The organism is Actinomadura craniellae (assembly GCF_003289645.1).
In the GTDB taxonomy this organism is placed as follows: domain Bacteria; phylum Actinomycetota; class Actinomycetes; order Streptosporangiales; family Streptosporangiaceae; genus Actinomadura_D; species Actinomadura_D craniellae.
In genome coordinates this window covers 57672-115342 of the sequence record NZ_QLYX01000014.1, presented here as the reverse complement: position 1 = coordinate 115342, position 57671 = coordinate 57672, and the positions used below count along the sequence as shown (strand labels likewise).

General features: G+C 73.1%; 46 protein-coding genes, 1 other RNA gene and 1 pseudogene (2 of these 48 cut by a window edge). 28 read left to right on the top strand and 20 right to left on the bottom strand.

The features are described 5' to 3' along the window. Together DPM19_RS26230 and DPM19_RS26225 are read right to left on the bottom strand one after the other, a co-directional pair. Positions 1-37, bottom strand: the start of a protein-coding gene (locus tag DPM19_RS26230; RefSeq protein WP_111870710.1) for a toll/interleukin-1 receptor domain-containing protein. 362 nt of this gene lie to the left of the window's left edge; 37 of the gene's 399 nt are visible here — the first part of the coding sequence; the start codon lies at positions 35-37; its stop codon lies beyond the left edge, outside the window. Positions 38-372: 335 nt separating this feature from the next. Beyond that, positions 373-903, bottom strand: coding sequence for a C40 family peptidase (locus DPM19_RS26225; RefSeq protein WP_111870709.1), 531 nt, complete (start codon positions 901-903; stop codon positions 373-375). A 1092-nt stretch (positions 904-1995) separates the two neighbouring features. Here DPM19_RS26225 and DPM19_RS35865 point away from each other — a divergent pair. The 3 genes from DPM19_RS35865 to DPM19_RS26205 all read left to right on the top strand — a co-directional run bounded on the left by DPM19_RS35865 (position 1996) and on the right by DPM19_RS26205 (position 9995). Then, positions 1996-3531: a serine/threonine-protein kinase gene (locus tag DPM19_RS35865; protein ID WP_199485289.1), complete on the top strand. Its 1536-nt coding sequence runs from the start codon at positions 1996-1998 to the stop codon at positions 3529-3531. Between the two features lie 126 nt (positions 3532-3657). Continuing rightward, positions 3658-4983, top strand: a complete 1326-nt coding sequence (locus DPM19_RS26210; protein ID WP_111870707.1) for a serine/threonine-protein kinase — start codon at positions 3658-3660, stop codon at positions 4981-4983. Between the two features lie 158 nt (positions 4984-5141). Next, a complete protein-coding gene (locus tag DPM19_RS26205; protein ID WP_111870706.1) occupies positions 5142-9995 on the top strand; it encodes an NAD-glutamate dehydrogenase in 4854 nt (1617 codons plus the stop codon). Positions 9996-10160: 165 nt separating this feature from the next. Here DPM19_RS26205 and DPM19_RS26200 read toward each other — a convergent pair whose 3' ends face one another. Both DPM19_RS26200 and prfB read right to left on the bottom strand, forming a co-directional pair. Continuing rightward, complete coding sequence (locus DPM19_RS26200) at positions 10161-11102, bottom strand: hypothetical protein (protein ID WP_111870705.1); 942 nt, start codon at positions 11100-11102, stop codon at positions 10161-10163. An 88-nt stretch (positions 11103-11190) separates the two neighbouring features. Further along, positions 11191-12309, bottom strand: a complete 1119-nt coding sequence (gene prfB / locus DPM19_RS26195) for a peptide chain release factor 2 (protein ID WP_111870704.1) — start codon at positions 12307-12309, stop codon at positions 11191-11193. Positions 12310-12421: 112 nt separating this feature from the next. Here prfB and DPM19_RS26190 point away from each other — a divergent pair, with 112 nt between their 5' ends. Next, positions 12422-13507, top strand: a complete 1086-nt coding sequence (locus DPM19_RS26190; protein WP_146778994.1) for a hypothetical protein — start codon at positions 12422-12424, stop codon at positions 13505-13507. 94 nt (positions 13508-13601) lie between these two features. On the opposite strand, the gene DPM19_RS26185 is transcribed toward DPM19_RS26190, so the two are convergent. Further along, the gene (locus DPM19_RS26185; protein ID WP_111870702.1) at positions 13602-13790 is read right to left on the bottom strand and encodes a hypothetical protein; all 189 of its coding nucleotides are present in this window, start codon (positions 13788-13790) and stop codon (positions 13602-13604) included. Between the two features lie 192 nt (positions 13791-13982). Here DPM19_RS26185 and ftsE point away from each other — a divergent pair, with 192 nt between their 5' ends. The 15 genes from ftsE (at position 13983) to DPM19_RS26115 (ending at position 35620) form a co-directional block, all read left to right on the top strand. After that, on the top strand, positions 13983-14672 hold the full coding sequence (gene ftsE / locus DPM19_RS26180) for a cell division ATP-binding protein FtsE (protein WP_111870701.1): 690 nt from the start codon (positions 13983-13985) through the stop codon (positions 14670-14672). Between the two features lie 68 nt (positions 14673-14740). Continuing rightward, positions 14741-15646 (top strand): permease-like cell division protein FtsX, encoded by a 906-nt coding sequence (ftsX, locus tag DPM19_RS26175; RefSeq protein WP_111870700.1) that lies wholly within the window; start codon positions 14741-14743, stop codon positions 15644-15646. A 37-nt stretch (positions 15647-15683) separates the two neighbouring features. After that, positions 15684-16886, top strand: coding sequence for a S41 family peptidase (locus tag DPM19_RS26170; RefSeq protein WP_111870699.1), 1203 nt, complete (start codon positions 15684-15686; stop codon positions 16884-16886). A 4-nt stretch (positions 16887-16890) separates the two neighbouring features. Next, positions 16891-17358, top strand: coding sequence for an SsrA-binding protein SmpB (gene smpB, locus DPM19_RS26165; RefSeq protein WP_111870698.1), 468 nt, complete (start codon positions 16891-16893; stop codon positions 17356-17358). 14 nt (positions 17359-17372) lie between these two features. Further along, entirely contained in the window at positions 17373-19253 is a 1881-nt protein-coding gene (locus tag DPM19_RS26160; protein ID WP_111870697.1) for a penicillin-binding transpeptidase domain-containing protein, read from the top strand. A gap of 335 nt (positions 19254-19588) precedes the next feature. Next, positions 19589-19960, top strand: a transfer-messenger RNA (tmRNA) gene (gene ssrA / locus DPM19_RS26155). Between the two features lie 665 nt (positions 19961-20625). Beyond that, entirely contained in the window at positions 20626-21444 is an 819-nt protein-coding gene (locus DPM19_RS26150; protein ID WP_233510758.1) for an EI24 domain-containing protein, read from the top strand. A 93-nt stretch (positions 21445-21537) separates the two neighbouring features. Beyond that, on the top strand, positions 21538-22917 hold the full coding sequence (locus tag DPM19_RS26145) for a hypothetical protein (protein ID WP_111870696.1): 1380 nt from the start codon (positions 21538-21540) through the stop codon (positions 22915-22917). Positions 22918-23051: 134 nt separating this feature from the next. Further along, positions 23052-24839, top strand: a complete 1788-nt coding sequence (locus DPM19_RS26140; RefSeq protein ID WP_146778993.1) for a putative sodium/potassium/calcium exchanger — start codon at positions 23052-23054, stop codon at positions 24837-24839. Between the two features lie 84 nt (positions 24840-24923). Continuing rightward, positions 24924-27128, top strand: a complete 2205-nt coding sequence (locus tag DPM19_RS26135; RefSeq protein WP_111870694.1) for an acyl-CoA dehydrogenase — start codon at positions 24924-24926, stop codon at positions 27126-27128. 63 nt (positions 27129-27191) lie between these two features. After that, entirely contained in the window at positions 27192-28877 is a 1686-nt protein-coding gene (locus DPM19_RS26130; RefSeq protein WP_111870693.1) for a hypothetical protein, read from the top strand. Between the two features lie 16 nt (positions 28878-28893). Further along, a complete protein-coding gene (locus DPM19_RS36835; RefSeq protein WP_267900916.1) occupies positions 28894-29025 on the top strand; it encodes a hypothetical protein in 132 nt (43 codons plus the stop codon). A gap of 3 nt (positions 29026-29028) precedes the next feature. Continuing rightward, a complete protein-coding gene (locus tag DPM19_RS26125) occupies positions 29029-29844 on the top strand; it encodes a glycosyltransferase (RefSeq protein ID WP_111870692.1) in 816 nt (271 codons plus the stop codon). After that, positions 29841-31151 (top strand): glycosyltransferase family 4 protein, encoded by a 1311-nt coding sequence (locus DPM19_RS26120; RefSeq protein WP_111870691.1) that lies wholly within the window; start codon positions 29841-29843, stop codon positions 31149-31151. The genes DPM19_RS26125 and DPM19_RS26120 overlap by 4 nt, the downstream gene beginning before the upstream one ends. 113 nt (positions 31152-31264) lie before the next feature. Further along, positions 31265-35620 carry an alpha-(1->3)-arabinofuranosyltransferase domain-containing protein gene (locus DPM19_RS26115; RefSeq protein ID WP_111870690.1) on the top strand — a complete coding sequence of 1452 codons (4356 nt, stop codon included), beginning with the start codon at positions 31265-31267 and terminating at the stop codon, positions 35618-35620. A 175-nt stretch (positions 35621-35795) separates the two neighbouring features. Here DPM19_RS26115 and DPM19_RS26110 read toward each other — a convergent pair whose 3' ends face one another. Next, entirely contained in the window at positions 35796-36461 is a 666-nt protein-coding gene (locus DPM19_RS26110; RefSeq protein WP_111870689.1) for a TetR/AcrR family transcriptional regulator, read from the bottom strand. A gap of 83 nt (positions 36462-36544) precedes the next feature. Here DPM19_RS26110 and DPM19_RS26105 point away from each other — a divergent pair, with 83 nt between their 5' ends. Both DPM19_RS26105 and DPM19_RS26100 read left to right on the top strand, forming a co-directional pair. Next, entirely contained in the window at positions 36545-37996 is a 1452-nt protein-coding gene (locus DPM19_RS26105; protein ID WP_199485288.1) for an MFS transporter, read from the top strand. A gap of 345 nt (positions 37997-38341) precedes the next feature. Beyond that, positions 38342-39853, top strand: coding sequence for an RCC1 domain-containing protein (locus DPM19_RS26100; RefSeq protein WP_158566894.1), 1512 nt, complete (start codon positions 38342-38344; stop codon positions 39851-39853). 48 nt (positions 39854-39901) lie between these two features. Here DPM19_RS26100 and DPM19_RS26095 read toward each other — a convergent pair whose 3' ends face one another. Both DPM19_RS26095 and DPM19_RS26090 read right to left on the bottom strand, forming a co-directional pair. After that, on the bottom strand, positions 39902-40087 hold the full coding sequence (locus DPM19_RS26095; RefSeq protein WP_111870687.1) for a hypothetical protein: 186 nt from the start codon (positions 40085-40087) through the stop codon (positions 39902-39904). Beyond that, positions 40084-40524, bottom strand: coding sequence for an ATP-binding protein (locus DPM19_RS26090; RefSeq protein ID WP_111870686.1), 441 nt, complete (start codon positions 40522-40524; stop codon positions 40084-40086). Before DPM19_RS26090 ends, DPM19_RS26095 begins: the two co-directional genes overlap by 4 nt. Before the next feature lie 129 nt (positions 40525-40653). On the opposite strand from DPM19_RS26090, the gene DPM19_RS26085 reads away from it, so the two are divergent. Further along, positions 40654-41469 (top strand): DUF5753 domain-containing protein, encoded by an 816-nt coding sequence (locus tag DPM19_RS26085; protein ID WP_111870685.1) that lies wholly within the window; start codon positions 40654-40656, stop codon positions 41467-41469. A 2-nt stretch (positions 41470-41471) separates the two neighbouring features. After that, positions 41472-41816, top strand: a complete 345-nt coding sequence (locus tag DPM19_RS26080; RefSeq protein ID WP_111870684.1) for a DUF397 domain-containing protein — start codon at positions 41472-41474, stop codon at positions 41814-41816. Between the two features lie 119 nt (positions 41817-41935). On the opposite strand, the gene DPM19_RS26075 is transcribed toward DPM19_RS26080, so the two are convergent. The 5 genes and pseudogenes from DPM19_RS26075 to DPM19_RS26060 all read right to left on the bottom strand — a co-directional run bounded on the left by DPM19_RS26075 (position 41936) and on the right by DPM19_RS26060 (position 45018). Continuing rightward, positions 41936-43111: a methyltransferase domain-containing protein gene (locus DPM19_RS26075; protein WP_111870683.1), complete on the bottom strand. Its 1176-nt coding sequence runs from the start codon at positions 43109-43111 to the stop codon at positions 41936-41938. Between the two features lie 286 nt (positions 43112-43397). Further along, positions 43398-44057 carry a DUF5753 domain-containing protein gene (locus tag DPM19_RS26070; protein ID WP_233510771.1) on the bottom strand — a complete coding sequence of 220 codons (660 nt, stop codon included), beginning with the start codon at positions 44055-44057 and terminating at the stop codon, positions 43398-43400. Between the two features lie 12 nt (positions 44058-44069). Further along, a pseudogene (locus DPM19_RS36830) lies at positions 44070-44276 on the bottom strand (helix-turn-helix domain-containing protein); the annotation flags it as partial. A 15-nt stretch (positions 44277-44291) separates the two neighbouring features. Then, a complete protein-coding gene (locus DPM19_RS26065) occupies positions 44292-44813 on the bottom strand; it encodes a DUF6879 family protein (RefSeq protein WP_111870681.1) in 522 nt (173 codons plus the stop codon). Continuing rightward, entirely contained in the window at positions 44791-45018 is a 228-nt protein-coding gene (locus DPM19_RS26060) for a hypothetical protein (protein WP_111870680.1), read from the bottom strand. The genes DPM19_RS26065 and DPM19_RS26060 overlap by 23 nt, the downstream gene beginning before the upstream one ends. 469 nt (positions 45019-45487) lie before the next feature. Here DPM19_RS26060 and DPM19_RS26055 point away from each other — a divergent pair, with 469 nt between their 5' ends. From DPM19_RS26055 to DPM19_RS26045, 3 genes are read left to right on the top strand one after another with little or no spacing between them, the layout of a single operon-like run. After that, on the top strand, positions 45488-46669 hold the full coding sequence (locus DPM19_RS26055; RefSeq protein ID WP_111870679.1) for a PucR family transcriptional regulator: 1182 nt from the start codon (positions 45488-45490) through the stop codon (positions 46667-46669). Between the two features lie 58 nt (positions 46670-46727). Then, positions 46728-47525: a purine-nucleoside phosphorylase gene (locus tag DPM19_RS26050; protein ID WP_111870678.1), complete on the top strand. Its 798-nt coding sequence runs from the start codon at positions 46728-46730 to the stop codon at positions 47523-47525. After that, positions 47522-49171 carry a phospho-sugar mutase gene (locus DPM19_RS26045; RefSeq protein WP_111870677.1) on the top strand — a complete coding sequence of 550 codons (1650 nt, stop codon included), beginning with the start codon at positions 47522-47524 and terminating at the stop codon, positions 49169-49171. The genes DPM19_RS26050 and DPM19_RS26045 overlap by 4 nt, the downstream gene beginning before the upstream one ends. Before the next feature lie 19 nt (positions 49172-49190). On the opposite strand, the gene DPM19_RS26040 is transcribed toward DPM19_RS26045, so the two are convergent. The 6 genes from DPM19_RS26040 to DPM19_RS26015 all read right to left on the bottom strand — a co-directional run bounded on the left by DPM19_RS26040 (position 49191) and on the right by DPM19_RS26015 (position 56598). Beyond that, positions 49191-50498 (bottom strand): hypothetical protein, encoded by a 1308-nt coding sequence (locus DPM19_RS26040; protein WP_111870676.1) that lies wholly within the window; start codon positions 50496-50498, stop codon positions 49191-49193. A 59-nt stretch (positions 50499-50557) separates the two neighbouring features. Then, positions 50558-51757, bottom strand: coding sequence for a hypothetical protein (locus DPM19_RS26035; protein WP_111870675.1), 1200 nt, complete (start codon positions 51755-51757; stop codon positions 50558-50560). After that, on the bottom strand, positions 51747-53009 hold the full coding sequence (locus DPM19_RS26030) for a hypothetical protein (protein ID WP_111870674.1): 1263 nt from the start codon (positions 53007-53009) through the stop codon (positions 51747-51749). The genes DPM19_RS26035 and DPM19_RS26030 overlap by 11 nt, the downstream gene beginning before the upstream one ends. Further along, a complete protein-coding gene (locus DPM19_RS26025; protein ID WP_111870673.1) occupies positions 53006-53647 on the bottom strand; it encodes a hypothetical protein in 642 nt (213 codons plus the stop codon). The genes DPM19_RS26030 and DPM19_RS26025 overlap by 4 nt, the downstream gene beginning before the upstream one ends. A gap of 38 nt (positions 53648-53685) precedes the next feature. Further along, positions 53686-54765, bottom strand: a complete 1080-nt coding sequence (locus DPM19_RS26020; protein ID WP_111870672.1) for a baeRF2 domain-containing protein — start codon at positions 54763-54765, stop codon at positions 53686-53688. 81 nt (positions 54766-54846) lie between these two features. Next, positions 54847-56598 carry an acetyl/propionyl/methylcrotonyl-CoA carboxylase subunit alpha gene (locus DPM19_RS26015; protein ID WP_111870671.1) on the bottom strand — a complete coding sequence of 584 codons (1752 nt, stop codon included), beginning with the start codon at positions 56596-56598 and terminating at the stop codon, positions 54847-54849. A gap of 136 nt (positions 56599-56734) precedes the next feature. Here DPM19_RS26015 and DPM19_RS26010 point away from each other — a divergent pair, with 136 nt between their 5' ends. Together DPM19_RS26010 and DPM19_RS26005 are read left to right on the top strand one after the other, a co-directional pair. Continuing rightward, the gene (locus tag DPM19_RS26010) at positions 56735-57277 is read left to right on the top strand and encodes a hypothetical protein (RefSeq protein WP_111870670.1); all 543 of its coding nucleotides are present in this window, start codon (positions 56735-56737) and stop codon (positions 57275-57277) included. Positions 57278-57386: 109 nt separating this feature from the next. Continuing rightward, on the top strand, positions 57387-57659 hold the full coding sequence (locus DPM19_RS26005; RefSeq protein ID WP_111870669.1) for a WXG100 family type VII secretion target: 273 nt from the start codon (positions 57387-57389) through the stop codon (positions 57657-57659). Here the strand turns inward: DPM19_RS26005 and DPM19_RS26000 are convergent. After that, positions 57656-57671, bottom strand: partial view of a helix-turn-helix transcriptional regulator gene (locus DPM19_RS26000; protein WP_199485287.1) — the 3' portion only. 941 nt of this gene lie beyond the right edge of the window; the window shows 16 of its 957 coding nt (coding positions 942-957); its start codon lies off the right edge, out of view; it ends in the stop codon at positions 57656-57658. The two genes, DPM19_RS26005 and DPM19_RS26000, sit on opposite strands and share 4 nt — an antisense overlap.

The window sequence follows — 57671 nt, the reverse complement described above, 5'->3', positions numbered from 1 at the left end:
GTGCGTACGAGACGAATACCTCATAGCCGGAACTCACCGGGTCGTCAGCCTCCGGTCTCCGGTCCGAACGGGGCCGTTCTCCCTGACCGGTTCACGGGCAGGGGACGGCAAGAACCGGGCGGCCCGCCGGAATGGCCGGCGGCCGTTATGGTCGGACCCGCGATTTCCATGCCGAACAGGCTAGAACCGGGCCGGCCACGATCGCCGGGAGTCGCCGCATTCGGTCAATTTCTGCGCATCGCGACCTTCTCCCCGCCCGGATCATCTAGCCTGAGACCGCAGGATCGCGGGCGGGGGCCGGCGATCCTCCGAACGTCCGGGCAGGGGTCACCGCCAGAAGCGTTCGAAGGATCACCTGGGCCGGTCGCGAACTCAGAGTTCGGCCGGCCAGCCGGGGCGGACGGCCCCGACGAAGTTGCTCCGGTCGTCGAGCTTCTCGACCGAGACCGTGCGCCCCGAGTGCGGCGCGTGCACGTACTTGCCATCGCCGACGTACATGCCGACGTGGCCGCCGCCCCTGAAGAAGACCAGGTCACCCGGGCGCAGCTCGTCCTTGTCGACGTGCTTGCGGATGCCCCGGAGCTGGGAGTGGGACACGCGAGGAATGCTCACCCCGGCTTTTCGCCAGGCCGTGTGGACCAAGCCCGAGCAGTCGAAGCCGGGCTGCCCGGTGCCGCCCCACACATAGGGCTTACCGCGCTGGGCCAGGGCGAACGACACCGCCTGGTCGGCCCTGCGTTCCCACTCGGAGAAGAGTTCGGCCCTGCGGCTCGCCCGCCTTGCCCTGATCGCCTGGGCCTGGGCGGCGAGCATCTCGACCGCCTGTGCCCTGGCCGGTTGTGCGCCGACCCCGTGCTCGTGCGCGACCTGCTTCCCCGCAGTCGCGGCCGGGCGGGCCCTCATGGGGCCGTGGTGGCCGTGGCGGTCCCGGTGTGGACCTTCGTGCCCGTCCGCATGTGGTGCCGGTGGCCGCTGCGGTGCGGATTCGCCCAGGAACAGCGGCTGGAACGGCGGGCGGAACGGGTACGGGACGAGCATCGGATGCCAGTGGTCGTGCGCACCCGTCAGATTGGGCCGTCCTTCGGGCCGGCCGGAACGGTCCGGGCCTGCCGTGGACGGGTGCCCCGCCGGGAGATCTTTCCCGGGCTGCGGGCCTTCGGGCCGCCCTGTGTGTGGCGGCGGGCCCTGTTCGGGGCCGTGCCGGGCCGGTGCGTGCGGCCCGTGATCCGGAGTTCCGGCCCGGTCCGGATGGTCGTCCGGGGTGGCATGCGGCCGGCGGTGTCGTTTTTCCGGATTCTCGAAGAATTTCGCTAGAAGCGGGAGTCCGCCCCTGATGTTCAGTTGATGCGGTGGAATTCGGGTGAATTCCGGATGCTTCTCCCGGGGTTCCGCCCCGGGTCTCTGTTTGTTCGGTTCGCCCGACGGTCGGTCCTGGCGGTCCGCCGGATGATGGTCCGGCGGGCTCGAATACCGGCCTCGGGTCGGTGCGTGCAGCAGCCTTTCGTTGCGTGATTGCCGGGTCGACGGCCCTAGTGGTTCGGTATCGGGCCGGTTCTCTTGGGTCGTGCCGTGCGGGCCGGCCACGACGGGCTCCTGGGGCTGCCGAGAACGCTCGCCCGGCTGGGCGGCGTGCACCTCGGCGGACGCCAGTGCCATTGTCATGGTGGCCGCACAACAAGCGACCTTTAAGGGTACAGACACCTGTCCGTTCCTCCTAGTAATGATCACTAGGCGTGTCACTACCCGTGCTCGTATGATTACACGCTTCGTATCGGGCAATGGCGTGGTCGGGTGGCAGGATCTCCCGGGAATAATGGTCAATTCGGCGGTCCGGATAGGTGTTTTCGGGAAATCCGCCGAGAGGTACGGCGGCGTTCCGTCCCGAAATTCTCCGATGCGGCCCCGAACCCGGGCGGCTCCGGCCGCATCTGAGCACTGTGTGGCCGGCAGGGAAACTCCCCCCGCGGCCCGTACGACTTGAAGGGACCAACGGTCATGGCGGCGACCGGCGACAGCACGGCGGACCGACTCCAGCCCGGCGACCCCCGCCGGCTGGGCGCATACGAACTGATCGGACGGCTCGGCACCGGCGGCCAGGGCTCCGTCTACCTGGGCCGCGCCGCGGACGGGCGGCAGGTGGCGGTCAAGCTCCTGCACGGCGACCTGGCCGACGACACGCTGGCCCGCGAGCGGTTCGTGCGCGAGGCGAGCGCGGCCATGCGGGTGGCCCGGTTCTGCGCCGCCCAGGTGCTCGACGCCGACGTCGAGGGCGCCCGCCCGTACATCGTCAGCGAGTACGTGCCCGGCCCGTCCCTGCAGAAGTTCGTCCGGGAGAACGGCCCGGTGTCCGGCGCGGCGCTGGAGCGGCTGGCCATCGGTACCGCCACCGCGCTGGTCGCCATCCACCAGGCCGGCATCGTCCACCGCGACCTCAAGCCGGCCAACGTGCTGCTCGCCCCGGACGGCCCCCGAGTGATCGACTTCGGCATCGCCAAGGCCCTCGACAGCGCCGCGACGCTGTCCAGCCGGGTGGTCGGCACCCCCGCCTACATGGCGCCGGAACAGCTGAGCGGCGCCCGCGTCACGCCTGCCGTGGACGTGTTCGCCTGGGGCGTCACCCTCGCCTACGTGGCCAGCGGCCGCCCGCCGTTCGGTCAGGACTCCATCCCGCTGGTGGCCAACCGCATCATGAACATGGAGCCCGACCTGGGCGACCTCGAAGGCCCGCTGCGCACCCTGGTCGCCGACTGCCTGGCCAAGGACCCCGCCCGCCGGCCCACCGCCCGCGACATCCTGTTCCGGCTCATCAGCCAGCAGGGAGCGGTGCCGGCGGCGGCCCCGGCCGAGGTCGGCACCGAGATCCTCGCCCAGGGTGCCACCCTGGCGGCCCCCCTGCCCTCCCCGGCCGGCCTCGGGCTGCTCGGCGCCGCGGTCGCCGGGGAGACCGGCCCGCAGCCGGCCGGGCAGACCGAGCGGATCGAGCAGGTCGCGGCGCACCACCAGGCCGGGATGACCGCGCCGGGCGCGGCCGACCTGACGGCGCCGGCGCCCGGCGGGAACGGCGGCGGGCCGAAGGACGCGCTGCGCCGCGCGGTGCTGGCCGGCGCGGGCGGGCTGGCCGCCGCCGCCGCGATCGTCGCGCTGGTGCTGCTGCTGCCGGACCCCGACTCGAAGACCGTGCAGCCGAGCCGCAACGGGAGCTCCGCCGGGGTGCGGTCGGACGCCCCGGTGACCGGCGGCCCGGCGTATTCGAACGCGAGCCCGGCCGACGGCGTGTCCTCCCGGCCCCTCACCACCTCCGGCAGCCCCTCCACCGCTCCGTCCGGCGGGACGGGCGGGGTGTCCCCCGGCACCGGCGGCTGGAACCCGGGCGGTCACCAGCCGTCGAAGCCCCCCACCCACCAGCCGAGCGGCACCACCAGCCATCACCCGACCCCGCCGCCCACCACCCACGCCCCGAACCCGCACGGCGGCGACCCCGACCCGGTGCAGCCCCCGGAGTGCGGTTTCACGGGGTGCGACGACGACTGATCGGCAGGTGGAGCGCGGGCTGACACGCCGAACCGGTTCCCGCGACTGTCGGGTGACGGACGGTGAAGCACCGTACGATCTCAACCTCGGAACGTCGGGACGAGGGAGAGAAAGGACGGTCGGTGCATGGAGGCGGGGGCTCTGCGGTCCGGTGACCCGGAGCGCCTTGGTCCGTATGAACTGGTCGGCAGGCTCGGCTCGGGCGGGCAGGGCACGGTCTTCCTGGCCCGGAACGGTGATCGGCAGGCGGCGGTCAAGCTCCTGCACGCGGAACTGACCGCGGACGAGAGCGCCCGGGCGAGGTTCATCCGCGAGATCGAGGTGGCGAAGCGGGTCGCCCCGTTCTGCACCGCCGCGATCATCGACGCCGACGCGACCGGAGACCGGCCCTACATCGCGAGCGAGTACGTCCCGGGCCCGTCGCTCAACAAACTCGTCCAGGACCAGGGCCCGCTGACCGCCGCCGCGCTCGACCGGCTGGCCGTGGGCACGGCGACCGCGCTGGTCTCGATCCACCAGGCCGATGTCATGCACCGCGACTTCAAGCCGCACAACGTGCTGATCGGCCCGGACGGCCCCCGGGTGATCGACTTCGGGGTGGCGCGGGCGGTCAGCGGGACGGCCACGGTGACGAGCCGGGTGATCGGCACCCCGGCCTACATGGCGCCGGAACAGTTGCAGGGGCACGAGGTCGGCACGGCCGCGGACGTGTTCTGCTGGGCCGCCACCATGGTCTTCGCGTCCTGCGGCCGCCCCCCGTTCGGCCAGGACACCATCCCCGCGGTGATCAACCGCGTGCTGCACGAGAAACCGGACCTCGGCGACCTCCAGGGGCCGCTGCGCACCCTGGTCACCGACTGCCTGGCCAAGGACCCCGCCCTGCGGCCCGACGCCCGCCGGGTGCTGATGCGCCTGCTGGGCCACGACGAGGAGCCCCGGGACCGGCCGGCCGCCGAGATCCTCACCGCCGGCAGCGAGGTGGCCGCCGAACTCACCGGCGACGCGACGCTCACCCGGGGCCTGTCCACGGTCACCGCACCGGAGGGCCGGCCCGAGCCGCGGCCCGGCGGGCGGCGGAGCGCCGTGCTGGCCGGCATCGCGGTCCTGGTGGCGGCGCTCGGCCTGGCCGGCGGGCTGTACGCGCTGAGCGGCGGCGGGCAGCCCCTGCCGGGCGGCCGGCTCGGCGAGATCGCCGACCCGCCGGCCGAGAGCACCGGCCCCACACCCGCCCACCGCATCTCGGCGCCCCCGCGGGCCCGCCGCTGGCCCAGCACCTCTCCGACGCCCAGCCCGGGCGCGGTGCGCACCCCCATGACGCCCTGGCCTTCGGCCCAGCCGTCCGGCAGCGCGCCGCCCGTTCCCAGCGACCCGCCGTCCGAGCATCCCTCCGACCCCCCGACGGGGCCGGCCACCGGCGAGCCGAGCGAGCCCGCGGCCAGCGGATCCGGCTGATATAGGGCGGGCGGAGACTGATCCGATCGGGTCGGCAGAGCGGGCTTTCCTCGTTACTCTGGCGCAGTGAGCGGGCTACAAAGGTGTGGCACGGGGTTCTCAGGGGAGTCCATGAGCGTTATGGGTCCGACGATGCGGCAAGCCGACGGGCACGGGGCATGAGCGGCGAACTCGAACGGGCGAAGGAAGATCTGCTACGCCGGGCTGCGGCGGACAGCGACCTCGAGGACGCGCTGGCCTTCTTCCAGGTCTACTACCGGCACGTCGCGCCGGAGGATCTGGTCGGCCGCGACGAGGAAGGGGTGCGCGGTCCCGCGCTGGCGAACCGGCGGCTCGCGCAGGAACGCCCGCAGGGCAGGGCCAAGGTCCACGTGTTCAACCCCGGCCGGGCCGAGGACGGCTGGGAGTGCGACGACCGGACCGTGGTCCAGATCGTCACCGACGACATGCCGTACCTGGTCGACACCGCGACGATGGAGCTGACCCGCCAGGTGGTGAACACCTACCTGGTCGTCCACCCACTGATCGGCGTCGACCGCGACGTGGCGGGCCGGCTGCGGGCGTTCCGCGGCAACCGCGACGACTCCGGTGACCTCGATGAGGCGTGGCTGCACATCGAGATCGACCGGGTCGACGACCCGGCGGTCCTGGCCCGGCTGGAGATCGGCCTCCAGGACGTGCTCCAGGACCTGCGCGCCGCCGTCGAGGACGAGGCGAAGATGCGCTCGCTGGCCGGCGCGATCGCGATGGAGATCTCCGAGCACCCGCCGGCGCTGCCGGCCAAGGAGCTCGCGGACGGCATCGAGATGCTCGACTGGCTCGCCGACGGCCACTTCATCTTCCTGGGCTACCGCGACTACGTGCTCAGCGAGGACGGTTCGGCGCTGCGCCCGGTGCCCGGCACCGGGCTGGGCCTGCTGCGCCCCGACACCCGCGAGTCCGGCAGCTTCGCCGCGCTGCCGCCCGAGGCGCGGGCCAAGGCGCGCGAGCGGCGGCTGCTCATCCTGACCAAGGCCAACTCCCGCTCGACGGTGCACCGCCCGCACTACCTCGACTACATCGGCGTCAAGCGGTTCGACGAGACCGGCGAGGTGGTGGGGGAGCGGCGGTTCCTCGGCCTGTTCACGCACGTCGCCTACAGCGAGTCCATCTCGCACATCCCGGTGCTCAAGCGCAAGCTCGACGAGGTCATCGACCGGGGCGGGTTCACCCCCGAGAGCCACGACGGGCAGGACCTCATCGAGATCCTCGAGTCGTACCCGCGCGACGAGCTGTTCCAGATCTCGGTTGGCGACCTGCTCCCGATCGCGGTCGGCGTGCTGCGGCTGCGCGACCGCCGCCAGCTCCGGCTGTTCCTGCGCAAGGACGAGTACGGCCGCTACATGTCGTGCCTGATCTACCTGCCGCGTGACCGTTACACCACCCAGGTCCGGCTGCGCATCCAGGAGATCCTGCGCCAGGCGTTCGACGGGGTCGCCGTCGACTACAGCGCGATGGTCTCCGACGCCAACCTGGCCCGGCTGCACGTGGTGGTGCGCGGCCGGCGCGGCACGCAGCTCCCCGCCGTCGACGTCGACGAGCTGGAGCGCCGGCTCGCGGCCACCACCCGGTCCTGGGCCGACGACCTGGCCGACGCGATCGTCGAGCGGTTCGGCCGGGGCCGGGCGGGCGAGCTGTCCCGGCGGTACGGCGACGCGTTCCCCGAGGGGTACAAGGCCGACTTCCCGGCCGAGACCGCGGTGGCCGACCTGAGCCGGATCGACGCCCTCGCCGAGGACGGCGAGATCAGCATCGACCTGTACGAGCCCTACGGCGCCGGCCCGGGCGAGCGGCGGCTGAAGATCTACCGGCTCGGCCCGCCGATCTCCCTGTCGCACGTGCTGCCGCTGCTGCACAACATGGGCGTGGAGGTGATCGACGAGCGGCCGTACGAGATCGGGGCGGTCGGCCGGCGCCGGGCCTGGATCTACGACCTGGGCCTGCGTCACGAGCCGTCCGCGGTGGTGCCCGAGAGCGACGTCGAGGCGCTGTTCGAGGACGCGTTCAACGCGCTGTGGCGCGACGAGATCGAGAACGACGGCTTCAACGCGCTGGTGCTGCACGTCGGGCTGACCTGGCGCGAGACGATGGTGCTGCGCGCGTACGCCATGTACCTGCGGCAGGCCGGCATCACGTTCAGCAAGCGCTACATCGAGCAGGTGCTGCTGCGCAACGACGCGATCACCCGGTTGCTGGTGCGGCTGTGGGAGTCCCGGCTGGACCCCACGCTGACCGGCGGCGAGGACGAGCGCAGCGCCGGGATCATCGAGGAGATCGCCGGCAGGCTGGACGAGGTCGCCAGCCTCGACGAGGACCGCATCCTGCGGGCCTACCTGGAACTGATCACCGCGACCCTGCGCACCAACTACTTCCAGCGCAAGCCCTACCTGTCGCTGAAGTTCGATCCGGAGCGGATCCCGGAGCTGCCGCAGCCCCGGCCCAAGTTCGAGATCTTCGTCTACTCGCCGCGGGTGGAGGGCGTGCACCTGCGGTTCGGCTCGGTGGCCCGCGGCGGGTTGCGCTGGTCCGACCGCCGGGAGGACTTCCGCACCGAGATCCTCGGCCTGGCCAAGGCCCAGGCGGTCAAGAACACCGTGATCGTCCCGGCCGGGGCCAAGGGCGGGTTCGTCGGCAAGCGGCTGCCGGTCCCGCCCGAGCGCGGCCCGGACGACAGGTCCGCGGCGGCCATGAGCGCCTACCGCGACGCGTTCCTCGCCGCCGGGATCGAGTGCTACCGCGAGTTCATCAGCGGCCTGCTCGACATCACCGACAACCTCGTCGACGGCAAGGTGGTACCGCCGCCGGACGTGGTGCGTCACGACGGCGACGACCCGTACCTGGTGGTGGCCGCGGACAAGGGCACCGCCACCTTCTCCGACATCGCCAACGAGGTCGCCGCGTCCTACGGGTTCTGGCTGGGCGACGCGTTCGCCTCCGGCGGCTCGGTCGGCTACGACCACAAGGCGATGGGTATCACCGCCCGGGGCGGCTGGGAGTCGGTGAAGTACCACTTCCGCGCGCTCGGCAAGGACGTGCAGCGCGACGACTTCACCGTGGTCGGTGTCGGCGACATGTCCGGTGACGTGTTCGGCAACGGGATGCTCCTGTCGGAGCACATCAAGCTGGTCGCGGCCTTCGACCACCGGCACATCTTCATCGACCCGGACCCCGACCCGGCGCGGTCGTTCCGGGAGCGGCAGCGGATGTTCGGGCTGCCCCGCAGTTCCTGGGCCGACTACGACACCGACCTGATCTCGGCCGGCGGCGGGGTCTTCCCGCGCACCGCCAAGTCCGTCCGGATCACCCCCCAGATGCGCGCGGCGCTGGGCATCGACGGCGCCGTCGCCGCGCTGCCCCCCTACGAGCTGATCCGCGCCATCCTGCGCTCCCCGGTGGACCTGCTGTGGAACGGCGGCATCGGCACCTACGTGAAGGCTTTGGTCGAGAACAACGCCGACGTGGGCGACAAGGCCAACGACCCGGTCCGGGTGGACGGCGCCGAGCTGCGGTGCAAGGTGGTCGGCGAGGGCGGCAACCTGGGTCTCACCCAGCTCGGCCGGATCGAGTTCGCCCGCACCGGCGGCCTGATCAACACCGACTTCATCGACAACTCGGGCGGGGTGGACGCGTCCGACCACGAGGTCAACATCAAGATCCTGCTCGACCAGGTGGTCCGCGACGGCGGGCTGACCGGCGAGCAGCGCGACGTCCTGCTGGGCGAGATGACCGACGAGGTCGGTGAGCTGGTGCTGCGCGACAACCACGCGCAGAACCTGGTGCTGGGCGCCGCCCGGGCCCAGGCCGCGGACATGCTGCACGTCCACTCGCGGATGATGCGCAAGCTGGAGCGCTCGGGCCGGCTCAAGCGGCGGCTGGAGTTCCTGCCCGACGACAAGGCGCTGGCCGAGCGGCGGCAGGGCCGGCTGGGGCTGACCGGGCCGGAGTTCGCGGTGCTGCTGGCGTACGCCAAGCTGACCCTCGACGACGACCTGGTCTCCTCCGACCTGCCCGACGACCCCTACCTGGAGGAGTGGCTGGCGGGGTACTTCCCGACCCCGTTGCGCGAGCGGTTCCTGCCGTACATGGACCGGCACCCGCTGCGCCGCGAGATCATCACCACCAGCGTGGTGAACGACCTGGTCAACAACAGCGGGCTGTCCTTCACCTACCGGGCCAACGAGGAGACCGGGGCTTCCACCCCGGACATCGCGCGGGCCTACCTGGTCACCCGTGAGGTCTTCGACATGCCGCGGTTCTGGCGGTCGGTCGAGGAACTGCCGCCGAGCGTCGACCAGGCCACCCGGACGGCGCTGCTGCTGGAGTCGCGCAAGCTGACCGAGCGCGGGGCCCGCTGGCTGCTGCACAACCGGCGCCCGCCGTTCGACATCCGCAGCACCATCGACTTCTTCTCCACCGGCGCCGTCGCGCTCACCGCGCAACTGCCCAAGGTGCTGACCGGCCTCGACCTGGAGGGCTTCACCAGCCGGCGGGAGGGCTTCGTGGAGCGCGGGGTGCCCGGCGAGCTCGCCGAGCGGGTGGCCATGATGGTGCCGGCCTTCTCCGCCTTCGATCTGGTGGAGATCGCGCAGTCGAGCGGGCGGCCGGTCGAGGAGGTCGCCGACGTCTACTTCGACCTGGCCGACCGGTTGCAGCTGACCCGGATCCGCGAGCGGGTGATCGAGCTGCCGCGCGACGACCGCTGGCGGTCGATGGCCCGCGCGGCGCTCCGCGACGACCTGTACGCGGCGCACGCCGCGCTCACCCGCGACGTGCTGGCCAGCAGCCCGCCCGGGGCCGGCCCGGAGAAGCGGCTGCTCGTCTGGTCGGAGAAGAACGAGGCCGCGATGCTACGCGCCCGCCAGACCCTCACCGAGATCTGGGAGAGCGAGAGCTTCGACCTGGCCACCCTGTCGGTCGCCCTCGGTGCCATCCGCACCCTGGTCACCGCCGCCACGTTGCCCACGGGGGACTGACTCGGGCGGAACCAGCCCGCCCGCCACCGCACCTGCGCGTGGAGCGGTCCGCTCCGTTCGGAGCGGCCCGCTCTGCGCGTTCCCCCGGCTCGGGCGGGTCCGCCGGGTGCCGGTGCCCGCGCACAGCGGTCGGGAAGTGCGGGACGCCCCGGCACCCGGCGGGGCTCAGGAACCGACGGCGCGGACCGCCTTGCGGTGGGCGCCGACCACCAGGGCCGGCCCCTTGCGGGGCACCGCGGTGAGGTACTGGACGAACACGGTGGTGTCGAGGCGGGTGCGCACGTTGCGCTGCCGGGCCAGACCGGTCAGGTCGCCGGCGACCGTGATCCGCCCCGGCCGGGCCGCCCGGTAGGTCTCGTGCTGCTGCAGGACGTACCAGACCAGCGTCCCGCCGGACTTGGTGCGCAGCGCGTACGCCGGCAGCCGGGTGGGCGTGAACCGGGAGGTGAGCGTCACGCCGGCCTGGCGGAACTGCTCCTGCGCCTTGCCCAGCGCGGTGTACGCCTGGCCGGTCTGCGGGCCGTCGGCCATCGCCACCGCCCCGGCCGGCACGGCCGCGCCGCTGAGCACCGCGGCGTGCGCCTCACCGACCCGGCCCGGCGCCGGCACGGCGGTCGCGTACCCCTGCTCGTCGAGGGCCACGTCGCGCAGCGCCTCGCCGGCCGGGTACGGGTCGGCGGTGACCCGCCACGGCCCGTTCGGTGCGTCCTGCACGAACAGCAGGGCGTGCCGGAGCCGCTCCTGCCCGGGACCGGTGGTGGCGCTCGCCGCGAACCAGCGCGGATGGCCGCTCAGCCGCGGGATGTAGAAGGTGGGGGACTCAAGAGCGAACGGCCGCCACCGGCTGCGGGAAGCGCGGTGCAGCAGCAGCGAAGCGATCTCCATGGCGAGCTGCGAGCCGGTCGCCGCATCGTTCAGCGGGCGCGCGTCGAGCCGCTGCCCGGCCTGGTTGGCGGCGGCCTGGTAGCGGTCGAGCGCGGCGCGCGCCTGCTCCCTGGTGAGCGCGGGCGGACCGGCCGCGGCGCCGGGGGCGCCACCTCCGTCGCAACCCGCGAGCGGGAGCGCGAGGGAGAGGAGCGCCGTGAGGGCGATGGGACGTGCGCGCATGGGAGGCCCCTGGGAGAGGAAAGGGTGCGTTCCCGGGAATCATCGCAGAGTGATCAATCGGTCACTCCCCGAACGCGCGAACTGCTCCTCAGGAGTCGCTCTCGGCCTCCTGCTGCCGCATCCAGCGGATCTCGGCCTCGATGAAGTCGTCGATGTCGCCGTCGAGCACCGCGGTGGGGTTGCCGGCCTCCTGGCCGGTGCGCAGGTCCTTGACGATCTGGTAGGGGTGCAGCACGTAGTTGCGGATCTGGGTGCCCCAGCTGCTGGTGCCCTCGCCGCGCAGGTCGGCCATCTTGGCCGCCTCCTCCTGCCGCTTGCGCTCCAGCAGTTTGGCCTGCAGGACGTTCATCGCGGAGGCGCGGTTCTGCAACTGGCTGCGCTCGTTCTGGCAGGACACCACGATGCCGCTGGGCAGGTGGGTGATCCGCACCGCGGAGTCGGTGGTGTTGACGCCCTGCCCGCCCGGGCCGCTGGACCGGTAGACGTCGATGCGCAGGTCGCCCTCGTCGATCTCGACGTGGTCGCTCTGCTCGACCACGGGCACCACGTCGAGCCCGGCGAAGGACGTCTGCCGGCGGCCCTGGTTGTCGAACGGGGAGATGCGCACCAGCCGGTGGGTGCCGTGCTCGCCGCGCAACGTGCCGTACGCGTAGGGCGCCTTGACCGCGAAGGTCGTCGACTTGATGCCGGCCTCTTCGGCGTAGGAGGTCTCGTACACCTCGGTCGGGTAGCCGTGCCGCTCGGCCCAGCGCAGGTACATTCGCTGGAGCTGCTGGGCCCAGTCGGCCGCGTCGATCCCGCCGGCCTGGGCGTTGATCGTGACCAGCGCCTCCCGGGCGTCGTACTCGCCGGCCATCAGCGTGCGGACCTCCATCTGCTGGACGTCCTTGGCCAGCGCGGCCAGCTCGTTCTCGGCCTCCTGCCGGGTGTCGGCGTCGTCCTCGGCGGCGGCCAGCTCGAAGAGCACGCCGGTGTCGTCGAGCCGGCGGCGCAGCCCCTCGACCTTGCCGAACTCGCCCTCCAGGTAGGACAGCCGGCGGGTCACCTGCTGGGCGCGGTCCTGGTCGTTCCAGAGGTCGGGGTCGGCCGACTGCTCGCGCAGCTCGGCGATGTCACGCCGCATGCCGTCGAGGTCGAGGACCGCCGCGATGCCCGAAAGCGTCGAGTCGAGTTCCTTGAGCTGGTCTGCGGGGTCGATGGCTGCCACAAGGATCGAGTTTATCGGCGACTGGACACCGCTGTGCCGGTGCGGTGCTCGTCCTTACGCTGTGGGTGGCACAATCACGAGGCAACGATCTGGGACGAATCGGGGGCGAACGGTGCGCATTTCCGGGGTGGCGATGGTGGCCGCGCTGGCCCTGACCGGTGTCGCCGGCTGCTCTGACGGCCCTGACCGGACCGCGGCGGTGCCGATCGCGGCGGCCTCCACACCGGCTCCGGAACGGCTCACCCTCGAAGTCGCCGCGCAGGCGTTCCGCTCCTTCATCGCCAACGACGACGTGGCCCGGGCCAGCGGTGACGAGCGGCTGGCGCTGAGCTGGGCGGCCGACGGCCACTCGCAGCTCACCGCGGCCGAGTACCGCAAGGCCGCCTTCGTCGGCGATCCGGTGCCGCGCTACGACTACGGGACGCCCGCGCTGTACGTGCCGAGGCTGACCACCTACCCGCAGTGGTTCGTGGTGTCGGTCCCCCGCACCGTCCGGGGGGAGGAGAAGTCCGAGCGCACCGCGATGCTGGCGTTCGTCCGCAAGTCCGCCGGGGTGCGCTGGCGGCTCAGCCTGGCCACGTTGCTCGGCGAGAAGACCGGCGAGAAGGCCAAAGAGAAGGCGGACGAGAAGACCGACGAGAAGACCGGGGCCCCCAAGGTCGTGCTGGACGGCGAGGGGTACGCGACGGCGCTGGCCACCTTCGACGACAGCCTGGTGCTGCGGCCCAACGGGGTGTCGGCGATCCAGGCCACGCTCGGCGAGGAGGGCCCCGACAGCGTGGCCGCCAGGGTGATGAAGAGCGGGCCGCACACCACCGGCTACTACACCCGGGCGCGCCGGGCGGAGAAGAAGGAGAAGGAGGCGGGGGTGGCGTCCGACGACGTGCTCCTGTCGACCCAGTCGCCGATCTTCGCGCTGCGCACGGTGGGCGGCGGCGGGCTGGTGCTGTACGCCATGACCCACGAGACGGTGACGCTGCTCCGCAACAAGGAACGGGGCCGGCTGGGTGTCCCCCGGGGCACGGAGCACCTGCTCAACAGCATCATCCTGACCGACGAAGTGCACGTGACCGAGATGCTGCAGTTCGCTGCCGCGGTCCCGGCGAAGCCGGGCCCGAAGGCCAGGAGCCGCCCCAGGGCCGAAGTGATCGCCGCCGCGGGCGACACCGTCCGCGCGGCGGTACCCCAGACGCCCTGACAGGGACCGGCTCAGGCGGTGCTCGTTCCGCCTTCACCTCGCTCACTCGCTCCGCGGACCACTCGTTCCTCGCGGTCCACTCCGCTCGCTCGGCTCAGGCGGTCTGGTGCAGGGCCAGGGCCAGGGTCAGCGCGAACAGCAGCACCAGGGCGGCCAGCACGACCGCGGGCGACAGCCCCGAGCCGTGCCGGTGCATCTCTTCGCGGGCGTTTCTGCAGGTCGGGCAGCGGGCTTCGATCACCGGGCCCGAGCAGCGTGCGCAGATCAGGTGGTCGCAGCTCATGCTGCCTCCCGATAGTGATTGTCGGGCCAGTTACTCACAAGTTGGACGATCCATGCCAGTGTCACCCCTAGACTGCCTCCAGGCCAACCGGTCCGCCAAACCGGGGAGCCTGACGGAGCGGTCGTAGGGAATCCCCGCTCTAGCAGACAGCTCCGTTCCCCAGCCCCTAGACTGGCACGCCGTGATGCAGCCGTGATCCATTTCGACAACGTCACCAAGGTCTACCCGAACCAGAACAGGCCGGCCCTCCAGCACGTGAACGTCGCCGTAGAAAAGGGCGAGTTCGTGTTCCTGGTGGGCCCCTCCGGTTCGGGTAAGTCCACCTTCCTGCGCCTCGTACTCAAGGAGGAGCGGCCCAGCCAAGGCCACGTGCACGTGGCCGGGAAAGACCTGGGCAGGCTCAACAACTGGAAAGTTCCGCACCTGCGCCGCCGGATCGGCTGCGTGTTCCAGGACTTCCGGCTCCTCCCGAACAAGAACGTCTTCGAGAACGTCGCCTTCGCCCTTGAAGTCATCGGAAAGCCCCGACGGTTCATCGGCAAGGTCGTCCCCGAGGTCATCGACCTGGTCGGGCTGGAGGGCAAGGCCCACCGGATGCCCGACGAGCTCTCCGGCGGCGAGCAGCAGCGCGTCGCCATCGCCAGGGCGTTCGTGAACCGTCCAATGATCTTGCTGGCCGACGAGCCGACCGGGAACATCGACCCGGCCACCTCGATCGGCATCATGAAGGTGCTCGACCGGATCAACCGGACCGGCACCACCGTCGTCATGGCCACGCATGACGCCGCGATCGTCGACGCCTTCCGTAAGCGCGTCGTCGAACTGGAGGACGGCAGAGTCGTCCGTGACCAGTCGCGCGGCGTGTACGGCCAGGCGTACTAGACACCCATTACCCGGGCGTTTCATTCATCCCACCCGGGTCCGAATTTCGGCGATCAAGGCAGCGAGGCATGCGGGTACAGTTCGTTCTCCAGGAGATCTGGATCGGTCTCCGCCGGAACCTCACGATGACCATCTCCCTCGTCATCACGGTCGCCATCGCCATGGCGTTGTTCGGCACCGGCCTGCTCATCAAGGCTCAGGTCGACAGCTCCAAGAGCTACTGGTACGACAAGATCGAAGTCTCGATCTTCCTGTGCAACAAGGTCAGCTCGAACACCCAGTGCGGCAAGGCCGACGCGACCCAGGAACAGAAGAACCAGATCAAGCAGACCCTGGACGGGCTCTCGCAGGTCGCCGAGGTGACCTACGAGAGCAAGGACCAGGCCTTCGCCCGGTTCCGGGAGAGCTTCGCCTCCACCCCGGGCTTCACCCAGAGCGCCCGGCCGGGCGACATCCCCGACTCCTACCGGGTGCGGCTGAAGAACCCGCAGGAGTACAAGGAGGTCGTCGACGCGGTCTACGGCATGCCCGGGGTCGACCAGGTGGTCAACGAGCAGGAGATCCTGAAGAAGTTCTTCCGGATCCTCGGCGGGCTCCAGTGGGCGGCGCTGCTGATCGCGCTGATCCAGGTGTTCGCGGCGGTGATGCTGGTGGGCAACACGGTCCGGCTGTCGGCGTTCAACCGCCGCCGGGAGACCGGGATCATGCGGCTGGTCGGCGCGTCCAACACCTATATCCAGCTCCCCTTCATCCTGGAGGGGGCCATCGCGGGCATGATCGGCGGCCTGTTCGCCGCGGTCCTGCTGGTCGGCAGCAAGGTGTTCCTGATCGACCGGCTACAGGGGTCGCTCCAGTTCGCCAGCCAGCTCAGCTGGACCTCGGTGTTCGGAGTGATCGTCTTCTCGATCTGCGTCGGGGTGCTGCTGTGCGCGGTGGCGTCCTTCCTGACCCTGCGCCGCTACCTGCGGATCTAGCCGACCGTCTCTTTTACCCCTCATTACACTGAGCGGCATGTTCCGGCTCACCGGCCGCGCACTTCGCGGTACGACCATCGCCGGCGTCGTGGTTCTCGCCTACGGCGCCGGCGCGGTGTCGTCCGGGGGCAGCGAGGCCCGGCCCACCGGTGACCCGGGCGTGCTGGACGCGGCGGCCGAGCGCATCACCGCGGAGGCCGCGAGGCCGGTGCCCCGGGCCGAGCTCGAACGCGCCGCCATCGAGGGGATGCTCCGCCGGCTGGGCGACCGCTGGGCGCGCTTCTACCCGGCGCACGAGTACGACGACGCCCAGGGCCGGCTGAACGGCCGCTACAGCGGTGTGGGGCTCTGGCTGGGCACGGCAGGCCAGGCGGTGCAGGTCGCCAGCGTGCAGCCCGACTCCGCCGCGGCGCGGGCCGAGGTGCGCGGCGGTGACGTGATCACCGCCGTCGACGGCCGGCCGGTGAGCGGCTGGGACGTCGGCCGGGTGGCGGCCGCGCTGCGGGGCCGTCCCGCCACCCCCGTGCACCTCACCCTCCGCCGGGGCGAGGCGATGCACACCGTCCGGCTGGTCCGGGCCGCGTTGCACCCGGGGGACGTGCGGGTCGAGCAGATCGCCGGCGGGGTGCGGCTCATCCAGATCAGCGCGTTCACCCGGGGGGTGGGCGGCCGGATCCACGACATCGTCGCCGGCGACCCGGCCGAGCACCGCGGCGGCATCCTGCTGGACCTGCGGGGCAACCCGGGCGGGCTGCTGGAGGAGGCGGTGCAGGTGGCGTCGGCGTTCCTGCCCGGGGGGCCGGTCGTCACCTACGAGCGGCAGGGCGCGCCGCCGCGCCGGTACGACGTGACACGCCCGGGCGACGCGCGGACCCCGCTGGTGGTGCTCGTGGACGCCGGCACCGCCAGCGCGGCCGAGATCGTGGCCGGCTGCCTGCGCGATCGGGATCGCGCAGTGATCGTCGGATCGCGTACCTTCGGGAAGGGCTCGGTGCAGGAACCGGTCCGGCTCCCCGGCGGCTCGGCGGTCGAACTGACGGTGGGTCGCTACCGGACGCCGAGCGGCCGCAGCCTCGACGGGGTCGGGATCGAACCGGATGTGGCGGTCTCCGCCGACCGCCCGCCCCGGGAGGCCCGGCGGCGCGGGGAGGCCGTGCTGCGCGGGCTGCTCGCGGCGCTGCCCGCGCAGGTGAAGGGCACGCCCCCGACCGGGGGCGGGAAGAGACGGGACCGAGGCTGATCACGTGCCACGCGAGCAAGGACGCAAGCTCATCGCCCAGAACAAGAAGGCGCGGTACGACTACCACATCGACGACACCTGGGAGGCGGGCCTGGTCCTGACCGGGACCGAGGTCAAGTCGCTGCGCGCCGGCCGGGCGTCGCTGGTCGACGGGTACGCGCTACTCCGCGACGGCGAGATGTGGTTGATGGGGGTGCACATCCCCGAGTACACGCTGGGCACGTGGACCAACCACGAGCCGCGCCGCCCGCGTAAGCTGCTGCTCAACCGCCGGGAAATCACCCGGATCGCAATGAAGACCCAGGAACCGGGTTTGACGCTCATTCCCCTCTCCCTGTATTTCAAGGACGGCAAGGCAAAGGTCGAGATCGCGCTGGCCCGCGGCAAGAAGGCGCACGACAAGCGCCAGGCCATCGCGAAACGCGAAGCGAACCGAGAGATGCAGCGCGCCGCCCGGCACCGGTCGCGCTAGCTGGAGGGGCACCGATGTCCGCTCTTTTCCGGGCCCGGCGGTTGCGCCGGCTGGTCGCCGGGGCGACCGGCGGTATCGCGCTCATGTCCACCGCGACGGCGTGTTTCGCCGAGCCCTCCGCGATGCCCGCAGTCCGCGACTTCCTGGTGGCCTGGCAGGTCCGCAACTACGAGGCCGCGGCCAAGAAGACCACGGGCGACCCCCAGCAGGTGGCCGCGACCCTGAGCGCGATCAGCGACCAGCTCGACGCCGCGGCGATGAAGGTCGGCATGGGCGAGATCAGGAAACAGGGCGACACGGCCTCCGCCCGTTTCTCGATGAAGATCGACCTGGGTGAGAACGGCGACCCCTGGACCTACTTCGGGCAGCTCCGGCTGCGCCGCACGGGCGGCGACTGGAAGGTGCTCTGGGACCCCTCGGTCATCCACCCGAACCTCAAGAACGGGCAGCGGCTGGCGATCGTGACCGAGGCGCCGGAGCGGGCTCCGGTCCAGGACTACGCCGGCAGTTCGCTGCTGCGGCCGGTGCCGGCCTACGTCTTCGGGGTCACGCCGGCGAACCTGGCCGACGACCAGAAGACCATCAAGGCGCTGGCCGGGCAGTTGCAACTGGACGAGGAACGGCTGCTCGGCCGGGTCCGCTCCGCGCCGCCCCGGGAGTTCCTGCCGCTGGTGACCCTCCAGCAGCCCGACCAGGCCATCGCCGCGGAGCGGCTGCGGCGCATCCCCGGGGTGGAGGGGCGTGCCGTGCAGACGCGCATCGCGCCCCTGGCCGCGGCCGAACTGGTGGGCCAGCTCGGCTCCGCCACCGACGACCGGCTGCAGCAGGTCGGCGCGCCGTACCAGCCGGGCGACACCATCGGGGTGACCGGCATCCAACTGCTGTTCCAGCGCCGGCTGGCCGGGGAGCCCGCGACGAAGGTGGTGGCCATCGACCCGGCCGGTGGCCCGCCGCAGGTGCTGCGCCAGTGGGAGGGGCAGCCCAGCGCGCCGGTGCGCACGACGCTCAACACCCCGATCCAGCGGAAGGCCGAACGGGCGCTGTCGGCGGTGCGGGGTCCGGCCTCGCTGACGGCCGTGCACGCGTCGACCGGCCAGGTGCTGGCCGCGGCCAACCACCTGACCGAGGGCCGCAACCTGGCCTTCGAGGGGCAGTACCCGCCGGGGATGACGTTCGGCATCGTGTCGGCCGACGTGCTGCTGCGCGCCGGGCAGCGGGCCAACGGCTCCACCGACTGCCCGGCCGAGGCCACGGTCGGCGGCCAGCGGTTCGCCAACCCGGTGCCGGCCCGGGGCAAGGACACCCTGCAGAAGAACTTCGCCTACTCCTGCACGACCACGCTGGCCACGCTGAGCAGCAAGGTCAGCGGCCCGGCGCTGCTGAACGCGGCGCGCCAGTTCGGGCTCGGCCAGAGCTGGGGGCTGCCGGTACCGGCCTACTCCGGCTCGGTGCCCGCGCCCGCCAACGACGCCGAGAAGGCCGCCCTGATGATCGGCGAGGGCCGGGTGCGGATGAGCCCGCTGGCCATGGCGCTGGTCGCCGGGGCGGCCAAGTCGGGCACCTGGCGCCCACCCCAACTGCTCAGCGAACCCGCGATCCAGTCGAAGCTGCCGGCCCAGCCGCTGGACACGACCGCCTTCACCGACCTGCGCGGGCTGATGCGGCGCTCGGTGCACGAAGGGGCCGCCCGCCAGGCCAACGTCGGCGGCGGCGGTGCCGTGCACGGCGTCGCGGCGACGGTGCGCTACACCGAGGGCGGCCGGCCCAGGGCGGTGTCGTGGTTCGTCGGGTTCCGCGACGACATCGCGTTCGCGATCGCGGTGGAGGGCAACATGTCGAACGCCAGCGTGATCGCCAACCGCTTCCTGGCCAGGACACCCGTGCCCCCGCGCTAGGGTCGTTACCACTTTGTTATCTCTTTGCCTGCGGGACGCAACCCACCAGGGGCCCCCACTCGTCTTTACGGGTGACTGAGACACCGCTCGGGGGGTTGCGGACTCAGTCGCCGTGATGAGATCGGAGCCTCGTCTCGGGGGAGGCTCCGCCGTCAGACCGGCCCGACCCTGCCGGTCAGCCCCGGTGAGCGGTGACGAGTTCACCCTCACCGGGGTTCATCACGTTCAAGCCCCCCTCACCCCGGGAATCACGTTGGCAGTACCGGTGTTGAGAATGTACGGTTCCGGTACCGGGCGCTCCGGCGCCCGTATCCACACCGTTGACAACTCAACATGGGGGTGACTGGCTTCGACTTCGGTTGTCGAGCCAGGGGAAGCGGGCCGAGGGCTGCAGTTGCGACCTCGTAAATCCTGCGACTGCAAACCAACAAGTGCCAACTCTCAGCGCACTGAGTTCGCCCTCGCCGCCTGAGGCGAGTAGCGACTCTGTCAGCCCGGGGAAGTCTCCGACCCGGGACCTGGCATCGTTAGGAGACTCCACCTGCCGACCCGGTCGCGGGGCCGGTAGGGAAAACTAACAGCGACTGGGCCCGTCGGTGACTTGCCTGCATGAGCACCGGGGTCGAGAAAACGACTAGCAGGCTGCGCCCGGAGAAGCCCTGAATCGGTACCGGAGGACGTGGGTTCGATTCCCACCACCTCCACTCGGGCCTGGGGTCAGTGTGGTCGCGGCGTTGCCGCTTCCCCGCTGGCCCCTCGTCATTTTTCCCGGGGGGCGACCCCCGGACCCCCGGGGTGGCGGCCTGGCGGCCGCCACGTGGGGGTTGCTGTCTGCGGCTTTGGTTTCGGGTCGGTGGGTTGCGGTTTTGTCGCTTCCCGCTGGCCCTTCGTGTGTTTCTGGGGGCTTCGGGGGGCGGCCTGGCGGTCTGGCGGCCGCTGCGTGGGGGTTGGCTGTCTGTGGCTTGGGTTCGGTGGTGTGGTTGCGCGTTGGCGCTTCCTGCTGGCCCTTCGTCCTTTTCCCGGGGGAGCCTTGGGTCTCCTGGGTGGCGGCCGGCAGTCGTCACGTGGGGGTTGCTGTCTGCGGCCTTGGGTTCGGGTCGGTGGGTTGTGGTTTTGGTGTTTCCTGCTGGCCCTTCGTGTGTTTCTGGGTGGCTCTGGGGTTCTGGTGGCCTGGTGGCTGCTGCGTGGTGGTTTCTGGCTTGGTTCTCTTCGCTTGTGCTGGGTGCTGGGTGCTGGGTGCTGGGTGCTGGGGGGCTTGTCTGCTGATGCGGGGGTGTTGTGTTTTGGTCCGCTGTTGTGGGTTTGTGCTGGGCTCGGGGGGTGCTTGGTGTTTGGGGGTGGGGGGTGGGGTGGGTGGGGTTAGGGTTTGGGCGTGGATGAGGTGCGGGTGGGTGGAGCCGGGGTCGTGGTTGGGCGGCGGCAGGGGTTGGGGGATCTGGTCGTTGGGGCCGGGTATCTGTTTCGGGGGATGGGGTGGGTGCGGAGGCATCCGCGGCAGTACTTCTTTGGGTTGGTTCCGGCGCTGATCACGTTGGTGGTGTACGTGGTGGGGCTGGTGGTTCTCGGGTTTCATGCTGGTGATTTGGCTGGGTGGTTGACGCCGTTCGCGGATGACTGGGCCGAGGGGGTGCGGCGGGTCGTTCGGGTGGTCACCGCGTTGGCCGTCTTCGGGGCTGGGGCCCTGTTGGCGGTTTTGACCTTCACCGCCATCACGTTGCTGATCGGGGATCCTTTCTACGAGAGCATTGCGGTTCGGGTGGAGGAGTCGCAGGGTGGGGCGCCGCCGGAGCCCGATGTGCCGCTGCTGGTGTCGATCGGGCGGGCGCTCAAGGACACGGTCGTGCTCGGGGTGGTGGCCCTGGGGTTTTCCGTCACTTTCTTTGTGTTCGGGTTCGTGCCGGTGGTCGGGCAGACGGTGGTACCGGTGGTCGCGGCGTGCGTGGCGGGGTACTTCCTGGCCGGTGAGCTGACCTCTGTGGCGTTGGAGCGGCGTGGGTTGCGGCGGCGTGATCGGTTCGCGCTGTTGAAGCAGAACCGGTTGCTGGTGGTGGGGTTCGGAGCGATGACGTTTGTTCTGTTCCTGGTTCCGCTGGGGGCCGTGCTGGTGATGCCGGGAGCGGTGGCCGGTGCCACGTTGCTCGCGCGGGAAAGGTTGGCGGGTGTGCCGCATATCACCGTGATGAAGGGGTGAACCGGCGGCGCGCGCCAAGGCGATAGGAATATGTGTCCTGAGTGTGATTACGGGCCCGTCCACACCCTGTGATCATCGCGTAGCCTGTGCCGCATGTCCGATCAGGGGGACTTCAGCGCACGCCGGAGAGCGCTGGAAGCCGACACCGACGAACAGCAGTCGAGCGACCTCGCCACCGGGCCGATACGGCAGGTGGGCGCGGTCGGCGAAGGGCCCGAGGAGGATCCCGAGCCGGGTACCGTCACCACCTACGAACCGCCGGACGATGACGCGTCCGCCGATGATGAGGCCGGGGTCGTCGACAGCGAGCCACCGAACCCTGCGGGGCGTACTGAATTCTCGGCGCCCGAATCGCCCGCGGCCTCCGGGGCGGAGCCCGCGTGGAACTCGCCCGCGGTCGAGTACGAGCCGGTGGCCGAGTACGACCCCGTGATCGCGTACGAACCCGACGAGGCCGCGGACGTTCCCGTGGCGGGCGCCTCGGCCCGGCTACGGGACGACGCCGGCCAGGGGGCCGAGAGCAGCACCGAAGGCGGTGAGTTCGACCGCTCGATCTTCGATAGTGAGGGGGAGGGCGACCCGCGCTACGCCCCGGTCTCGCCGTCGGGAACCGGGCCGAGCACGCCGCCCAAGCCGGGCACGCCGAGCAGCGGCAACTGGCGCATGCCCGAATGGATGAAGGACGGCGAGGACGGCGGGAGCGGCGAGTCGGCCGACCTCCTGGACCCCTACACGGAGAAGCGTTCGCGGCGCGGGCTGGTCATCGGGGTGGGGCTGCTCGTGGTCGCCCTGCTGGCCGCCGCCGCCGTCTACTTCCTCCGCCCGGGCAGCGGCTCCGCCGCCGCCGTCACCCCGACGCCCGAGGCGGTTCCGAGCCCGTCCCGGCCGGCCGTCCAGTTGCCGCCGGAGCAGCCGTTGCAGCGCTTCCCCGGACGGCCCAGCCCGGTGCTCGGCCGGCTCACCGACCCGCATTCGGGGCTGGCCTACCCCCGGCTGGGGGCGCCCTGGCAGATCCCGAACAAGCAGAACCAGCTGGGGCAGACCGGCTGGTCCGGTCAGCAGATCGTCGTCACCGAGAGGCGGCGCGGCGGCCTGTGGTACGGCCAGCTGCTGACAGGGCTGATGGGTCCCGCCGAACTCAGCAGCACCGGATACCGGGGCCCGCACGACCTGCAGACCGCCACCGCGCTGTACGCGCGGAGCATCGAGGCCCGCGAGTACGCCTTCCCGCACCGCACCCGGCCGCTGGCCTCCCAGGCCCTCTCGGTGGGCGGGCGGCAGGGCTGGCTGGTCGCCTCCTACCTCAACTACCAGCGCCCGGGGGTCCGGGCCACCGGTGAGGTCATGGTGGTGGCGGTGATCGACACGGGGCGTGCGGCCCCGTCCGTACTGTTCTTGTCCCTCCCGAACACGCATCGGCGGCTTTGGCCTGACATCAACCAGTTCATTGCCGGGTTGACCCCGCTCCGATGACCTCTGCGCCACCGGTGCCATCGGACGGGCGGAATGACCGTGCGCGGCGACAATGGGGCCTGTGGGCAATCTGTTTCCACTGTGTTATCGGTGGCCTGTAGGTCCCATTGGTGTGCTTCACATAATCTGCCGTCGTGTCCGAGTTCGAGGAACCCACTAACTGGCGTTACATTCCGCCCGACGAGGTGCCCACCGGGCCGCTCCCGGTCATCACCGAGGAGATGACCTTCGCGGGCCTGGCCGACCCGTCCGTGCAGGACGGGTGGGGCGAGCCTGATCCGGAGGACCTCGCCGGAGCGGAACGTCCCGACGCCTTCGAAAGAGCCGCCGAGGAACTGTTCGCGGACGCCCCGGAGGACCTGGCCGAAACAGCGGCCACCACCGGAACCGCGGACGCCACCAGCCCGGCGGAGGACGCGCCGGACCCGGCTGAGGCCGAGGACACGTCGGCCCGCGCGGGAAGTGAGCCGGACGAAGGCGCCGAACCCGAGCAGGCCGAAGTCGCCCAGGAGAGCGAGGAGAGCGCGCCCGAGGCGAGCGAGAGCGCTCCGGGCGAGGACGAGGACCGGCCGGCGGAGAGCGGCTCCGGACAGCGCGAGATCGCCGGCGGGTCCGAGGAGGGCCGGCCGGGCGAGGTCGCTCAGGAGGACGACGGGAGTGACCCCGAGGCGAGCGGGAGCGCTCGAAGCGGCGACGCGGGCCGGCCGGGCGAGATCGCTCAGGAGGACGCCGGGAGCGACCCCGAGGCGAGCGAGAGCGTTCCGGGCGAGGACGAGGACCGGCCGGCGGAGAGCGGCTCCGGACAGCACGAGATCGCCGGCGGGTCCGAGGAGGGCCGGCCGGGCGAGGCTGCTCAGGAGGACGCCGGGAGCGACCCCGAGGCGAGCGAGAGCGTTCCGGGCGAGGACGAGGACCGGCCGGCGGAGGACGGCTCCGAGCAGGACGGAATCGCCGCCGGTGGTGCCGCGCGAACCGGGACCTCTCGGGAGGACGACGAGGAGGACCGCCCGGGAGAGACCGTCGGCGTGGACGACGGGAGCGGTCCCGAGACGGGCGAGGCGGCCCGAGGCGACGACGAGGACCGGCCGGAAGGGGTCGTGAGCCTGCGCAAGAGCGGCAAGGCGGCGGGAGACCGCACGCAGGCACTGCCACGGACTGACCGGACCGGCCGTCCGGCGCCGCCGGCCCGACGGCCCCGGGTCGGCTGGGTCAGGGACCGGAGCATCGTGGTGGCCGCGGGGGTGGCCACCGGGGTGATGCTCGTGGGAGTCGCGGTCTCGCTGGTGGGCGCGCGCGGCGACACGGCCGGCGGCACACCCGACGCCGCGGGAGCGGAGCCGCCCCCGCCGACGGCGGCGGCGACCCGGGAACCCGCCCCGGCCCCGGTGCCGCTGGTGACCCGGGCTCCGGACGAGCGGCCGCTGCCGGTCTTCCGCGGGCGCGCCAGTCCGGTGCGGAGCCGCGCGAGCACCGGTGGGCTGTCGTATCCGGTGCTCGGCGGGCGCTGGGCGCTGGGCCCGGATCCGCGGGGGGTGACGGCGGCGTTCAAGCCCGTTCCCCGGACGGTGGTCCGCGCGGGCAGCGTGACCCGGGGCTGGGCCGAGTACTTCCTGGTGCCGCTGCCGGCCGCGCTGGGCCGCGACGTCACCGGCGACACGCCGGGCGCGCTGGCCCGCCAGGTGGTCCGGTCGCGTTACCCGGGCCGGCCGGCGCTGTCGCAGTTCGCCCGCGAGCGGCTGGACGGCCCGGTCACCGGCTGGGTGGGCGCCTTCCGGGTGCGCAGCGGCCCGGTCAGGGGCGAGACGGTCGTGGTCGCGGTGGTCGAACGTTCCCGCCGCCCGATGGTCCTCTACATGACGGTGCCGACCCCGCAGCGCTCCGTGCTGCCCGACGTCCACCGGCTGCTGGAGGGGTTGCGCTGAGGACGCCGCGGACACTGCGGACTTCGCCGGAGAACTGAATCAGATTCTAATAAGCTACTCCTTACTTCTGGCGAAGGGGTGAGGATGGCGATCGGACTGACCGAAGAGCACGAGGCGCTGGCCGAGTCCGTACGCGGGCTCGCCGACCGGCACGTCACGGCGGCGTTCGTCCGCGAGACGGTGGCGGCCGCGGAGCGGGGAGCGCCGCCGCCCGCCGTGCCGTACTGGTCCGCGCTGGCCGGGCAGGGGTTGCTCGGGCTGCACCTGCCCGAGAAGTACGGCGGGCAGGGCTTCGGCCTGGTCGAGCAGGCGATCGCCCTGGAACAGCTGGGTCGCTTCCCGGCGCCGGGCCCCTACCTGACCACGGTGCTGGCGAGCGCGGCCGTCGCCATGCTGGGCGACGAGAGCGGCCGGGCCGAACTGCTGCCCGGCCTGGCCGACGGCTCCCTGACCGCGGCGGCGGCCCTGTCCCAGGGGTACGCCGAGGGCCTCACCGGCCGCGAGACCGGCACCGGCGGCCTGGTGGTCGACGGTACGGTGGCGCCGGTGCTCTGCGCCGGCGCCACCGACCTGCTGCTGCTCCCGGTGACCACCGGCGCCGGTGAGTGCTGGGTGCTCGTGGACCGGGCGGAGACCGAACCGCTGGAGGCGCTGGACCTCACCCGCCCCGTCGCGGCCGTCACGCTCACCGCCGCCGAGGTCCCGGCGAGCCGGGTGCTGGACGGGGACGTCCGGGCCCTGGCCGCCGTGCTGCTGGGCGCCGAAGCCTGCGGCGTGGCCGGCCGGACCCTGGACGACGCCGTCGGCTACGCCCGGCTGCGCGAGCAGTTCGGCCGCCCGATCGGCCAGTTCCAGGGCGTCAAGCACAGGTGCGCTCGGATGCTCATCGCCGTCGAGCAGGCCCGCGCCGCCGTCTGGGACGCCGCCCGCGCGATCGACGCCGCAGAGCCCGCCGACCAGCGCACCTTCGCCGTCGCGGTGGCCGCGATCGCCGCCCCCGACGCCGCCGTCCGGTGCGCCGAGGGCAACATCCAGGTGCACGGCGGCATCGGATACACCTTCGAGCACGACGCGCACCTGTACTACCGCCGGGCGCTCACCCTGCGCGCCCTGCTCGGCGCGCCGAGCGACCTGCGCGGCCCGGTGGCCGACCTGGCGCTGGCCGGCCTGCGCCGGCCGATGGAGATCGAACTGGGCGAGGACGCCGCGGAACTGCGCGCCGCCGTCCGCACCGAGGTCGCCGGGCTCGCCGCGCTGGACGGCGTCGCGCAGCGCGCGGCGATGGCCGAGGGCGGCTGGGTCACCCCGCACCTGCCGCGGCCGTGGGGCAGGGACGCCCGGCCGGTCGAGCAGATCGTCATCCGGCAGGAACTGCAGCGGGCCGGGGTCCACCCGGTACCGCTGCTGATCGGTGCCTGGGTGGTGCCGTCGCTGGTCCAGTACGGCTCCCCGGAACAGCAGGAGCGCTTCCTGCCGCCGACCCTGCGCGGCGAGATCCTCTGGTGCCAGCTGTTCAGCGAGCCCGGTGCCGGCTCGGACCTGGCCGCGCTGTCCACCCGGGCCGAGCAGGTCGAGGGCGGCTGGCGGATCACCGGCCAGAAGATCTGGAACTCGCTGGCCCGCGAGGCGCAGTGGGGGATCTGCATCGCCCGTACCGATCCCGACCGGCCCAAGCACGACGGCATCACCTACTTCCTGGTGGACATGGCGTCCGCGGGGATCGACGTCCGGCCGCTGCGCGAGGCGACCGGCGACGCGATGTTCAACGAGGTCTTCCTGGACGGCGTCTTCGTGCCGGACGACCAGGTGGTGGGCCCGGTGAACGCGGGCTGGCGGGTGACCCGCAACACCCTCGCCAACGAGCGGGTCGGGCTGACCAGCTCGTTCCAGCTCGGCGCCGACGTGCCGCGGCTGGCCGAGATGCTCCGCGGGCTGGGCCTGTGCGGGGACCCGCTCACCCGGGACGGGCTGGGCCGGCTGGCCGCGGACGAGCACACGTTCAACCTGCTCGGCCTGCGCGCCACCCTCAAGCAGCTGTCGGGCACCGATCCGGGCGCCACCGCCAACGTGCGCAAGCTGGTCGCGATGGAGCACGGCCAGCAGGTCACCGAGTTCGGTTTCGCGCTGCTGGCCGAGCGGGGCGCCCTCACCGGCGACGCCCGGTCGGAGCTGTCCCGCAGGTGGACCAGGTACCTGCTGGCCTCCCGGGCGATGACGATCGGCGGGGGCACCACCGAGGTCAACCTGAACGTGATCGGTGAGCGGATCCTGGGGCTGCCGCGCGACTAGCGACATTTCGGGCATCATGGCGTGCTGCGCGTGCCCCCCTTCGCACGTGCCCGAGGAGCCCGGATGAGCGGACGCGCACGACCTGCCCGGGAGCACGCCCCGGCCGCGGCCACCGGCCTGCTGCTGGGGTTGCTGGCGCTCGGCCCGGGGCTGGCGCCGGGGTTCGTGCTGAGCTACGACATGGTGTTCGCGCCCGACCCGGCGTTCACCCGGATGACCTTCGGGCTGACCGGCACCCTGCCGCGGCACGTGCCGAGCGACGCGTTCGTCACCGCGCTGGCCACGGTGCTGCCGGCCGCCCTGGTGCAGAAGCTCGTGCTGCTGGCGATCTTCGTGCTGGCGTGCACCGCGGCGGCGTCCCTGGTGCCGTCGCGGCGGCTGCTCCCGCGGCTGGCCGCCGGGGCCTGCTACGCGTGGAACCCGTTCGTCGCCGAGCGGCTGCTGCTGGGCCACTGGGCCCTGCTGCTGGGATATGCGGCGCTGCCGTGGGTGGTCGCGGCGGCGGCCCGGCGGGACTCCCGGCGGCTGATCCTGGCCCTGCTGCCCGCCGCGGTCGGTGGTTTCGCGGCGATGACGGTCTCCGCGCTGGCCGTGCTGGCGGTGACGGCGGCGTCCGGTCCGGAGCGCGGCCGGGCGCTGCTGCGCGCCGCCGGCCCGCTGCTGGTGCTGAGCCTGCCGTGGCTGGTGACCGGGGTGCTGCGGCCGGCCGGGATGCCCGGCGACACCGCGGCGGTGGGGGCGTTCGCGGCCCGCGCCGACACCCCGTTCGGCGCGCTCGGCAGCCTGCTGCTGCTGGGCGGGGCGTGGAACCGGGAGACCGTCCCCGCCGGGTACGGCGCCCCGCTCACCGCCGCGGTCTGGCTGCTGGTGGTGCTGGGCGCGCTGGCGGCGTACACCCGGTGGTGCCGGACGGAGTGGGCGGGCGGCCTGGCCCTGGCCGCGGCGGCCGGGTTCGGCTGCGCGGCGGCCGGGGCGGTGGCGGCGGGTCCGCTGCGGGCCGCGATCGGCCTGTGGCCGGGGTTCGCGGTGCTGCGCGACGGGCAGCAGTACGCCGCCCCCCTCGCCGTGGTGGTCGCCGTCGGCCTGGGGCTGGCGGTGGACCGGCTGCTCGCCCCCCGGCCGGACGCGGCGGGCGCGGCGCTGGGGATCTTCGCCGTGCTCGCCCCGGTGGTGCTCCTGCCGGGCCTGGCCTGGGGCGCCGGGGGACGGCTGCGCGCCGTGGACTACCCCGGCGACTGGGTGCGGGCGCGGGCCGCGGTGGCCGCCGATCCCGTGCGGGGGGACATCCTGGTGCTGCCCTGGGCCACGCACCGCTCCTATCCCTGGAACGGCGGGCGCCGGAGCCTGGACGCGGCCCCCCGGTACTTCGACCGCAGGGTGGTCATCAGCGATGCGGTGGCGGTCGGCGGCACGGTGATCCCCGCCGAGGATCCGCGGGCGCGCCGGCTCGATCCGCTGATCCGCTCGGACGGCCCGCTCGCCGTCCCGCTGGCGCGGGAGGGCGTTCGTTACGTTTTCATCGACGCTCGCGACCAAGCGTTTGATCGGCTACGGCAGCGGCTGGACGGGGCCGAAAAGCTGGTGGACGGCCCCACCGCCACGCTCTACCGGCTTAATGGAACGTTTTCGGTAGAAGAGGGTGGTGTTCCAGGGTGGCTGGTTGTTATCACATGGTTTGCCGTGATAGCCGCAATCGTCTGGTCTTTCCGAAGATCCATAGTTACCCTGATCACACTTACCCCCCGGTAGCGGAAGGCCCACCCCCATGCGCATTGCCGTCGCCGCACTGACCGGCATCCTGCTGGCAGTCCTGTTGTCCGTCGGTGTCGTCCAGCTGTCCGCCGCCTCCCAGGAGGACCCGGTCATCAAGCCGCTCTACAACTACGGCACCCGGTGACCAGTGCCCTCCCCTGGGCACCCGGCCGACAGTCCCGCGGCTCTGCTGGAGGTGGTCGTCCCGGCCTACAACGAGGCCGGGCGGCTACCGACGGGGCTGTCGCTGCTCTGTGACAAGCTGCTGGCGCTCGACCTCCCGGCGACCGTGCTGGTGGTCGACAACGGCAGCACCGACGCGACCGCGGACATCGTCCGCCGCTGGTCCGGGCCCGTCCCCGTCCGCCTGCTGCACTGCGCCCGGCGCGGCAAGGGCGCGGCGGTCCGGCACGGCCTGCTGGCCACCCGGGCCTCCTACGTCGGGTTCTGCGACGCCGACATGGCGACCGGGCTCGACGCGCTCGACCGGGCACTGGGCCTGCTCTCCGGCGGCCACCCGGTGGTGGTCGGCTCCCGCCGGCACCCCGACTCGGACGTCGAGGACCACAGCAGCCTGCTGCGCAAGGTCGGGGCGCTGGCCTTCAACCGGGCGGTCCGCGACATCGGCGGCGGGATCGCCGACACCCAGTGCGGCTTCAAGTTCTTCCTCGGGCCGCTGGTCCGGGCCGCCGCCGCCGACCTGCGGACCGCCGGGTTCGCCTTCGACGCCGAACTGCTGATGCACTGCGTCCGCCGGGGCGCGGACGTCACCGCCATCCCGGTGGTGTGGCGGGACATGCCCGGCACCACCTTCTCGCTGCGCCGGCACTCGGGGGCCGTGCTGCGGGAACTGTCCGAGATCAGGATGATGCACCGGCGCGGGCCGGTGCGTCCCGCCACCCTGCCCGCACCCGCGCCCGTCGCGGCGCCCGCCCTGGCCGAGACCCAGACCGGTCCCGTATGACCCTGCGGCTGGCGATCGTCAACTGGCGCGACCCGTGGCACCCCGCCGCCGGCGGGGCGGAACGCTACGCCTGGGAACTGGCCCGCCGGCTGGCCGGGCGCGGCGCCCGGGTCCGCTACGTGACGTGCCGGGCTCCCGGCCAGGCCCGCCGGGAGCGGGTGGAAGGTGTGGAGTTCGTCCGGATGGGCGGGCGGTTCACCGTCTACCCGCTGGTCCTGCTCTGGACGCTGTTCCACCGGCGGAGCGTGGACGCGGTGATCGACTGCCAGAACGGCATCCCGTTCTTCACCCCCTGGGCGCTGCCCCGCCGGGTGCCCGTGCTGTGCGCGGTCTTCCACGTCCACGACGAGCAGTTCGGCCTGTACTTCCCCGGCTGGCTGGCCCGGGTGGGCCGGACGCTGGAGGGCCCGGTCGCGCGGTGGACCTACCGGCGGCACGCCTGCACCGCGATCTCGCTGACCACCCGGGCGGCGCTGCGGGAACGGCTGGGCTGGACCGGCCCGATCTACATCGTCCCGGTCGGGGTGGACGTCCCCGCGGCGCCCGAGCCGGTACCCGAGCCGGAGGGCGGCCCGGAACTGGTCTGCGTCACCCGGCTGGTACCGCACAAGCGGGTGGACCTGCTGCTGGACCTGGCCGACCGGCTGCGCGCCCGGTGGCCGGACCTGCGGGTGCGCGTGATCGGCCGCGGCCCGGAGGGCGACCGCCTGGCCAAGGAGGTCGCCGCCCGGGGCCTCGGCGACGTGGTCGTGCTGCACGGGTTCGTCCCCGAGGACGAGAAGACCGCCCTGCTCGCCCGGGCCGACCTGCACCTGAGCACCTCGCGCGGCGAGGGCTGGGGGCTGTCGGTGGCCGAGGCGGCGGCGCTCGGCGTGCCGTCGGTCGCCTACGACGTGGAAGGGCTGCGGGACGCGGTCCGCGACGGGGTCACCGGCTGGCTGGTGCCCGCGGGCGGCGAACTCGCCGAGGTGGTCGAGCGGGCGCTGGCGGAACTGGCCGACCCCGGCTGCCGGGCCGCGCTGGCCGGCGCCTGCCGCCGCTGGGCGGCCGAGTTCGACTGGGACCGCACGGCCGACCGGATGGCCGAACTGCTGGAAGCCTCGGTGCGCGCGGGATCCGCCGCCACCGGGGATGACGACGCGCACGTCGTCTCCGGGTACGGTGGCCCGCAGCCGCGCGTCGTGGAGGGCCCCGTCCGGGACGAGATCTTCCGCGAGCCCGGCGCGGCGGCCACGGCCCGCCCCGCCACCCCCTTGGAGCGGCTGCTCGGCCGCCCCGGCGACGGCTGGAGCGACAAGCACGGCTGAGCCGAGGGCGCGAGGGAGCGAGGGGAAGCGGCGACAAGCACGACTGAGCCGAGGGCGCGCGACCGCGGCGGCCGGCGGGGCTCCGACACGACCGGACGAGGAGGCGGTGGGCGGTGACGGCGATCAGGACCCGGGCCGACGCGCTGGCCGCCCGGCTCGCCCGCGCCGACGACCCCGAGCCCCGCGACGACATCGACGTCCGGTTGCGGCAGCGGTTCCGCACCGCGCTGTGCTGCCTGGCCCTGGTCGTGCTGGTCACCTCGACCCGGCCGGGCCGGGTGCTGGCCGACACCAAGATCGACATGGCGGTGAACCCGCTCGGCTTCCTGGGCCGGGCGCTGCACCTGTGGGACGTCCAGCACTTCGGGCAGTTGCAGAACCAGGCCGCGGGCTACTTCTTCCCGATGGGCCCCTTCTACTCCGCCGGCAACCTGCTCGGCCTGCCCGAGTGGATCACCCAGCGGCTGTGGCTGTCGACCCTGCTCTGCCTGGCCTTCCTGGGCACCGTCCGGCTGGCCGAGCGGCTGGGCATCGGCGGGCCCGCCACCCGGCTGTTCGGCGGCATGGCGTACGCGCTCGGCCCGCACGGGCTGTCGGCGCTGGGCCAGAACTCCTGGGAGTACCTGCCGCTGGCGATGCTGCCGTGGATCGTCCTGCCGCTGGTCACCGCGGCCGGGGGCGGCGGGCTGATCCGGGCCGCCGCCCGGTCCGGGGTGGCGGTGGCGCTGTGCGGCGGGATCAACGCCACGGCCACCGTCGCGGTGCTCGTGGTGCCGTTCCTCTACATCGTCACCCGGCCTCGCCCGCTGCCCCGGCTGCGGTTGCTGTGCTACTGGTCGGCGGCGGTGGGCTGCGCGGTGGCCTGGTGGCTGGTGCCGCTGCTGCTGACCGGCCGGTTCGGCTTCTCCTGGCTGGGCTACACGGAGCAGGCCGAGGTCACGGCCAAGACCACCGGGCTGATCGACGTCCTGCGCGGCGCCGCGCGGTGGATCAACTACCTGGACGCCACGTCCCTGCCGGTCGGGCACGCGCTGTCGCTGCAGGGCTGGCTGATCCTGGCCACCGCCGCCCTCGCGGCGCTGGGCGTGGCCGGGCTGGTGAGCAGGGGGCTGCCGGACCGGACGTTCCTGGTGCTCACCGCCGTCACCGGGCTGGCGATCATCGCGACCGGGCACACCAGCGTGATCGAGGGCCCGCTCGCCGCACCGGCCCGGGACCTGCTCGACGGCCCGCTGGCCCCGCTGCGCAACCTGCACAAGTTCGACGGGCTGGTCCGGCTGCCGCTGGCGCTGGGCCTGATCCACCTGCTGGCGACGGCGCGCGCCCCCCGGCCCCGGCTGCGGCTGGTCGCGGTCACCACGGCGGCGCTGGCGGCGATCACCACTCCCGCGCTGGGCAACGGGCTGGCCGGGCCGGGCGACTTCCCGGCGGTCCCGCAGCACTGGCGGGACGCGGCGAACTGGCTGAACGGCCGGGCCGGCGAGCAGGCGGTGCTCGCGCTGCCCGGCGCCCGGTTCGGCGAGTACACCTGGGGCCGGCCGATGGACGACATCATGCAGCCGCTGCTGCGCACCCGGTGGGGGGCGCGACTGCTCGTCCCGCAGGGCTCGCCCGGCTACGCGCGGATCGTGGACGCCATCGACCAGCGGGTGGCGGCCGGGCGCGGCTCGTCCGGGCTGACCCAGGTGCTGTCCCGGATGGGGGTGCGCTACCTGCTGGTCCGCAACGACCTGTCCCGCAACGACCTGCGCGGCGCCTGGCCGGCCCGGGTGCACGAGGCGCTGGACACCTCGCCCGGCATCCGCCGGGTGGCGACCTTCGGCGAGCTCACCGGCGGGGTCTGGGCGGACGAGGCCGTCGGCGCCTACGACCAGCAGTACCCGGCACTGGAGATCTACGAGGTCGACGACGCCGACGACGTGGTCGGCCTGCTGGACACCGCCGGTGCCATCCGGCTGCGCGGCGCCCCGGAGGCGCTGCTCGGGCTGGCCGACAACGGGCTGCTGCGCGGCCGTCCGGTGCTGTTCGGCGACGATGACCCCGCGGCCGGCGGCGAGCCGGTCACCTCCGACGCGCTGCGGCTGCGGCAGCGCAACCTGGGCGAGATCCGCAGCGGGATCTCGCCCACCCTGACCATCGACGCCCCGCCGTCGCAGGCGGCCGGGCTGGGCGCCGACCCGACCGAGCCGGGCTGGGAACGCGACCGCACGGTGGCGGTCTACGCGGGGGTGCGCGGCGTCACGGCCTCCTCCTCGGCGGCCGACCCCGACGCGCTTCCCGGGCTCGACGACCCCGGCGCGGCGCCGTACGCGGCGCTGGACGGCGACCCCCACAGCCAGTGGACCAGCGGCGGCTGGAACGGCGCGGTGGGCCAGTGGCTGCGGGTGGACTTCACCGCCCCCCTCGAACCACGGCAGATCACGGCCGCCTTCGTGCGGAACGACTTCCTCGGCCCCGCCCCGGCCCGGGTCGCCGTGGAGACCGCGGCGGGCACCGTCGAGCAGGACCTGCGGCCGGCCACGGGGCCGCAGCAGTTGCTGGCGCCGGCCGGGCGGACGGGCTGGCTGCGGATCCGGGTGGTGAAGCTGGCCCGGACGCCGGACACCCTGTTCACCTCCCGGGTGGCGATCTCGGAGCTGAAGATCCCCGGCGTCACGGCGACGCGCTACCTGCGCCCGCCCGTCCCGGTGGTGCAGGTCGCCGCGCCGCAGAGCGCCGCGCCCACGGGGGCGGGGTCGTACATGCTGAACCGGGCCGGCCCGGTCCGGCCCGACTGCATGCGCGGCCCGGTCCGCTGGGTCTGCTCCCCGGAGCTCGCCCGGGGCGAGGAGGAGGGGGCGATGTTCAACCGCCTCCTGCTGTCCGCGGCGCCGGGGCAGATCCTGCTGAGCGGTACCGCGGTGCTCACCGACCCGGCCGTGATCGAGCGGTTCGCCCGGCGGGACTCCTCGATCAGGGTCAGCGCGAGCTCGGCGTGGGTGCGGCACCCGGCCGGGCAGGCCCGGTCGGCCTTCGACGGTTCGCCGGCGACGACCTGGGTGGCGGGCGGCGACGACACCCGGCCCACCCTCACCATCGGCTGGGGCAGGGCCCGCACGGTCGACGCGGTCACCGTCCAGCGGCCGCCCGGGGCCCGCGCGCCCCTCCAGGTCACCGTGCGGGGGGCGGGCGGGGACGTCCGCGAGGGGCTGGTGGACGACAGCGGGGTGCTGCGGTTCCGGGCGATGCGGACCGACCGCCTGGTGCTGCGGTTCGAGTCGCGGCAGCGGCCGTTGCAGGTCAGCGAGGTGGTGATCCCCGGGGTGCGGCCGCTGGCCGCGACCGACTTCCAGCCGTACACCTCGGCGTGCGGCGCCGGGCCGGAGGTGACGGTCAACGGCATCCCGGTGGAGACCAGGGTCACCACGACGCTCGACGAGACGCTGGGCGGGCGGGCGGTGGGCTTCGCGGCGTGCCGTCCCGTCCGGCTGGCCGCGGGCGCGAACCGGTTGAGCGGCGGCGGGGCGTACCGGGTGGAGTCGGTCGTCCTCGACGCGGGGGGCCGGCTGTCGGGAGCCCAGGGCCGGGCGACGACCCCCGTGCGGGTGCGGTCCTGGGGGCAGGGCGAGCGGACGGTGCAGGTGGAGGCCGCCAACCGCGCGTACCTGGTGGTCAACGAGAACTTCAACGCGGGCTGGCGGGCGACCATCGGCGGCCGCGCGCTGACGCCGACCCGGCTGGACGGCTGGCGGCAGGCCTGGGTGGTGCCCGCGGGTACCCGCGGAGTGGTGACCCTGCGCTACGAGCCGGACGGCGTCTACCGGCCGGCGGTGTTCACCGGGCTGGCCCTGCTGGTGACGCTGCTGGTGCTGGCCTGCGCGCTGCCCGGCGGGCGCCGGACCGCCCCGCGGCCGCCGGGCGGGGCACCGGCCGCCCGCCGGGCGGGCCTGCTCCGCCGGCTGCCCGGCGGGACGTCACCGGTGCTCCGGGCGGACGCCGGTGGAGAGGGCGGCGGCCCGTCACCCGTGCGCCGGGCGGGCACTGGTGGCGGGGGCGGCGGCCCGTTCCGCCGGGCGCCCGGCAGGGCGTCGCCCCCGCGCTGGCTGGTGCCGCTGCCCGCGGCAGCCTTCGGGTACTGGGTGGCCGGGGCGCTCGGGCTGGTGGTGGCCGCCGAGGTGGCGGTGATGGTCTGCCTGGTCTTCGGGAGGGTGCTGTACCCCTTCCGGGTGCTGGCCTCGCCGTGGCTGCCGGCGGTCGCGCTGCTGCTGGGCGGGGTATCGGTGGCGGCCGGCACCTGGTTGTCCCTGAACGGTGGTTCGGACGGCGCGATCGACCTGTTCCGCGACACCGTCCCGCAGCTGCTGGGCCTGGTGGTGGCGGGCCGGCTGTTCGCGCAGCTCGCCGCGCCTTCGGGGCGCGCCCCCCTGGACGAGGTGCCGCGCGACCGGGTCGGGCGCTACCGGCCGCGCGAGACCCCGGCGCTCGACTGACGGCGCGTACGCCGGTCTCCTGGCCCGCACGGCCGGGAGGCCGGGCCGGAGCGTGCACTGGATGGCTCAGTGCTCCGGCGGACCCTGGTCACCGGGCCCGCCCGGCTGGAGCGTGTGGTATGACACCGTCCGCAAGCGCGCCGGCGCATCGTGGGCTCGTGCGCCTGGAGTGGGCTCAGCCGACCTGGGCGGGTGCCATGGCCCGGACTCCGGCCAGCAGGAGGTCCAGGCCGAAGGCGTAGTGGGTCTCCGGGTCGGGCTCGTCCGCCAGTGTCCGGGCGTAGGCGACCAGGGCCGGGTACCGGGCGGGGGACAGCGACTCCAGTTCCAGGCGGTGCAGGCGGCGGTGCTCGGCGGCGGCCTCGGTCGGCAGCCCGGTCGGGCCGCAGGGGTCGGCCACGACCAGCCCCATGACGCCGTTGAGCAGGTAGGTCGCGACCTGGAAGGCGCGTTCGGGGGAGAACCCGGCCTCGGCCAGGATGCGGAGCGCCAGGTCGGTGCCCCGCTGGAAGCTCTCGGCCTGCCGCTTGTCGACCTCCGCGGAGATCTCAGAGATCCAGGGGTGTCGCCGGGCTGTCCGGAGCAGCGCCTCGACCATCAGCCGTAGCCGGTGGTCCCAGGGTCCGGCGGGGTCGGCTGCGACGGCGACCTGGGCGAAGACCTCGTCGAAGAGGCCGATGAGCAGCAGTTCCTTGTTCTTGAAGTGCCAGTAGAGCGCCATGGGCGTGACGCCGAGTTCCTGGGCGAGTCGCCGGATGGTGACGGCCGGGAGCCCTTCGGTGTCGGCCAGTTCCAGCGCTCGTGCCAGGACCGTCGCTCGGGTCAGCTTCTCGGAGGCCACTTGACGACTATACGCCGTACATGATGCTATACGCCGTACATGTACAAGGTACAAGTACGCCGTATAGCAAGGAGAGGTCGCTCGTGAACGACTCCCGGCGGTGGGTGGCGCTGGTCGCCGTGGCGCTCGCCACCTTCATGACCTACCTGGACAACAACGTCGTCAACGTCGCGCTGCCGTCGATCCAGCGCGAACTCGGGCTCACCATCGCCGGCCTGGAATGGGTGGTCAGCGGCTACATCCTGGTCTTCGCCGGGCTGCTGCTGGTGGGCGGCCGGATCGCGGACGTCTTCGGCGTCCAGCGCGCCTTCTACCTGGGGTTGGGCATCTTCACGCTGGCCTCGGTGGCGGCGGGCCTGGCCGGCGGGCAGGAGACGCTGATCGCCGCGCGGGCCGTCCAGGGCCTGGGCGCCGCGTTGCTCGCCCCGGCCTCCCTGGCCATGCTGACCGCGCTGTTCCCCGACCCGCGCGAACGCGGGATGGCCGTCGGCATCTGGGGCGGGGTCGGCGCGCTGGCACTCGCCGTCGGGCCGTTCACCGGCGGGTACCTCAGCGAGCACGCGCACTGGGGCTGGATCTTCCTGATCAACGCGCCGATCGGCGCCGTCACCGCGGCGCTGGCGCTGTGGAGCGTCCGGCTGCCGGCCGGCGCCCGGCGGGGCTCCTGGCGGCGGCTCGACCCGGCGGGTCTGGCGGCCTCCTCCGTCGCCCTGTTCGCGCTGACCTTCGCGCTGATCGAGGGCGCCGGGCGGGGCTGGACGTCCGCCGCGATCCTGGGCGCCTTCGCGGTGGCCGCGCTGGCCGCGGCGGCCTTCGCGCTGATCGAGCGGCGGGTCGCCGACCCGGTGATCGACCTGTCGCCGTTCCGGGACCGGGTGTTCGGCGGCGGGCTGCTGACCATGGGCCTGTGGTCGTTCGGGGTGTTCGGCATCTACTTCTTCACCGCGCTCTACCTGCAGAACGCGCTGGGCTTCACGCCCACCGAGGCCGGGGCCGCGTTCGTCCCGATGGCCGTGCTCATGGCGGTCGTCGCGGTGCTGTCCAGCCGGATCACCGCGCTGCTCGGCGCGGCCGTCACCGTCGCCACCGGCATGGCGCTGATGGCCGTCGCGGTGGGCGCGATCTCCACCGTCGGGGCCGGTGACGGCTACACCGACCTGCTGCCCTGGTTCCTGCTCTTCGGGCTGGGCGGCGGCCTGCTGATCCCGCTCACCGACCTGGTCCTGGGCGCCCTTCCCCCCGCCCGGGCGGGCGTGGCCTCCGGCACCCTCAACGTGTCGCGCGAGGTGTTCGGCCTGCTCGGCATCACCGTGCTCGGCGCCATCCTGAACAGCCGCCAGGACGGCCACGTCCGCGACGGCCTCCCGCCGCTGGCGGCGTTCCTGGAGGCCTACCAGTCGACGCTGATCGTCGCCGCCGCGATCGTCGCCCTCGGCGTCCCGGTCAGCCTGTACGCCCTGCGCGGCATCCGGCCCGCCGCCACCGCCCAGCCGGCCGAGGAGCCCGCTCCGGCACTCGAACCCGTGGCGTCCTGAACCGCGCCGGATCCGTCGCCCGCCCCGGCATGACCGCCGGGGCGGGCGACGGCCTTCTCCGGCCGAAGGCCGGGGCCGTCTCCCGGGGCGAAGGGCGTCCCGGCCGGTCCGGACGGCGGGCGCGTGCCCCCTGCCCGGCCGGCGGCGGCAACCGGGTGGCAACCAGGCGCCGCTATCCAGGACCCAGGTCGGCGGCTCCTCATCAGGATGTCCCTTGTTCGGGCGAGTTGGCAGATGGGAGCAGGCCGGTCGTCACCGTGCCGGGCGGTATGCGGCGAACCACCGTCGCCGCCAACCCCGGGCCGCCCGGCACGGCCGTTCCCACGACGAGGAGAGGGCGATCGGATGTCTCGTTCCCGCTCACGCGCGCCCGGACGGTTGCGCGCCGCCCTGCTGGCCGTGGCGACGGCCATGACCGTACCGGCCGTGACGGCGGGTCCCGTCACGGCCGACCCGGTGCTGACGCACGCCGTGGCCTGGGGCGGCGGCTTCGACGGCGAGCTGGGCGACGGCGGCCAGTCCAACCGGACGGCGCCCGTGGCCGTGCTCGGGGAGTACCTGCACTTCGGCGAGGTCTCCGGAGGAAGCGACCACAGCCTGGCGATCGCCGCCGACGGCACGGTGTGGGCCTGGGGGGACAACAGTCACCACCAGCTGGGCCGTACCGGCGGGGGCAGCCCGATCCCGCTGCCGGTGACCGGGCCGACCGGTGCTGTCGACGTCGGCGGGGGATGGGAGTTCAGCACGGCGGTGGGCGCCGACGGCCGGGTGTGGACCTGGGGCAAGAACGAGAGCGCCGAACTCGGCCGGGGCGGCGTCGGCGGCCCGCAGGCGGCACCGCAGCGGGTCCCGGGGCTCGCGAACGTGGTGGACGTCGAAGCCGGTTCGAGGTTCGTCCTCGCCCTGCGCGGCGACGGCACGGTCTGGGGCTGGGGCGCCTCCCCGGTCGGCCAGCTGGGCCTGGGCTACGCGGTCCCGTGGGTGGGGTCGCCGGTGCAGGTGCCGGGGCTGCACGCCATCGTCGACATCGCCGCGGGCAACGGCCACGGCCTGGCGGTGCGCGCCGACGGCACGGTCTTCGCCTGGGGGTACGGGCAGTGGGGCCAGCTCGGCGACGGCATGAGCGGGAACCGGTTGTCGCCGACGCCGGTTCCCGGTCTCGGCGGCGTCCGGTCCGTCGCCGCCGGAGCCTTCCACAGCCTCGCGCTACGCCCCGACGGCACGGTGTGGAGCTGGGGGAACAACGACGGCGGCCAGCTCGGCAACGACACCTTCACCAGCCCCATCCGGACACCGGTGCACATGGTGGCGAGCGGCGTCGCCGAGATCGCGGCGGGCGACTTCTCCAGCCACCTCCGCCTCGCCGACGGCACGGTCCGGTCCTGCGGATACAACTACGACGGCCAGCTCGGCGACGGGACCACGACCAGGCGCGGCGTCCCGGTGCCGGTCCACGGGCTGACCCGGGTCCGGCAGATCGCCGCCGGGTCCAGCCACGTGCTCGCGGTCCAGGAGCCGGTGCGGCCGGAGCCGCCCCTCTCCTTCACGGTCGACGTGGAGCCCAACCACGTGACCCTGCCCGCCGGCGGCTCGGTCACCGTGGCCGTGACCGTCGCCGGAAGCACCGCGGGCAGGCCGGTGGCGCTGTCCGCGGGCAAGGGTCTGCCGCCGGGCGTCACCGCCGCCTTCGACCCGCCGGCGATCCAGCCGGGCCAGCCGGCACAGCTCACCCTGACCGCGGGCCCGCAGACCGTCCCGACCGACCCGCGCGTCGTCACGGTGCCCGTCCACGGCACCGCGGGCACCACCACGAAGTCGGCCGCCCTGGACCTGACGATCTCCAGCCCGGCCGGGTAGGCCGCGAGGGCCGCCCTCCCGCGAGCCGTCGCAGGAGGGCGGAGGTCCTCACGGGCGCCTTCTGGCGGCGCGGCGGCCGATCACCAGGGTGGCCGCCTTCCAGGTCCGCGCCGTGCGGGTGACGAGATCCGGAGCACCGGGCGGAGGCCGCCGGTCCCGGCCGGGGAGCCGGTCGAGGCCGTGCAGCCAGCGCTCGTAGTGGCCGCGGGGCTCACCGGGGCAGGGGGCGGTCATGCCCGGAGCCTGGCCCAGACCCACTTGCCGGTGGGGTCGCCCGGTTCGCAGCCGTACTGGCAGGCGAGGGCGGTGACGATGACCAGGCCGTGACCGCCGTTGTCGTCGTAGCGGGCGGGGTCCGGGTCCAGGGCCGCCAGGGCCGGTTCGGGCCGCGATCGCCGGACGGGCCGTGCGGTGCTGGGGTCCCAGACCGCGAGCAGGACGCCCGCGGCCTCGCGGTCCACCCGGATGCCGATCAGCCGTGCCGGTGCGGCGGTGATCGCGTTGGCGGCGAGTTCGCTGATCACCAGCAGGGCGTCGTCGAGGACGGGCCGGGGCGTGTCCCACTTGGTCAGGTGCACCTCGGTGAGGTCCCGGATGAGCCCGGCCGAGGAGGGAACGGCGAGCAGGCTCCTTTCGAGCCGATTCGTACCGGCTGGTCGTATCTGCGTCATTGCTGGCCATCACTTCGTCGAGGGTGGTTTGCGGGTTCGCCTGCCAGCCTGGACTGCCGCGATTACCCTCGGCCACAGGTTGTGCACTCCCCTTCGTGATCAAGCGCTCCGACCGGCAGGAGTCCTTTCATGAGCACCCCACCGATCGACCCGAAGTCCTCGGCCCGCGCGTTCTACGCCGTCCAACTACGACGGGTCCGCACCACGGCGAAAATGACGCAGCCGCAGGTCGGCGGCCTGCCCGAGGTGATGGTCTCGGGCAAGCTCATCGGCCACGTCGAGAACTGCTACCGGCTCCCGTCGCTCCGCCTCTCCAAAGGGCTCGACCGCGCCTTCGGCTACGAGGAATTCTTCGAGTCCATGTACACGGCCGTGATGCGCGAATCCGGCCTCCCGGCGGGTTTCTGGGAGTACATCGAGCTCGAAGCCCTCGCCAACATGATCAGGATGTATGACAACTTCCTGGTCAATGGCTTGCTCCAGACGCCGGACTATGCCCGGGAAGTGCTCCGGGCGGGCCAGAAGGACGACAAGCTTGAAGAGCTCATCAAGACTCGGTTGGCGCGGCAGGAGATCCTTCGGCGCGAAGATCCGCCATGGCTGGTGGCTCTGCTGGACGAGTCAGTGGTCCGGCGTACGGTGGGAGATCGTGCTGTGATGAAAGAGCAATTGGAACACCTGCTGCGGCTGGCGCAGGAACCTAACATCACCATCCATATCGTCCCTGACGGCGCACCGGTCTACCCCGAAGGGGCATTTCACATCCTGGGCTTCCGTAACGAACCTGATGTCGGTTATGTGGAGAGTGCTGGTGGGTGGGGGCGCGTCATCGAGCGCAGTGAAGAGGTCAGCGAGTTCGGAGTACTGTACGAAATGATCCGATCTGTGGCGCTGCCCGCTGCGGGCTCGGAGAGGTTCATCCGTACGGTCTTGGAAGGACTGTGAAGATGATCGACTTCCCTTCTGTGCACTGGCGCAAGTCCAGCCACAGCGGCGGTGCCTCAGGGCAATGCATCGAAGTGGCGCAACTCCCCAGGCGCTCTTGGCGCAAGTCCAGCCACAGTGGTGGTGAAGCCGGCCAGTGCATCGAGGTGGCTCAACTGCCCGAACGCGCCTGGCGCAAGAGCACCCGCAGCGGTGGCAACTCCGGTATGTGTGTCGAGGTCGCGGACCTGACCACGGTCATCGGTATCCGTGACAGCAAGAACCCTGACGCCGGTCACCTCTCCCTCACCACCGAAGCCTTCGCCGACCTGCTGACCCGCGTGAAGCGCAACGAACTGAGCCGTTGACGAGAGTCCCGGCAAGGCCGAGCGCATGGGTAGCGCCAGGAGGCTCACCGGCTGCTGACGCTCCGGCGGTCGGCTCGTTCGGTTCCGTTCGCCGTGACTGGCCGCCACCCGTCGGACGACTACCCGATCACTCGGGTGGGGTCGTCCAGCCATAGCCGCTCGCCGTCCGGGGCGACGGTGAGGCCGAACCGGTCGCGTGCCGGGCGTCCCCAGGAGACCCACCGGAGATAGGCGTTCTCCACCTCGTCCCAGAGACGGCGGGGGCCGTACTGCTCGACCAGGTAGCGCGGCACACCGGGCTCGTAGTCGACGCTCGCCCATGACCGGTCCCGGTCAGTGATGGCCTCCAGGAGCCAGAACGTCCACTCACCAGAGCCGTCCTCGGCTGCGCACATGCGCTTGCTCACGCCGGGGACCAGGGCTCCGATCACGAGGTCCGCGGCATAGGAGTCCCAGGCCACGGTGCGGGGGTCCAGGGACGTTTCGGTGCGTACCGCCTGCTCCTCGGTGCCACCGACGAACGCTCGTATCGGATCGTGGGAGACGCGCTGCGACCGCAGCATCATGTAGTTGGCGAAGTGGGGGAACGTGCCGATCGCGCGGCCGTCGCCGGTCACGGTGAGGCGGGCGAGTTGCCCGTTGCCGTACGCCGGGGTCCACGGGCAGACGATCACTCCGCCTGGCCGGGTCTGTTCCACCCATGCGTACGGCACCGAGGTCACGCCGCACGCGGCGTGCACCCGATCGTAAGGGCCGGCTTCCGGCCATCCCGCCGCACCGTTCCCGACGATCAGGTGGGGCGCGTACCCGGTCGCGGCGAGGTTGGCGGCGGCCTGTTCGGAGACCTGGGCGTCGATCTCGATCGAGGTCACCTGGTCGGCGCCGACCCGGTGCGACAGTAGGGCGGCCGTCCACCCGGTACCGGTGCCGATCTCCAGCACCCGGTCGTCGTCGCGGAGGGCGAGCGCATGAAGGAAGTTCATGACGGTGCCCGGAGCGCTGCACGACGAGGTGTAGGTTCCCGCGTGGGTGGGATCCGATCTCCCGTCGTCGATCTGAGTGATGATCGCGGTGTCGGAGTACACCGCGTCCCACCACGCGGCAGGGCTCACGGCACGGTCGATCAAGTGATCGGGCTCGTCGCTATCGGGCATCGCCCAGGCACGGATCGGGGCGAACAGGTGCCGGGGGACCGCGTTCAACGCCGCCCGCCAGGCCGGATCGAGCAGGTCGCCCTGCTCGGCGAGTAGATCGCACAGGCCGTTGATCTGCTCGCCGATGTTCGGTCGGGTCACGAGGGGTTCTTCCCGTCGCCCTTATTGCCGCCGCCGTCGCCGCCGCCACCGCGCCGTCCGCCCTGGGGGTTGGAACCGTCTCCGCCTTTGGGAGTGTCCTTGGGGTTGCCGCTGTCGCCGTGCCTGCCCATCGTCTGCTCCTTTCGCCGAGTTCAGGGTGACGCTAAGCGACAGGGCGGTGGCCGGGCCATGAGCTTGCGGGGACTTGCGTAACAGGTTCAGGGCGATCCAGATGAATTCGGTCCGTGTCGGTCCGCTCGCAGCGCCACCCCGGACATCAGCACCGTCAGTCGGCCGGTTCGGCCTGATCCGTCTCGTGAAGGTGGGAGCGTGCAGCGCCGATCAGGGCTCGGGCCCGCCGTCCGTAAACCGCCATGGCGGACAGTTCGGTGAACGTCCGGGCGTATTCCGTCACCTCGCGTGGCTGGCTGATCGTGAGATAGCCGGACACCAGTTCGACGTTCACCCGCTCGTCATCGAAGATCCAGAACCCTTCCACCGGCCACCGGCCGCGTTCGGGGCCCATGGGCACGATGCCAAGGCTCACCGAAGGCAGGAACGACGCGGTGACCAGGTGGTCGAGTTGCCCAACCATCGCTGCGGCGTCACAGACGCTTGTCCGCAGGACGGACTCCTCGACCAGCAGAGCGAACCGGCGGCCTCCCTCGTACAGGACACGTTGGCGTTCCATCCGGGACGCCACGGCGGCCTCCACGTCGTCGGGCAACTGCGCCTGCCGCCTGATGGAGTGCAGCACCGCCGCCGTGTACGCGCGGGTCTGCAGCAGGCCCGGCACCAGCCAGGAGGAGTAGGCGCGGAACCGGGTCGTCCGCTCGTACAGCGGCAACCGGGACTCCTGCTGGTGACGCAGTCCCGACCGTTCCAGCCGCCGCCATTCGACGTACATCGAGTCGACGGCACGCAGCGCGGCTATCAGGTCAGGCACCTGGTCATCCGCACCACATGCCGTGCACCACGACCGGATGTCCTCCTGCGAGGGCACCTTGCGGCCGTGTTCGATCCGAGAGCATTTCGATTCATGCCAGCCGCAGAACCGTGCCACCTGTCGCGCGGTCAGGCCCGCGTCGAGCCGGATCTCTCGCAACCGTCCGGCGAGGGCCTGCCGGGCCTGCTGGACGCTGGACGACGGTGATGGGGAGGGCACAAGGGCATTCTCGTGTCAGGCCGAGCAGTAATCCGCATGCGGGATGCCGCGTTGCCAGACCGAGCGGAAGGCCGTGGCGCAGAGTTCGACGGTCGCCGGGTCCTCGGTGGTCTCGGCGCTGGTGGGGCGGCCGTCGCCGTCGAAGTGGTTGAACAGGACCAGCCGGTCGTCGATCAGCCAGAAGTCGTTGCCGGGAAGCGCTAGGTCGGACGTCCGTCGGCGGGGGAGCCAGCGCAGTGCTTCTCCTGCCGCGACGTTGGTGAAGGCGTGCGAGCGTGAGTAACGGATGTACTCGCTGAGTGGTTCGGAGACGATGCGGGCCCGCCGGACGTCGACGCCGCGGGCGACCGTGGCGGCGATTAGGTCCAGCCAGGGCCGCCACCACGCGGCGCGGTCGGCCGGGTCGTAGCGGTGCCCGTCCCGCCAGGCCGCGATCCGCTCCTGCTCGGAATCGACCGTGTAGACGTCGCGCATCTCCAGATGGACGGCCGACACGGTCGCGGAGGCCAGCAGCTCACCGTGGCTCGGGACCGCCACCGCTCACCTCCGGGAAGAAGCCCATCATGCGTGCCGGGAACCGGATCACGGTCTCGTGCGGCGGGACCTCCCCGACCTCGGCCATCTCGACATCCGACAGCCGCCATCCCTGCAGGACGTAGTCGCCGCTGACCGGGTCACGCCAGACCGTGGGCGAGTGGCCGTCGTCGGATTCGGGATCCCTGCCGAGGAACTCCAGGGCCATGGAATACACCTCTCAGTAGCGGACTCCTGCCGCCGACTCTGCGACGGGACCGATCGGCAGGTCAACGAGTGTGCCGAAGTTTGCACTGAGACCCGGCCTCCGCGGACGAGCGGGAGGCACCTGGGCGCCCTGGCCGGCCGTGGCGCCAGCCCCAAGTGCGGGGAGCCTTGCGTGGGCGCGGCGGCTCCGGCCCACCCGTGCGTCAACGGCGGCGACCGTGGCCGGAACCGCGACGATCATCGAGATTCGGTTACCGCATGGAACCGACGCCGCGGACATCTCGAACCCGGTCTTTTTTGGTTTGGTGACAAGTCTGAGCGGCACTGCGGTCAGCTGGGTTCACACCCTGCCGCCCTTGTCGCATTCGTGTAGTTCAGGGCGCATTTTGGGGTATCGAGTCCGGGTTGTCTGTGACGTCGATTACTCCTACCTTGCTAGGGATATGCGTTATCACTTGATCGAGCATGGGATGTCCGACGCGGAGGTGGCCGCCGTCATCGCGGTCATGCGCGGGCGTGCCCCGGCCGTGGTGGCCGAGGCGGTGCAGGCGATCGAGGCGCAGCTACCGGTGATCGTCCGGCCGCACGACCCGCGCTACGCGCAGCACCTCAACCGGTCGGTGTCCCTGATGATCGGTGAGTTCATCGAATTGATGGAGGACGACGAGCATCCCCTCGACCGGCTCCTCGACTTCTTCCGCGGGTTCGGCGCCTGGACGACCGAGGAGGGCATCCGGCCCGAGGAATGGCAGACCGCTTTCAGCATCGGCACCGGGATCACCATCAGCCGGCTGAGCGAGGCCGTCCAGGACCACCCCGGCGTGACCCCGAACGTCATCGGACAGATCGCCCAGAAGACCCTCGTCTACGTCGACCAGGTGACCGCCGCGATGCTGGCGGGCCACAAGGACACCCAGGCGCGCGCCGCCGGCGAGCAGCACCTCCGCCGCCGGAAGCTGCTGGACCTGCTGATCAGCGAGTCCCCCAGCCCCGACGAGGTCCGGGAACTGGCGCTGGACGCCGCCTGGCGGATCCCCATGACCGTCGCCGCCGTCGCCCTGCACCGGCGCGACCCCGGCGTCGACCCGGCCCGCAGATCGGCCGTCCCGGCGGACGCCCTGGCGGGGCTGCACCTGCCCGAGCCCTGCCTGATCATCCCGGACCCCGACGGGCCGGGACGCCGCGAAGCCCTCGCCGCGGAGCTGGGCGTCTGGACGGCCGCCATCGGCCCCACCACCGAGATCACCGGGGTGGCCCGCTCGCTGGCCTGGGCCCGCCGCGCCCTCGGCCTGGCTCTGGACGGGCACATCCGCGGCCCGGAACCCGTGGTCGCCGCCGACCACGTCCCCCTGATGCAGGCGTTCCGCGACCGGGACATGACCGAGTACCTCGTGGCCGCCCGGCTCGCCCCGCTCATGGAAGTCCGGGACCAGTACCGCCGCCGCCTGGCCACGACCCTCCTCAGCTGCCTGGAGTCCGGCTTCAACGCGACGGACGTCGCCAGCCGCCTGCACCTGCACGCCCAGACCGTCCGCTACCGGCTCCGCCAGCTCGAAGAGCTCTTCGGCACCGCCATGTACGAGCCCCGCCACCACCTCGAATTCATCATCGCCCTGCACTACTGGCTCGCCACCAACCCGGACGACCACTGAGCCCTTCCCGGCGCGACCAGGGCGCATCGGGGGGTTCGGGTGGGGATATGGTCGGCTGATGAGCGATGAGGCTTTCGAGCTGGCGCGGAAGGCCGCTGACCAGGTACGGGCGCGGACCTTCGACTCCTTCGACGTGGCCCTGGTGATGGGCTCCGGGTGGGTGCCCGCGGCGGACGCGCTGGGCGAGCCGGCCGAGGAACTGCCGGTGACCGAGCTGGCCGGTTTCGCGCCGCCGGCGGTGGAGGGGCACGCGGGGCGGGTGCGGGCCGTCCGGGTGGGGGACCGGAACGCGCTGGTGTTCCTGGGACGCACGCACCTGTACGAGGGGCGCGGCGTCGATCCGGTGGTGCACGGGGTGCGCACCGCGCTGGCCGCGGGGGTGAAGACCGTGGTGCTGACCAACGCGGCGGGCGGGCTCCGGCCGGAGCGGCAGTCCGTCGGGGAACCGGTGCTGATCTCCGACCACCTGAACCTGACCGGGGCCAACCCGCTCACGGGCGCGACGTTCCTCGACCTCACCGAGGCGTACTCGACCCGGTTGCGCGCGCTGGCCAGGGAGGCCGACCCGACCCTGGCCGAGGGGGTGTACGCGGCGTTCCGCGGCCCCACCTACGAGACCCCGGCGGAGATCCGCATGCTCCGCACGCTGGGCGCCGACCTGGTCGGCATGTCGACCGTGCTGGAGGCGATCGAGGCCCGCCGGGGCGGCGCCGAGGTGCTGGGGATCTCACTGGTCACCAATGTGGCGGCCGGCCTGTCCGAGGGGCTGCTCGACCACGAGGAGGTGCTCGCCGCCGGCCGTGCCGCCGCCGCCCGGATGGGCGGCCTGCTGGCCACCGTGGTGGCGAAGCTGTGACCCGCGCCGCGGCCGAGGAGTGGCTGGCCCAGGACCCCGATCCGGCGACCCGGGCCGAACTGCGGGCCCTGCTCGACGCGGGCGACGAGGCGGCGCTGGCCGACCGGTTCGCCGGGCGGCTGGAGTTCGGCACCGCGGGGCTGCGCGGCGAGCTGGGCGCGGGCCCCAACCGGATGAACCGCGTCACCGTGATGCGCGCCGCCGCGGGCCTCGCCGCCCGGCTGCTGGAGGAGGCGGCGGACGAGCCGCCGGGGGTGGTGATCGGGTACGACGCGCGGCACAACTCCGAGCGGTTCGCCCTGGACACCGCCGCCGTGCTGACCGGGGCGGGCCTGACCGCGTGGCTGCTGCCGGGCCCGCTGCCGACCCCGGTGCTGGCGCACGCGGTGGGGTACCTGGGCGCGGACGCCGGGGTCATGGTCACCGCCAGCCACAACCCGCCCCGCGACAACGGCTACAAGGTCTACTGGGGGGACGGCGCGCAGATCGTCCCGCCGCTGGACACCGAGATCTCCGCGGCGATCGACGCCGTCGGCCGGGTGGACGAGCTGCCGCTGGGCACCGGCTGGACCGTCCTCGGCGACGAGATCGTCGAGGCGTACCTGCACGGCCTGTCCCGCCTGCCGCTGGGCACCGCCCGCGACGTCCGGGTCGCCTACACCCCGCTGCACGGGGTGGGCCGGGACGTCCTGCTGCGGGCCTTCCGCTGGACGGGTCTCCCCGCCCCGGCGGTGGTGGCGGAGCAGGCCGAACCCGACCCGGACTTCCCCACGGTCGCCTTCCCCAACCCGGAGGAGCCGGGGGCGATGGACCTGGTCCTGGAGCTGGCGGAGGCGTCCGGCTCCGACCTGGTGATCGCCAACGACCCCGACGCGGACCGGTGCGCGGTGGCGGTGCCCGCCCCGGACGGCGGCCTCCGCCCGCTCACCGGCGACGAGCTCGGCGGTCTCCTCGCCGAGTACGTGCTGGGCCGCACGCACGGCACGGACCGGCTGGTGGCCACCACGATCGTCTCGTCGTCGCTGCTCGGCCGGATCGCCGCGGCGCACCGGGTGCGCTCGGCGGTCACGCTGACCGGGTTCAAGTGGCTGATGCGCGCCGCGGCGCCCGCCGACCGGCTGGTCTTCGCCTACGAGGAGGCGCTGGGCTACTGCGTCGGCGGCGACGACGGCCCGGTGGTGCACGACAAGGACGGCATCGGCGCCGCGCTGGCGGTGGCGGCGCTGGCCGCGCAGGCCCGGCTCGACGGGCGGACGCTCGCCGACCTGCTCGACGACCAGGCCCGCCGGCACGGCCTGCACGCCACCGCCCAGCTCTCGGTCCGGCTGCCCGACCCCGAGCTGATCGCCGCCGCTTCGGCCGCCCTCCGCCGGGAGCCGCCGAAGGCGCTGGCCGGCCGGGCGGTCACCGCCGTCGACGACCTCACCCAGGGGCTCGCGGGCCTGCCCCCCACCGAGGGCCTGCGGCTGCGGCTGGCCGACGGCGCCCGGGTGGTGGTCCGCCCGTCGGGCACCGAGCCCAAGCTCAAGTGCTACCTGGAGGTCGTGACCCCGGTCACCGGCGACGTGGCGGCGGCGCGCACCCGCGCGGCGGCGGACCTCGCAGCCCTCCGCACCGCCCTGGAAGAGACCCTGGCCCTCCCGTGACGCCGCGCCCCGTGGGGTTTCAGAAGTCGCCGCCGAAGCCGCCGCCTCCGCCGAAGTCGCCGCTGCCGAAGTCCCAGCCGCCGCCCAGGTCGCCGGTGTCGCCGCCGAAGTCGCCGCCCATGTCGCCGCCGGGGTACCCGCCGAAGCCGCCGAGGCCCCAGCCGCCGCCGAGCATCGAGCCCAGCGCGGTGCCGATCATCATGCCGCTGAGCAGGTCCAGGCCGCCGTACCCGGCGTAGTAGCCCCCGGCGTACGGCGCGTACGCCGGTCCGGCCTCCCAGTAGGGGCGGCGGCCCGCGGCCGTCGGCACCAGCCGGGCGTCCGGGTCCCCGCCGCTCCGTACGGCTTCGGCGTCGGCGGTGCAGGTGGGCACGGTGCGCGGTGTTCCACCGGGCGGTGCCCAGAGCACGTCCTCGGCCGACGGGCCGTGCTGCGGGTTGAAGAAGCACGGCGGGCGCCGCTCGGGCACCGGCTCGCCGGCCAGCCTGGCGCGGGTGGCGGTCATGGCGTAGCGGCCGTCCTCCAGCGCGGTGGTGACGGCGCCGATGTCGGCGGGCCGTGCCGCGCCCTCGGCCGCGGCCTTGGCCCGGTCGTAGGAGTCGAGGGCGTGGGTGTAGTCGGCGCGGATGACGGGGTCGAGCCTGGGGTCCATGACGTCGAGGTCGAGCGCGGCGATGTCCTCGCCGAGCCGGGTCACGTCCTCGGCCACGCCCTGCTTGAGTTCGGCCAGGTCCTGGGCCTCCTGCCGGCGCCGGCGGCGCTTGCTCGACGTGACGAGGCCGACGGTCCCGACGACGACGAGGGCGAGGACGCCCAGCAGCACCAGGCTCGACGTGCGCCCGGCGGCGGCGTTGTCGGCGGCCTCCCGGTCGGCGAGGCCGGCGAACTGGATCAGCCGGTTCCCGACGTCGCCGTCGGTCCGCGCGACGATCTGGTTGATCTCCTGGCCGGACAGGTCGTCGGAGACGGCGAGCATCTTGTTGTCGGCGGTGATCGCGACATAGGTGTCGCCCTTGCCCACTCGTTCGCGGACGGCGTTCAGCATGCGCACCAGGTCACTCTGGGTGGCGCCCGCCTGGGTGACGACGACCCTGATGTCGGCGGTGCGGGCCCGGTCCAGGGCGGCGGTCACGGCGGGCCGCTGGGCCGGGGGCAGCGCGGCCTGGCCACCGGAGGTGACGTACAGCCGCGAGTTCATGAGGCCGCCGGCGATCTGGGAGACCGTGTCGGCGCGGGCGGCGGGCATGAGGGCCAGCAGCGCCACCAGGCCGGTGAGCAGTATGAGGGCGATTCGCTGGATATTTCGGGTGATCTGCGCGGTAGCCATGTTCTCCCCCCATAGTGGGACGAACGGCGATCCTCCGGCGTTCCGGCAGGCCAGCCGGTTCAGCGGCGCAGATCGCCGCGCAGCACGCGCTGTACGAGGTCGTTCCGAAGCTGGCCGTACCCCGTCCGGGCCCACACACTCCGCTCGGGCTCGACTTCGAAGTAGGGCACCGGGCGCCCGTCCACCCGGTCGGCCAGCACCTCCGGCGTACGGCGGGCGTGGACGTCCCGGGCGCAGGCCGCGCACGTCCGGACCCGCAGCCGCTCCCGGCGACCCAGCGGGCGCCAGTTCGCGGTGGTCGTCGCGTCGCCGTGCAGCGGGTTGAAGAAGCACAGCGGGCTGGACGGGACCTCCCGCCCCCCACCGGCCAGCGACCGCGCGGAGGCCAGCGCGTCCCGGCCCTGGTCGACCAGGACGAGCACCCCCGCCAGGTCGGCCGGCCCGGCCGCCGAGTCGAGCACCTTCCCGGCCGCCTGGTACGCGTCCAGCGCCCGGGTCGTCAGCTCGCGCACCCGGGTCGTGGAGGTGTCGAAGTCGGCCTCGTCCAGCGACTCGCCGAAGGCCACGACCTCGCGTGCCGCCAACTCGCGCAACTCCTCCTCGGTCGCCTGCGCGGCGATCGCCAGCACGCCGCGGGGGGACAGCATCGGGTCCCCGGCGCGCGATACCCGGGCACCCCGGCGCCACCGCCACACCAGCAGGCCCGCCACCGCCGCCACGGCCACCCCGCCGGCGGTGAACGGCAGCACCGGCCCACCTTCCTCCCCGTCCGGCGCGGGCCGGGAGCGCCCGGTGCGGCTGCGCAGGTGGGCGGTGGCCGTCTCGTACTCGGCGGTGCCCCGCCCCGCGGCGACCAGTTCGATGGCGCGCAGCAGCCGGTCGGCCAGCGCGGCATCCCTCATCTCGGGGAGGAAGAACGGCACCCGGACGGCGTCCTCGCTGTTGCGCCGGGACTCCTCGGTACCGCCCCACTGGCGGCCGTGCAACTGCCCGGAGGTCTCACCGAGGGTGAGGTACAGGCCGTCCCGGCGCAGCCGGTCGTGCACGACGTTGAGGAGTTCCCCGGGGTCATCCCAGGTGCCGCCCTTCACCATCGGCACGACGATGACGTGGATCGGGATCGGCGAGCGCCGCATCGCGGCCAGCAACGCCGACCGCCGGGCCGGGGGGAGGGCCGGGGCCAGCGACCGGTCGACGTAGATCGGTGACCGGCGCAGTGCGGCGGCGATCCGCTGCCCGACGGAGGGTTCAGTCGACACCGAGGGACTCCAGTACGTCCGAGGCCAGGTCGGGCCGGCGGGACCCGAACCCGGCGCGCTTCCAGCGGCCCGGCACGGCGTGGTGCGGGCGGCCGTCGGGCACCGTGAGCATCAGCCGGGTCAACGCCGGCTCCGGGGCGGTGGCGCAGGCCGCGCAGACCGGGCGGGTGCCCTGCGCGCCGACCTTCCGGCGCTTGGTGGACGGGCCGTCCAGCGGGTTCACGAAGCAGGGGGCGGCGGGCCGGGCGGTCCGTCCGGCCAGGACGGCCTGGCCCTGCCGGGCGAGCACCACCACCCCGACCAGGTCGAGTACCGCGGCGGCGTCCTTCTTGGCCGGCCGGGGGTCGAGGTCGTCGAAGAGGATCTGCGCGGCGTCGTAGGCCCGCAGCGCGTACGCCCGGCCGGGCTCGTCGTCGCCCGGGGGCAGCAGGGCCCGGAGCCGGCCGAGCTCTTCGGCCGCCCGGGCGCGCAGCCACCGCACCGACGGCCGGGTCGGCCCCTTCGGCCAGGACCGGTCCCGCGGCCCGGGCAGGCCCGGGACCCGCCGTCGCAGCACCCCGGCGACCAGGGGGAACGACGCGTACAGGCCGTACAGCACCACGGCGGCCAGCGGGCCCAGCACGAGCAGGCCGGTGAGGAACGGGGCCCAGAACGCGGCCTCGCGCGGCGGTGGCCGCTCCTGCCCGAAGGGGGCCACGGTCTCGACCGGTCGGGGCGTGGTGGTCGGGCCCGGCGGCGCGGCGGCGACCCTGCCGAGCACGATGTTCAGGCGGTCGGTCAGCCGGGCCAGCGGGGTCCGGTAGTCCGGGGGGAGGCGCAGCTCGGACGGGACGGTCTGGACCCGGCTGAGCTCGCGCGGCACCCCGAACGGCACGGCGTCGATCCGCCCGTACTCGTTGGACGTCAGGTACAGGCCGTCGCGCCCCAGCCGCTCGCGCAGGCCGAACAGGAACGGCTCGGCCCGCCCCTGCGACTCCGAGCCGAGCGGATTGGGGATCACCACCACGTACACCGGAACGCCGATCCGCCGCGCGGTTCCGGCCATCGCCTTCCGCAGCCGCGCGCGGTCGGCGTCGTCCAGCGCGCCCGCCAGGTCCGGGTCCACGAACAGCGGATCCTTCGCCAGCTCCGCCGCCACCCGCGCCCACCGGTCCGCCGCGTGCGGCGGATCCCCGGGGGCGGCGGCCGCCGGGCCGGGAACGAGGGCGAGCATCGCGACCAGCAGGGCCGCGAGGCGGGCCGCCGCGCTCACCGGAGCTCGCTCCTGGCTCGGCGGATCCGGCGGCGGACGACGAGCAGGACGAGCACCGGCAGCCCGCCGAGGACGGCACCGCCGCCCAGCGCGGCCATCTCCCGGCGGTCGCGCTCCTCGCTCAGGTCACGGCGTTCCGGCCGCGGGGTCCGCCACCGTTCGGCGATCCGCCGGCCCGCGTTCGGGTCGCGCAGGATCTCCACGAACCGTTCGACGTGCCGGGCCGCACCGGCGTCGTAGGGCAGTTCCCTCCCGGCGGCCAGCCAGGCGTCCGTCACCGGCAGCGAGCCGCCGTACTGCCGGGCGGTGCCGCCCCCGGCCGGGTCGGTGACGAGGTAGACGCCGTCCCGGCCCAGCCGGTCGCGCAGCAGCGGGATCAGCTCGCCGGGTCGCTCGTCCAGGCCCGGCAGGCCGACCACCACGTAGCAGGGGACGCCGAGCCGGCCCACCGCGGCCCGGATCCGGGCCGCGGTGTCGGCCGGCAGCTCCCGGGGGGCGTGGTCGGTGACCTGGACCGGGTCCTTGGCCAGGCGGGCGGCGAGGACGTCGGCGCGGGTGGGCGGTTCCGCGTGCGCGGAGTTCACCGGTCCGGCCGCCAGAGCCGACACGACCCCCAGAACCGTGACCAGCCACCGCATAGCTGTGGATTCTAGGGGTGGCAGGGCAGGAGGTCCCTTCAGGGGGTGTAACGCAGCAGCGCTCCGGTGCCGTCCTGCAGGGCGAGGGCGTCGGTGAACTCCAGCTCCGCGTCCGTGGCCACGGCCGAGCGGACGAGCACCGACCCCGCCGACTCGCACCGGGGCTCGTGGACGCCGAGGTCGGCCAGCCCCTGCTCGTCGAGCGCGATCTCATGCGGCCGCTCGCCGTAGCAGAGCTCGCCCCGCACCGGCGGCGCCACCAGCAGCGTCTCCACCTGCCCGGCGCGCAGCGCCTCGACCACCGGGGCCAGCCCGGCCACGGCGTCGCCCCGGCCGTGCGCCTCGCGGAACCGGGCGATCAGGGCGTCGTGCCGCTCGTCGTCGTGGGCCCGGAGCGCCGCCGCCACCTCCTCCTCCCAGGCCGCCTCGTCCGCGCCCGCCGCCCGGACGCCGCGCTCGGCCGGCACCGCCCGCCGGACGTACGGCTCGGGCAGGCTCTCCAGCACGAGTTCCCGGGCGCGGACGTCGCCGCCCACCAGGATCAGCTCGGCGTCGATCTCCCGGGCCTCGCGGGCGACCTCGGCGGCGACCGCGCGGGCGTTCTGCTCCCAGGTCTCCTCGGCGTTGCGCTGGATGTGGGAGTGCGACCAGCCGCCGCTCTTCACCTTGCGGATGGGCCAGTCGGCGCCGTCCACGGTGTTGACCGACGGCTCGCCGCCGCCGTTGGCGACGATGATGTCGGCGCCCTGCCGGTCGGCCTTGACCTGGACGATCGGCACCTCCTCGGAGCACCGCTCCAGCAGCGGCAGCACGTCGGGCAGCCGGCCGTACCGCACGGACTGCTGCGGCGGCTCGGGCAGGTCATGGGTGTACAGGATCTCTCCGCCGGCGGCGAAGACCGCCCGGCCGGGCGCCGCGTTGCGGCGGTCGATGACCACCTCTTCGATCGCGTCCAGGGTGGGGTCGTCGACGCCCAGCCGGCTCAGCTCGATCCGGGCGTGCCGCCAGTGCAACGAGATCGCCTTCGCCGCGTCCGCGGAGTGCCGGTCGGTGGGCAGGTAGACAGAGGCGTAGGGGCCGCCGTGCTCGTAGAGCGGTCGCAGATGTCCAAGTTTCACCAGTTGCTCCTCCTTCGGGCCCCTGCCCTACCCCGCGGACGGGATCCATGCGCCCGGAGCCGAAGGTGGCGCGATCCGGTGTCAGGAGTCCTTGATCTCGCAGATCACCGCGCCGCTGGCGACCGTCTGGCCCACCTCGGCGGCCAGCCCGGTGACGGTGCCGGCCTTGTGCGCGGTGAGCGGCTGCTCCATCTTCATGGCCTCCAGCACCACGACGGTGTCGCCGGCCGCGACAGCCGCGCCGTCCTCAACGAGGATCTTGACGATGGTGCCCTGCATCGGGCTGACCAGGGAGTCGCCGCCCGCCTGCGCCCCGCCGGCCTTCTTGCCGCCGCGCCGCCGGGCCGGGCCGGCCGCCGCCGCGGGGGCGGCACCGGCGCCGAATCCGGCGGGGAGCACGACCTCCAGCCGCCGGCCGCCCACCTCGACGGTGACCCGCTCGCGCTCGCCGGCCTCGTCCTCGTCGGCGGGGACGACCTCGTACGGCGGGATGGTGTTGTCGAACTCGGTCTCGATCCACCGGGTGTGGACGGAGAACGGCGCCTCGACGTACGCGGGGTCCTCCAGCACCGCGCGGTGGAACGGCAGCACGGTCGGCATGCCGTCCACCCCGAACTCGGCCAGCGCCCGGCGGGAGCGCTCGATCGCCTGCTCCCGGGTGGCACCGGTCACGATCAGCTTGGCGATCAGGGAGTCGAACGCCTGCGGCACCGTCTCGCCCTGCTCGTAGCCGGAGTCCAGCCGGACGCCCGGGCCGGACGGCGGGTGCCAGGCCGACAGGGTGCCGACCGCGGGCAGGAAGCCGCGACCGGCGTCCTCGGCGTTGATGCGGAACTCGATCGAGTGGCCGCGCAGCTCGGGGTCGCCGTAGCCGATCTCCTCCCCGGCGGCGATCCGGAACATCTCGCGGACCAGGTCGACCCCTGCGACCTCCTCGGTCACCGGGTGCTCGACCTGGAGGCGGGTGTTGACCTCCAGGAACGAGATGGTGCCGTCCTGGCCGACCAGGAACTCGCAGGTGCCGGCGCCCACATAGCCGGCCTCCTTGAGGATCGCCTTGGAGGAGGTGTACAGCAGCGCGACCTGCTCCTCGGTGAGGAACGGGGCCGGGGCCTCCTCCACCAGCTTCTGGTGCCGGCGCTGCAGCGAGCAGTCGCGGGTGGACACCACGACGACGTTGCCGTGTTTGTCGGCCAGGCACTGGGTCTCCACGTGCCGGGGGCGGTCGAGGTAGCGCTCGACGAAGCACTCGCCGCGGCCGAACGCGCCGACGGCCTCGCGCACCGCCGACTCGTACAGCTCGGGCACCTCTTCCAGGGTGCGGGCCACCTTGAGGCCGCGCCCGCCGCCGCCGTACGCCGCCTTGATCGCGATGGGCAGGCCGTGCTCCCGGGCGAAGGCGACCACCTCGTCGGCGCCGGAGACCGGGTCCTTGGTGCCGGCGACCAGCGGCGCGCCGACCCGCTGGGCGATGTGCCGGGCCTGCACCTTGTCGCCCAGCGCGGTGATCGCGGCGGGGGGCGGGCCGATCCAGGTCAGGCCCGCCGCCTCGACGGCCGCGGCGAAGTCGGCGTTCTCGGCGAGGAAGCCGTAACCGGGGTGCACCGCGTCGGCCCCCGACTCCTCGGCGACCTTCAGCAGCTTCGCGATGTCGAGGTAGCTCTCGGCCGCGGTCTGGCCGCCCAGCGCGTGCGCCTCGTCGGCGACGCGCACGTGCAACGCGTCCAGATCGGGCTCGGCGTACACCGCGACACTGCCGAGACCGGCGTCACGGCAGGCTCGGGCGATGCGGACCGCGATCTCCCCGCGGTTTGCGATCAGGACCTTGCGCACGGGCTGTCTCCTTACTCGGCCTGATGCGAAAGTCTAGGCAACGGGTTATCACGTGATTCGCAAGGGGGCACTTGCCGGTGTTCGGCCAGCCTGGCGGTGTATCTTCGCGGGGATCGCCACCGACCGGAGAAGTCCGATGGCCCGCCGCCCGACGCGCCTCTTCCTCGCCGCCGCCCTGATCGCAGGGTGCGCGGCCCTGCCCTCCTCCAGCGCCCGCACCGTGCCGGAGCCGGTGGACGAGTCCACCCGCGAACAGCTCGCCACGGCCGCCCGCACCGTGCTCCAGAAGCGCAACGACGCGCTGGTCCACCGGGTCAAGTCCCGGTCGGTGCCCGCCGAGGTCGCGGGCGTCCGGCTGGCCCCCGAACTGGTGCGGCGGCAGCGGCGGGCGGTGCGCGAGCTGGAGACGCACAACCGGGCGCCGGTCCCCGGCGGGCCGCCCTACATCGCCGTGCGCACCAGGCTCGGGATCGACCAGGTGATCCGCGCCGGCGACCGCATCGTGCTGGACGCCACCGAGTTCACCGAGGCGCGGTACGAGTCGCCGGGCGGGCGCCGGGCGGTCACCCAGCGGGTGCGGCGCCGGTTCGAGTTCCGCGCCCGGGGCGAGCGGCTCACGCTGCTCCGCGAGCACCTGCTCGACTCCGGGGCGCGGCCGTTCAATGACCCCTCCCGCTGACCCTTTTCACGAGCCCTGTTGCGAGAACCCTGGCCGGGCGGGAGGCCGGGACGTAGGCTGGCGCCGAATGTCGGGGGTCCACGCAGGGCGACGATGAAGGGTCATCACCATGAGCGGAGACCGGCGCGGTGCCAACATCGCGGCACTGGAAGAACTCTCTCGGATGTTCAGCAAGCACTCCCGCAACCTCGACGCTCTCATCAAGGACCTGAACGGTCGCACCGTCAGCAGCTCCGAGGTGTGGTGGGGTCCGCGCGCCGACCGGTTCCGCTCGGCCTGGCAGGAGGCCAAGACCGCCTTCGACAAGATGGCGATCGCCCTTGAGGAGGGCTCCCAGGACATCAAGCGCTCCCGGGAGAACATCGAGGCCGCCACCCGCTAGGCGCCGCCCGAG

Coding starts and splice junctions, on each gene's coding strand:
- DPM19_RS26225 (WP_111870709.1), bottom strand. CDS start 903: ATGAGGGCCCGCCCGGCCGCGACTGCGGGGAAGCAGGTCGCGCACGAG.
- DPM19_RS35865 (WP_199485289.1), top strand. CDS start 1,996: ATGGCGGCGACCGGCGACAGCACGGCGGACCGACTCCAGCCCGGCGAC.
- DPM19_RS26210 (WP_111870707.1), top strand. CDS start 3,658: ATGGAGGCGGGGGCTCTGCGGTCCGGTGACCCGGAGCGCCTTGGTCCG.
- DPM19_RS26205 (WP_111870706.1), top strand. CDS start 5,142: ATGAGCGGCGAACTCGAACGGGCGAAGGAAGATCTGCTACGCCGGGCT.
- DPM19_RS26200 (WP_111870705.1), bottom strand. CDS start 11,102: ATGCGCGCACGTCCCATCGCCCTCACGGCGCTCCTCTCCCTCGCGCTC.
- DPM19_RS26185 (WP_111870702.1), bottom strand. CDS start 13,790: ATGAGCTGCGACCACCTGATCTGCGCACGCTGCTCGGGCCCGGTGATC.
- ftsX (WP_111870700.1), top strand. CDS start 14,741: ATGCGGGTACAGTTCGTTCTCCAGGAGATCTGGATCGGTCTCCGCCGG.
- DPM19_RS26170 (WP_111870699.1), top strand. CDS start 15,684: ATGTTCCGGCTCACCGGCCGCGCACTTCGCGGTACGACCATCGCCGGC.
- DPM19_RS26160 (WP_111870697.1), top strand. CDS start 17,373: ATGTCCGCTCTTTTCCGGGCCCGGCGGTTGCGCCGGCTGGTCGCCGGG.
- DPM19_RS26145 (WP_111870696.1), top strand. CDS start 21,538: ATGTCCGATCAGGGGGACTTCAGCGCACGCCGGAGAGCGCTGGAAGCC.
- DPM19_RS26135 (WP_111870694.1), top strand. CDS start 24,924: ATGGCGATCGGACTGACCGAAGAGCACGAGGCGCTGGCCGAGTCCGTA.
- DPM19_RS26130 (WP_111870693.1), top strand. CDS start 27,192: ATGAGCGGACGCGCACGACCTGCCCGGGAGCACGCCCCGGCCGCGGCC.
- DPM19_RS36835 (WP_267900916.1), top strand. CDS start 28,894: ATGCGCATTGCCGTCGCCGCACTGACCGGCATCCTGCTGGCAGTCCTG.
- DPM19_RS26120 (WP_111870691.1), top strand. CDS start 29,841: ATGACCCTGCGGCTGGCGATCGTCAACTGGCGCGACCCGTGGCACCCC.
- DPM19_RS26100 (WP_158566894.1), top strand. CDS start 38,342: ATGTCTCGTTCCCGCTCACGCGCGCCCGGACGGTTGCGCGCCGCCCTG.
- DPM19_RS26095 (WP_111870687.1), bottom strand. CDS start 40,087: ATGACCGCCCCCTGCCCCGGTGAGCCCCGCGGCCACTACGAGCGCTGG.
- DPM19_RS26090 (WP_111870686.1), bottom strand. CDS start 40,524: ATGACGCAGATACGACCAGCCGGTACGAATCGGCTCGAAAGGAGCCTG.
- DPM19_RS26085 (WP_111870685.1), top strand. CDS start 40,654: ATGAGCACCCCACCGATCGACCCGAAGTCCTCGGCCCGCGCGTTCTAC.
- DPM19_RS26080 (WP_111870684.1), top strand. CDS start 41,472: ATGATCGACTTCCCTTCTGTGCACTGGCGCAAGTCCAGCCACAGCGGC.
- DPM19_RS26060 (WP_111870680.1), bottom strand. CDS start 45,018: ATGGCCCTGGAGTTCCTCGGCAGGGATCCCGAATCCGACGACGGCCAC.
- DPM19_RS26055 (WP_111870679.1), top strand. CDS start 45,488: ATGTCCGACGCGGAGGTGGCCGCCGTCATCGCGGTCATGCGCGGGCGT.
- DPM19_RS26050 (WP_111870678.1), top strand. CDS start 46,728: ATGAGCGATGAGGCTTTCGAGCTGGCGCGGAAGGCCGCTGACCAGGTA.
- DPM19_RS26040 (WP_111870676.1), bottom strand. CDS start 50,498: ATGGCTACCGCGCAGATCACCCGAAATATCCAGCGAATCGCCCTCATA.
- DPM19_RS26025 (WP_111870673.1), bottom strand. CDS start 53,647: ATGCGGTGGCTGGTCACGGTTCTGGGGGTCGTGTCGGCTCTGGCGGCC.
- DPM19_RS26010 (WP_111870670.1), top strand. CDS start 56,735: ATGGCCCGCCGCCCGACGCGCCTCTTCCTCGCCGCCGCCCTGATCGCA.
- DPM19_RS26005 (WP_111870669.1), top strand. CDS start 57,387: ATGAGCGGAGACCGGCGCGGTGCCAACATCGCGGCACTGGAAGAACTC.